A 40,954-nucleotide genomic window follows, 5' to 3' on the forward strand; every position below is an offset into this window, starting at 1 on the left:
ATTGGTTGCAAAATTGGCCTCGCCTATGGCCCAGCCTTTGCCGCCGAAATTGGCGAGCCACGCGGGCGACGCGAGTTTAATTTGCTTGGCGATGTGGTCAATACTGCTGCACGTTTGATGGCCGCCGCCGAACCTGGCCAGATTTTGCTTGAGCCTGGTTTGCAGCAGTTGATTCATAGCCGGCTGCGTTGTGTCGATTTGGGTACGATTCAGTTGAAAGGCAAAGCTAGTCCAACTCCGATTTTTAGCCTACATCCTGCTGAATGAGCCAACTCTCCAAACTATCAAGCCTAATAATTTTGCTTGAATGTGAGTGAAATTCATGGCTGCATTGGGTAGCGAACTATGCTACGAACGGACAACTGCAGCCAACCCAATTTGTAGTTGCAATCAATGGGCGAGTGCGCAGCTTCAACAAAGCCAATGGCGTTGCTCCTGCCAACCAGATGAGCCAGCCTCGATCTTTGGTACGAGAGCCTACCTGCTAGATTGAGTGGCTCGCTTTGTATTTTGAGCGAGGGCAATTCAGCATTATTAACCTAGCCCAAGCAGCTATCAATCAACTATGCTTCCTGCAATTACTGCAATACGGATCAACATTTTTTCTACTTCGTGATGATTGTTGGATTGTGTTAGGTTGAAAGGTAGTTTATGTCGAATTTTGCTAAATTTTTGCCCCAATGGCAACGCTGGATTTTGCTAACTGGGACGGCGGCAATTCTCTTGGCCAGTTGTAGCTCGGCCAATCCACAACCGACCGCTACCAGCGCACCAACTGCGACGCTCGCGCCAACCAGCGTGAGTGCCGCAACTGCTGCACCAACCAGCGCCGCCACTACCACCGCTGCGCCAACCAGCCCAAGCGCTGGCGTTGAAAGCTCAACGATCTATACCAGCACCAGCCAATTATTCTCAGTGCCAATTCCAACCAACTGGCAACTTGCCGAAGAAGCAGGAATTGTGCGGCTCAACGATCCCGAGCAGAAAATTAAAATTGCGCTGCTGAGCGTTGAAGAAGCTGACCTTACCAAAGCGATTGAATTGGGCTGGCAAGAAGCTGATCCAAGTTTTAAACTCACGCCCGATGATAGCCAAGAAGTGCCTTCGCCCAATGGAGCCGAAAAAACTTTGGTTGCTGCCTACGACACCAAAAATACCAGCCAATCAACGGTGGCAATGGCTCAATTGCACGAAGGCGTAGCCTATTTGATGTTGATCCAAGGTGATAATGCCACGATTACCAAACGCCAATCCCAAGTTGGCATCATTCAATCAGGCTATACAATTTTGGCGCTGAACCAAACCACCGTCACTGCTGATCAACGAGTTGATGTTGGGCCTGAATTAATTAGTGAATTAGAAAATTTTATTCAAACTGAGCAAGCCAAATACAAGGTTCCTGGCGTGAGCGTGGCGATTGTGCAAGATGGCAAAATCGTCTATAGCAATGGCTTTGGCGTGCGCGATGTCGTTTCGCAAGCGCCAATTGATGCAGACACGCAGCTGATGATTGGCTCAACTGGCAAAAGTTTGACCACCTTGTTAATGGCAACCTTGGTTGATCAAGGTAAGCTCGATTGGGATACGCCAGTTGTCGATATATTGCCAAACTTTAAGGTGAAAGATCCTGAGCGAACCAAGCAAATTACTGTGCGTCACTTGGTTTGTGCCTGTACTGGCGTGCCACGCCGCGATTTCGAAATGATTTTCAACGCCGAAGATTTAGATGCCCAAGGAATTATCGCCTCGGTTGCTGATTTTGAGTTTTTCACCGATTTTGGCGAAGCCTTCCAATATAGCAATCAGATGGTCGCAATTGGTGGATTTGCGGCTGCTGCTGCCAGCGGCGGCGATCCAACCCAGCTTGATCAAACCTTTGCTCAAGCACTGACCGACGGTGTACTCAAACCAATGGGCATGAATAACACCACGCTAGATCAAGCAACTATTGAAGCTAGCCCCAACCATGCCTTGCCCCATGGCTTGGATCTGACCAGTTCAACCTACCAAACCATGCCAATTAGTATGGAATTTGCGATCAAGGGCGTGGCTCCCGCTGGCGCAACCGAATGGTCGACGGCCAACGATATGGGCAACTATCTGATAACCCTGCTCAATCATGGCATTACGCCTAGCGGCGAGCGCTTAGTTTCCGATCAGAATCTTGATGTCTTGTGGGAGCCACAAGTTGCGATCGATGCCAAAACCAGCTATGGGCTGGGCTGGATGATCAGCGATTATCATGGCTTGGAATTTATTGCCCACGGCGGCACGAACTTTGGCTTCTCATCGGAATTTGCCTTTATTCCCGAGGCCAAGATTGGGATTGTCGTGCTGAGCAATGGCCAATATGCCAACCATTTTGTTACCAGCATTAGCGACCGCTACTTTGAATTGGCCTTCGATCAACCAAGCAAGGCCGCCGAAACCGCAGCCTATAGCGCCCAAGGCATCGAAGAATCGCTGGGCGAAATCAGCAAACAAATTGCACCCGATTTTGACCCTGCCAGTGCCGAGCCATTGTTGGGCAACTATACCAACCCTGCCTTGGGCGATGTGACGTTGATGCTCAATGGCGAGGAATTATGGCTCGATATTGGGGCGATTCAGACTCAATTCAAGCCCTTGCTGAACGAACAAGGCGAGCCTGATGGCTATCTCTCAGTAACGCCGCCATTCACCGGTATTCCCTTCAAAACAGGTGTTGATGCTAACAACCAACCAACCTTAACCATGGATATTGGCACCGAAACCTATCTGTTTACTCGCAAGCAATAGTGTTGGAGGCGAGGGGTCAGGGATCAGGGGTCAGGAACCACGAAGCACGCGAAGTTTTGATCCACGAAGGGCACGAAGTTACACGAAGGTTGGGAAGTAAAGCATATCAATATTCCACGGAGAAACATTTGGGGGTGCAGGGGGCTGAAAACCCCCTGCGTCTGCCTCCAGCGGAGGGACGGAAGGGAGGAGAAACGAGCAATTATGTTTCAGTGCGAGGGATTGCAGATGAGGAACCGCGAAGAACACGAAGCGCACGAAGATGCGGCTATTGGCTTTGGGTTATAGGCTGTGTTATCCCAGAACTATCAACCGATCTCTTACCCCTGACCCCAACCTCCAGCAGCACAGAATTTGACAAGCAAGCGCTTCGCTGGTATACTTACGCCTCGTAAACAAGTAAATACGAATTTCGTCCGGAGCAGTGGCCGAGCGGTTGAAGGCGACTGTCTTGAAAATAGTTAGGGTGTCAAAGCCCTCGTGGGTTCGAATCCCACCTGCTCCTCCACCATAGATACGGGAAGGTGGCTGAGTGGACGAAAGCAACGGTTTGCTAAACCGTCGAAGGGTCACACCTTCCGAGGGTTCGAATCCCTCCCTTCCCGCCAAGAAACAACGTGAGTAACCCTCACGTTGTTTTGTTTTAGCTTCAGCAATCCATGCTATAATCCTGCCTTCATTGCCTAACTATTGTTAATTTTTTAGGAGGCAGGCTTGAAATCTATCCTTAGCGCTCTTGTTCTCGCTTTATTGATGTCTCAGGTTGGGGCGGCTGCCCCGCAAAGCGCGGTTGTGGCAGGCGAATTACGCGCCGATGCCAGCTTCAACCACATTGGCGTAACATGGGCGATCAGCGGCGATACTGATCGCGATAGCAGCCTAAAATTAGAATATCGCTTGCTTGGCAGCACGGTTTGGCTGGCTGCTGCACCTGCAATGCGGGCCAATCCGAGCACGATTGTCGAAGGTGCAGCCCTCAATCGTAACTATCAGGCGGCCAGCGCTATGTGGCTCAGCGCTGGCACCGAGTATGAACTCCGCGCTACATTAACCGACCCCGATGGCGGCAGCGCGACCCGCACAATCACCAAACGCACCCGCAGCCTCAGCGATTTTGGCCCAACCGTGCGCACGCGCTTTGTGGTGCCTGGTACGAGTGGTGGTAATGGCTCGATTGAGAATCCATTTCAAGGCATTCAAACTGCGGTTAATGCAGCAGTACCAGGCGATAGCTTTATCTTGGCAGAAGGCACGTATCAGCCGTTTCAAATTCTGACCAGCGGCACGCAAACTCAACCAATTCGTATCAGTGGCCCATCCAATCGGCGGGCGATTATTGATGGTGCAAATACGACTCGTGGCGTGATAACCCTCGGCGAGAGCAACCAAACCTTGGGCTTTGTGATTATCGAAAACTTGACGATTCAAAATGGTACGTGGGGCATCGATGCCCAACATACTCACGATATTCTGATTAGCCGCAATCTTATTCGTGATGTTGGCTTTGGTATTTACAATCGCCGCCAAACCCACCAAGAATACAATCAAACAGTGCTCGATAACACGATTATTGGCCGCACTCCTTGGCCAGGCACGGGTATTCCCAGCGAGCGCGGCATCGATTTACGTGGTACTGGCAATATTGTGGCTTTTAACAGCGTTATGAATTTTGGTGATTGTATTTCGCTGCAACCCTGGGCTGCTCAAAGCACCTATGGCCAAGATGTGTACAATAACGATGCGGCATTTTGCGTTGATGACGGGATCGAAATTGATTATAACCAAGCCAACACCCGGGTTTGGAATAATCGCGTAACCAACGCACGGATGGGGATTAGTGTTCAGCCAATTTATGGCGGGCCTGCCTATCTGTTCCGCAATAGCTTTTTTAATCTTGCTGGTACGCCGTTTAAATTGCACAATCAACCAACTGGCCTGTTTATTGCCCATAATAGCTCAGCCCGCATCGGCAATGCTTTTAGTGACGATGGTCAACAATGGCGCAACACAATTATTCGCAATAATCTGATGCTGGGCACGCGCTATGCCTTTGAGTTTATGACCATCGCCGATGAAGGCTTTCGCGATGTTGATTACAATGGCTGGGGAACCAACCATGCCAGCGATTCAGCATCGGCTCCCGATTTTAAATGGAATAACGTGCGCTACCAGCGCTTGAGCGATTTGCAGGCAATTGGGGTCGAAACCCATGGCGTGACGGTCAGTTTTAACGATGTGAATAACGCCACCTTGCCAGCTTCAGTCGATGTGGCCTCGCCTGTTGGCGAAGCAGATTTGCGCTTGAAAAGCACATCGGTGGCAATCAACAAAGGCGCTGTGATTGCCAATCTCAACGATCCGTTTGTAACTGATAACCAGCCCGATTTGGGGGCGTTTGAATTGGGCAAGCCACTGCCGCACTATGGCCCACGCATCGAATATCAAATTCCAAGCAATATTCGGGTGTATGTGCCAATCGCTCGTTGTTAGAATGACATAATGATAAAAAGCGCGCTGATCAATTGTTGATCAGCGCGCTTTTATGGTTGAGGTTTAGGCAATGCAAACTCAATCGAAGCTGGCATCTGTTCCCTTATTTCAGGTTGTGAAATGGTGGCAAGCACTCAATATGCTGGTCGTATCAGCTGATCGGCTTGGTTCAGCGCTTCTTAATCAAGCCCAAGCTCCAGAAACGCGCGATTTTCTGCGTTATATGCAGCAAAGTGGCCTGATCAACGCATTAAAACACTGCACTGCTGATCTACGTTTTTTTGTGGTTCAGCAGCTGCCAAGCGTGCTAGACCAGCCCGCTCCCGATTATCAGGATCTTTTGGAATTGCTTTCGCAAGATTTAGGCTATTTTTGGAATGAGCATCCTGCTCCTGAACCGCTGCCGAATCACGCCCTAATTCCGTTGTATAAATTAGTTCAATGGTGGCAACCATTGACTATGCTCGCCGCAGCCTTTGAGCAAGGAGTTGATCATGCAGAACCTGATAGTCAAGCATTTCATGATCAATCATTAATCGATTATCTGACCCAAAGCGGCTTGTTTTTGGCTTGTGGTCAAATTCGCAGCGATTTAAACTCGTTGCTCGCACAGCACGATTTAAGCGTTATCGATCGCTATGAGCTTAAGTATGATGGCTTGTTTGGCCAATTGGCTGCTCGCTTTGGCTATTTTTGGCAGGCTCCGCAATAATTTATGCACTTATAAATCGGCGCGAATTGCCCATAAATCAGGGAAGAATGGCTTGATCGTGCTGGCGAGATAGGCCGCGCCACTTGAGCCACCAGTGCCTTGCTTGATGCCAATCGTGCGCTCAACCATTTTTACATGGCGATAGCGCCATTCTTGAAAGCCCTCATCAAGGTCGATCAAGCGTTCGCAGAGGTTGCTCACCAAGGGATTTTGGCGATAGACCGTAATTAAGATTGCTTGAATTTCGGGCGTTGCTGCTAGCGCTTGGGTTACGTCGCGCTCAATGTGCGCCTGCGGAATTGCATAGCCATTCAATTGCAAATAGTGCAAAAAGCTATCCCACAGGCTGGCTTGCTGATAGCGTTGTTCGAGCCGTTCATGGCTTGGTAGTGCCCCAAAATGCTGCAAAATCGCAGGCCGTTTGTGACCGAGTGCAAATTCAATCTCGCGAAATTGCAGTGATTGAAAGCCGCTAGCCGATTCGAGCGCGCCACGAAAGGCATTGAATTGCAATGGAGTCATCGTTTCCATCACATCAACTTGGGCCACGATGGTTTTAAGAATTGTCAAAATGCGACGGATGGTTTGGTTGGCGCGGCCTGTATCATTGGCGCGCAGCAGTTCGCCCAAATAATCAAGCTCGTGCAAAATTTGCTTAAACCACAACTCATACACCTGATGAATCACAATGAACAATAATTCGTCGTGTTCGGGGCCGTTGGGGCCATGGCTGCGTGGGGCTTGTAAATTTAACAGCTCATCAATTTTCAAATAACTGGCATAGGTTAATGCTTGCGACATTGCACACTCCTTTGGATGCAGGTTTTGGCTTGCGGCGCAAGTTTAACATAGCCTGTCGGCAGCGTCTACCAAAAAACAACGCTTGGTTATTAATCCAAGCGCTGTTTTGGGCTATCCAACGGCGTTAATTAAGGATAATTGGTTACTTTGGGGGTATAGCTGACATTGGTTTGGGTCGAGCCACCAGTATTATTGATGACGTTGCTAATCCCGCCATTAGCCCCAATTGCCACCGAAATCATGTTGTGGAAGCGCACATTGGGGTTGTTTGGCGCTTCAATCGCGCGGGTTAGCCAGATGTTGGGGTTGGTGAAAACGCTGTAAATGCCCAAGCCCCAAGCTTCGTGGCTGGTCACGTTATCGGCAACTTTGTAGGATGCCCAACCGTTGACTCCCGCCGCGCTGCGCCAGCTATCTTGAGTTGGTGGATCGTAGGGAATTTCTGATTGATAGAAGTAGACGCGGCCACCATTGCCTTGCCAAAGCACTTGATATTGTTGATAGTGCTCGACAAACAGGCCATAGATCGTCACATTATTGCCATTAACAATCAAGCCATTGGCAGCAGTGTTACTGTTCCAAGCAACGCCATCGCCGTGGTCGGCGCGCCAAACCCAGGTATGGTCAACAATCGTGTTATGGCTGTTGATGCGCAAACTGGTCGAGGCTTTGCCGGCTGCGGCTCCGCCAACGCGGAAAATCACATCGTGCAAGACGATTGGGTTGGCAGCATGGTTGGCGTTGCTGCCGTTTGGCCCAACTTCCAACAACACTGGCGAATTAATCACGCCTGCATCAAACAGCACGCCAGCAATCGTTACGCCATCGACATCGGCCACGGTCATTGCAGCCAAGCCCGTTGTTGGTCGCAAGGTTGCAAAGCCCAAGCCCAACACCACAGTATTTGGGTTATTGACGCGAATTGTGTCGTTCAAGGCGTAAATGCCAGGCGTAAACAACAAATGCTTGCCTGCCGCCAATTGAGCATTGATTGTGGCTGCACTATCGCTTGGTTTGGCAATAAAGAATTGGCTCATGGCGATGGTCGTGCCTGGCGTTGAACCACCAGCCCATGTGATGCCGTTGCTGTTGGTGCGCAAACTTGGCACGCGCACGCCCCAATTGCCAGCAGCATCGACCGTCACAAACGGTTTTTCACGCACAATCGGCGTTTGATCGATTTTGGTATACGGTGGATTTGGCCAATTGCCTGCTGGCGGGTTGGTCACGCCAACAAACACCATATTCCAATTCGAGCCAGTCCAGCTGCCCCATTGAGTATTGCGCGAAATCCACTGTTGCTGCGTGCCCGAATTAACATTGCCATCAACTAGCACATCGGCCATCCAGCCGCCGCTTGACCAGCCGTTGTTTTGATTAAGTTTCATATTGCCGCGAATGTGCATGCGGCGGAAGGGCACAGCCTGCGAAACTGCCCATTGCATCGTGCCGTTGGCGGGCGTAATCGACAAGCCTTCTGCGCCCCGCCAGAAATTACAGGTCGCGTTATCGTTGCCCAAATAGGCGTTCGAATAAACGCTGCCATTGATGTTGACGCTATCGGGCGATGCGCCAACCCCGAGCAATTGAGTATAGAAGCCAACCGGAATATTCAGGCCATTGTAGGTGCCTGGTTTGAACATCAAGGTATAGCGCTCTGAGCCAAATTGGCTATTTTGCTGAATGCCATAGACATTGTTGATTTGATTTTGAATCGAGGCTGTTGACATTGATGGATCAAACATCAAAACATTCGGGCCGAAATCAGGCGTTGTGCCTGGCGGGGTAGTTGGAATCGGGGTTGGATTGGCCCCGACAATGCCCCAATTGAAGGTTTCCCAGCCAGAAGCACTTGGGCGGTTGGCAACCAAGGGCGCGTGAGCACCAAGATTGAGATCGCTGGAAACGAAATTGTTATTGCCAAGCGAGCGCAGTTGCACTTGGCCCGCTGTCACATCGACCCATTGAAACACTTCCCAACCGCTCATTGTGGCGCGGTCGGCAACCAAGGGCGTATTGGCAAAATTTTGGTCGGCTGAAACAAACTTGCCATTGGCCAAGGCGCGCAGGCCAATATTGCCATTGCCTGCATCGACAACCTGAAAGTGCTCCCAACCATCAGCAGTATCGCGGTCGGCGACCAACGGCGTGTTGGCTCCGCGATTGCTATCCGCCGAAACATATTTGCCGCTAGAAACTGCGCGAAGCCAGATGGTTTGGTTGAGTGGTGCTGCGGCAAAGGCCGCTTGGGGAGCCGCTGTAATAAACGTAAACAGGATGCTGAGGGCAAGGCCAAGCGCCGCCAGTTTACGCCAAACATGAGTAAGCATTGCGTTCCTCCGTAGATTGAACCCAGTTTCATCCTCGAAATCAGCTATCCAACAATGTGATAGGGTGGGCCTGCGGAACGGAAATGTGTGGTGTAGTGCTAAAAATATCTAGTCGGTATCGTTTCCGGAAACGATACCGACTATATTAATGAAATTTAAAGGTTTGTCAAGCCTGCAAAAATTTGCCTAGCGTGGTTTAAGATCCCCTCACCCCAACCCCTCTCCCACGAAAACGCGGGCGAGGGGGAGCACCGGTTTTTACCGACGAATTGTGCTAGAACCATCGAGTTAAAGCCCCTCGCCCGCGCCACGGGAGAGGGGTTGGGGTGAGGGTAGGTCTGAGGTGAGGGAAATTTATTCTGGTGGATTAATTGCACAGCACATAAGAAAACGATTTAGGGCATCGCGATCGCCTTGGAGCTGCACAAGCCCTTGGGCAATTGCTTGCTCAGGTTTGAGCGCACCTTGCAATAGTTGTAAATAATGCTCAATTGTGGTGTGCAGCATGATTGCTGGTTGCTGGCTCGGCCCTTGCTGAACGATTAATTGACCGTGATCAATCGTCACGCTCAGCAATTCGCCATCAACATGCCATTGATAGCGTTCATGGAATTGGGCTTGCTGTGGGCGAAAAAAGGTTTTGAGGGTCAAGGCATACGAGCCAATGTTCAACATATGCACATTTTCAGTATTGGTTGGCACAAATTTGCTGCCCCATTTGCCCAATTCGAGCAAACTTGGCTCAAGCGCGCGGCCTACATCGGTCAGGGCATAGACGGTCGAGCCAGCTGGGGGCGCGAGCACTTGGCGCACAATCAGGCCTTGCTGCTCAAGGTGTTTGAGCCGCTCGGTGAGCAGGTTGGTGCTAATGCCTGGTAGGCCATTAAGCAAATCTTTAAACCGTCGCGGCCCAGCAATCAGCTCACGAATGACGAGGATTGTCCAACGTTCGCCAAGAATTTCGAGGCCATAGGCCAGCCCACAATATTGGTTGTAACTGCGATTATTCATAATGCTTCAACATATACTTCAACAATAGGATTATCTACAAGTATACCTGAAATTAGGGCTTGACTTTTTGAAGTAGTGCTTATATTATAGCAAATATGTTCTATTAGTGTAAAGGGAATGTACGTATGGGTAAGATTGTACTAACCATGTTTGTCTCACTCGATGGTGTGGTCGAAAATCCTGGCTGGTCGATGCCCTATTGGTCTGATGATATTGCAGCCTTCAAGGGCGAAGAATCAGCTGAATGTACGGCCTTGCTGCTTGGTCGGGTAACCTATGAGGGTTTTGCCAAAGCATGGCCCGAATCCAAAGATGAAGGTGCTGAACAGATCAATGCCTTGCCCAAATATGTGCCAACCAACACCCTTGAAACGCCCGAGTGGAACGCTACTTTTTTGAAGGGCGACGTAATCGAGCAAATTCGCGAGCTGCGTAAAGAACAAAATTTATTGATTTACGGCAGCACCGTTTTATCCGATAGCTTGATCAAGCACAATTTGATTGATGAATATCGCCTGCTGATCTACCCTGTTGTGCTTGGTGAAGGCCAACGCCTCTTTCACCAAGGCACAAGCGCAACCCTCAAACTCGTCGAAACCCGCACCATGAGCACTGGCGTGGCAATGCTGAAATATCAGCGCATTGAACCAGCAGCGGAGTAACACGTTATGTGTCGTAACATTCGCCCATTGTTCAATTTTGAGCCACCAGCAACCGAAGATGAGATTCAAGCTGCTGCGCTGCAATTTGTGCGCAAAATTAGCGGCTTCAATCAACCTTCTGCTGCCAATCGCGAGGCCTTCGAGGCAGCTGTGGCAGCGATAACCGCCAATGCCCAAACTCTCTTGGATGCGTTGCAAACGACTAGCCCAGCCAAAGATCGTGAGACTGAAAAGCACAAAGCGCAGGCGCGTAATGCCCAGCGCTTTGGAAAATAACCAGCTGCTCATTCCTGATCACGCTTGCTAATTCCAGCTGGAATTAGCGGCGTGGTTTTGAGCTTGGCGGTTTACTGCTTGTTGGCGGCTTTGGCTTGGCGGGCTGTGGTTTGCTGGTTATCGGCGGCTTTGGCTTGCTTGGCCGACTGGGAGCCTGCGGTCTGGTGGTAGGGTATGACCTGGTTGGTCCGGATGGACGGTTGGTCGCATAGGGACGATTGGTTGGCTGAAGAGTTGGCGCTGCTGTCGCCACCATGGCCTGTTCCCACGGCAAGCTGGCTTGTTGCTCAGTTGGCAAATTGAACAAACTGGCGCTCATCCAACCAAGATAATCATTAACCCGCACCCGATACCACAGGTGATTGCCATCGTTGCGTTGCGCCAAAATCAAGATTGACGTTTGCGGATCAATTGTGGTAATAATCGCTGCATCGGTGCTTGGCTCAGCCCGCAAATTCGAAACAGCGCTGACTGAGCTAACCAACGGTGTTTGTGTTGGTGGTAGGGGCGTTGGGCTTTCGAATCGCATGATGAGGGATTCTTGGGTCACTGATATTGGCACAAGCGGAGTTTTGGCCCGTCCACAGCCAGCCAACAACAAAATCCCAAGCCCAAGTAACAAACCTCGTCGCATACATCCCTCATAACTTCAATACATCAAAGGCCGGATTGTATACGCCACTGTGCTTAAAATGTTACTGTGTTGAAGGATGCAATTGCGAAAAGCATGCACCCTCCAACAGCAAATCTCTAATTAATCTAAAAATTCAGCGGGAGTATCTAAAATGGCTTGAACGCGCTCATAGAAGCGCCCAACATGCAAGCCATCCATTAGGCTATGATGCACTTGTACGGCTAAAGGCATGAGCCGCCGTTGACCTTCGAGGGTGTGTTTGCCCCAAGAAATGCGTGGCACTGAATCAATTGGGTTGAGATGAACGGGGTGCATGATGCCTGTGAAACTAACCCACGGAATGCTCGTCATGTAGAGCAGATTATCTTGGCCTGGCTCGTCGCTGATTATTGGATTGGCCTTGACCGCAGCAACTTTGGCCTCAGCTAGCGGCGCGAATTCTGCATAATTTGAGTGATAGGGAATAACGCAAAAGCTAAATAAATCGTTATCGAGCAAAACAGTCGGTGAAGGATCAACCCGCTCGTGCTCAACCACGCTATCGCCGCGAATTCGCCAGCGAAAGGCCACTTGCTCATTGGCGGCCCGCGCAAACACAAAGGTTAGGCTAGTGCTTAATCGCATTTGGCGGGCTTTAATCGCCTGATACCAAGTTTGAATATCAACATTGGCACATAAACTAAAGTGCGGGTAGGTCATGCTATGGTAGTGGGCAAAGTGCTGACGACGGGGCCATGTAGCAAGATCAATGGTACGCATATGCTTCCTTATAAACGATACTGTGGCCTAGTATAAACAGCGATGGCTGATCGTCAACTCACTGCAAAGCAGGTGCTAATTGGCAAGCGCCAAGCTAAGTGCTCGTTGTAAGCTCAAGTGTTGGTTTTGTTGCGCATGCTTCGGCGCTCAAATTCGCTTGAATTGCCTGCACAATTTGGCTATAGCTCTGCTGATCGGCAGGAATCATTGGGTAGCCTTTGGTGTTGCGCAAGTGGTCAGCGTAGGCAAGAAGCTGGTTAGTTTGGTTGGCCTTAACCAAAAAGATCCTGAGGCAATTCATTTGACTTCTGCTGAGGTGGGGGTTGAGGAAAGTATTTATCCTGCACCACTGCTTGCGATCAATGGCCTCGGCCAGCAAACCATGATTACGACCGAAACGGATGGGTTGATCTATCGAGAGCAAGGATTGCCCTTGCCTATCCTCTATCGGCCAAATCCGCTGCCTGAACAACCGTTCGCAGCTCAGGTATTGACTGATCACGTCGAGATTTCGTGGCGCAGACACTTTCAATTTTCACCCAAGCTTGATTATGTAGCAATGTGAACTTTTAGTTTGGGAGCAACCAGCCTAGCGGATAGGAATCGACTTGAGCTAATCAATCTGCAAACATGGGCTAGGCAGGTATTGCACGAATCTCAAGGAAATCTGAAGGTTACTGACTGGTTTATTGGTTGGACTGCGAGTGGCATTTATGAACTCTCTTCAATCAATAGACCAATCTCATCGGCATCAATTAGGTTCTTTGATCCAACCCAACCTGATCCACTCAAGCAATCAATTCGGCTTAGTGGCGAAAGTGGAATTGGCGACACGTTTTTAGATATTGAGCATGGCTTATTGGCCCATGGCGGCAGCTCTTGGCACCCCGAATTTGGGGGTTAAGAATCTGCAAACCAAGACCGATCTAATTATTGGGCAGAACACCGAATAGCCAGTATCTTTTGGCCCTCAGTTGAGACCCCCCCACTCCATGGCAATGGCGACCTTCTAGTCCAAGCTGTGATGCAGCTTCGCCAATTCAACAACAACGGGAGGGCTTAGTATTTCGAATTGCTGATCAACAACAATTAACGACAATTGTTTTGCCTGCGTATACTGGCTCTATTAAGTTGGTTAGCCCCACTCTGCTGGGAATGATTGCCTATGTTGATAACCAAGCCGTGCTGATTTTTTGCGATATTGTGACTGGCCAACAAAGCGTGCCGCTTGCACTTGGCAAGGTTATTCCTGTGATTGTTTATCCTCGTTGAAGCAAGCGAAAAGAACATAGAACATAGAGCAAAGAACATAGAACATAGGGATGAGGGATGAAGTCAAAAGTCAAAAGTCAAAATAGGCATCAGGGGCTAGGGGTCAGAAATCAAATGCCAATGCATATCTTCGCCCTCTTCGCTCTCTTCGTGGTTTCATCCCTTCGTGCGCTTCGTGCGCTTCGTGGATCAAAAACGGGGATCGAGCTAGTACAAGCCCGATCCCCACCTACCAACAACCAATCCCGAGTTTCTATGCCCCGCCGGTTTTGCCCGAGCCTGCGTTGTTGCCTTCACGTAGCTTAGCCCGAATCAGGTCGCGGTTCATCTTGGCGATAAACTGAATGCTAATTTCCTTCGGACATGCTGCTTGGCATTCTGCATAGTTGGTACAGTTGCCAAAGCCTTCTGCATCCATTTGGGCAACCATGTTGATCACCCGTTGGTCTTTTTCTGGCTCGCCTTGAGGCAGCAAGTTAAGGTGCGAGACTTTCGCGGCGGTGAACAACATTGCTGAGCCGTTTGGACATGCGGCGACACACGCCCCACAGCCAATACAAGCAGCAGCATCCATTGCCAAATCGGAAATTTCTTTGGGAATTGGAATGGCATTACCATCAGGTGGCGCACCAGTGCCAACCGAAATAAAGCCACCAGCGGCAATAATTCGGTCCAGGGCGGCGCGATCAACGGCCAAGTCCTTGATCACAGGGAATGGCTCGGCGCGCCATGGCTCAATATACACTTCATCGCCATCTTTGAATGAGCGCATATGCAATTGGCAGGTGGTGGTTGCCCGCTGTGGCCCGTGAGGAATCCCGTTGATCACCATCGAACAAGCACCGCAAATTCCTTCGCGGCAGTCGTGGTCGAAAGCAACTGGATCGTCGCCCTTGGTGATCAACTCTTGGTTGAGCACATCGAGCATTTCGAGAAATGACATATCAGGGCTGACATGGTTGGCATCGTAGCTGACCATTTTGCCTGCTGTTTTGGCGTTATCTTGTCGCCAAATGTGCAATTTTAACTTCATTGAAGCACCTCAGCGATTACTTGTACGAACGAGTTGAAAGGTGAACGTTTTCGAATTCGAGAACTTCTTTGTGCATGGTTGGCTTCGTGCCAACGCCCTTGTATTCCCAAGCGGCCACAAAAGTGAAGTTTTCGTCATCGCGTTTGGCTTCGCCATCCTCGGTTTGGCTTTCGGTGCGGAAGTGACCGCCACACGATTCGGTGCGCATCAAGGCATCGTGGCACATCAACTCGGCAAATTCGAGGAAGTCGGCCAAGCGGCCTGCTTTCTCCAACTCTTGGTTGAAGTATGTGCCGCTACCTGGTACGCGCACGTCGCGCCAGAATTCTTCGCGAATTTGGGGAATTCGTTCCAAGGCGGTGCGCAAGCCTGCATCGTTGCGCGCCATACCACAATAATCCCACATCACTTTGCCAAGCTCGCGATGGAAATCATCGACTGAGCGTTTGCCATTAATTTGCAGCAATTGGTTGATTTGGTTGGTTGCTTCGCGCTCAGTTTCAGCAAAAGCTGGGTGATCGGTCGTGACTGGGTTCAACTTAGCGCCCGCGATGTAGTTGCCAATCGTGTAGGGCAAAATGAAGTAGCCATCGGCCAAGCCCTGCATCAAGGCGCTCGCGCCCAAACGGTTTGCGCCGTGGTCGGAGAAGTTGGCTTCGCCCAAGACGTGCAAGCCTTCGATGTTGCTCATCAAGTTGTAGTCGACCCACAAGCCGCCCATCGTGTAGTGCACGGCGGGATAAATCCGCATTGGCACTTCGTAGGGATTTTCGCCAGTGATTCGTTCGTACATTTCAAACAAGTTACCATAACGCTCGGCAATCATATTTTTGCCCAAACGCTTGATCGAATCGGCAAAATCGAGATACACGCCCAAGCCACCTGGGCCTACGCCACGGCCTTCATCACACACTTCTTTAGCAGCGCGCGAGGAAATATCACGCGGCGAGAGGTTGCCAAACGAAGGATATTTGCGTTCGAGATAATAATCGCGTTCGCTTTCGGGAATATCCTTGGCAGCGCGAGTGTCGCCAGCCTTCTTGGGAACCCAAATCCGTCCGTCGTTGCGCAACGATTCGCTCATCAAGGTCAATTTTGATTGATGATCGCCTGCAACTGGAATACAGGTTGGGTGAATTTGAGTAAAACATGGGTTGGCAAACGCCGCGCCACGTTTGTAAGCACGATAGCTGGCCGTTACGTTACAGCCTTTGGCGTTGGTTGAAAGGTAGAAGACGTTGCCGTAACCACCAGTTGCCAACACAACTGCATCGCCTGCGTGGCGTTCGATCTTGCCGTTGATCAAATCGCGGGTGATAATCCCACGCGCTTTGCCATCAACCAACACAATATCCAACATTTCGCAGCGCGAATACATGGCGACTTTTTTCAAGCCAATTTGGCGTTCGAGCGCTGAGTAAGCGCCGAGCAACAATTGTTGGCCGGTTTGGCCGCGCGCGTAGAAGGTACGCGAAACTTGTGCGCCACCGAATGAACGGTTGGCCATTACGCCACCGTACTCACGGGCAAATGGCACACCTTGGGCCACACATTGGTCAATAATATTGACGCTGACTTGCGCCAAACGATACACATTTGCTTCGCGGGCGCGATAATCGCCACCTTTGATCGTATCGTAGAACAAACGGCGCACACTATCGCCGTCATTTTGATAGTTCTTGGCAGCGTTGATGCCACCTTGCGCCGCGATACTGTGGGCGCGACGGGGGCTATCTTGGAAGCAGAAACACTTGACGTTATAGCCAAGCTCGGCCAATGAAGCAGCAGCAGAAGCGCCTGCCAAGCCTGAACCAACCACCAAAACGGTGTATTTACGCTTATTGGCAGGATTGACCAGCTTCATGTCGAAGCGGTGCTGATCCCATTTATCTTCCAGCGGCCCTGCTGGAATTTTGGCATTCAATTGCATAATGCGTCACCTATTTCGCTACTGGTTCTAGGAAACCAACTAAGACCGCAATCGGAATCGAAATATTTCCCAAAAACAACAAGGTGCCAATGCCGAGGGCAGCATTACGCAGCAACCGATTAAAACGGCGGTTGTTTAAGCCTAAAGTTTGGAACAAGCTCCAAACCCCGTGAGCCATGTGCAATCCAAGGGCAAGCATCGCTAAAATATAAAAGAGCGAAACCCACAGGTTTTGGAAGCCATAGACCACATTGTTGAAAACATTGTGTACGTCGAACTCCGGTGGCGTACCAGGCGCTTTACCTAGTGTAAAGTGCAAAATATGGTAGACGATAAACAACAGCAAAATTACCCCGCCATAGCGCATGGTGCGGCTGGCGAAGGTCGATTCGACGTGCTGTTTTTTGACGTAACGTTGCGGTCGCGATTTGCGGTTTTCAATCGTCAATTGCACGGCAGCGATGATGTGTAGAATGACTGCGGTCAGCAGCACAACCCGCACAACAATCAGCAACTCGCCAGTGCTCTTGAGAAACGCCGCATACTTGTTCAATGCTTCGGCTCCCAAATAAATTTGGAGATTGCCAAGCATATGCCCGATGACGAAGCCCACGCCAATCAGGCCCGTCACGGCCATCACGACCTTCTTCCCGATGGATGTTCGGTAGAAAGAAAGTACCCCAGTCATTACTGACTCCTTTATCTGTTCCGACGTGGCATCTTTACCTTCTATATTATCGCTTAAAACTCATTTTAGGTGAAACACTTGCTGCACGTGGGTGAAGCTTTGTCCACATACGTTGGCGCTGGCTTCAAACGCCACATGGCGGCGAATAATCTGCTTCAGCAACCAAATTAAGCATTAGGCGAAATAGTGATTTATAGCTTTATTATAACCTAAAACGGAGGTTGATAGCACAAATATTCTATTAACATCCATGATCCCATTGCCATCATCAATACGCGATTCCTCTCTATGTTTACGTCTTTTAGCCAATCATTTCACTAATAAAGACGGATAATATAGAGTAAACTGTTTTAACTGCAACTTTTTCCAATGAGTGATTTGACAAATAGCCTGAAGCGACTATACTTACCCGCAATAAAGACAATAAAGACTGATTAAATTGTCTTTATTGGTTCAGTTTTGGATTAATCAAGCTGAATTTTGCGGCGAAGTTTACCCCAACCGTTGAGCAATTTGCGATTTTCCGAGCCAAGCATTTGGGCGTTGGTCGTTTTATTGCGCTTAAAAAACGGTTGATCGACGGAGTTATCAACGTGGCGGTTACTCTTGCACAACCAACATCGCAGCCCAAACCGAAACGTCGCGCCGCTGCAGCTTTAGCAATCGGCCTTCTGCTAGTAACTGGCTTGTTGCTGGTGATTATGACGCTTAGCATTAATTTTGGGGCAACAAATGTTGCGCCAAGCACAGTCTGGGCAGCATTATTTAATTACGATTCGACTTCGACCCAACATCTGATTATTCGCACCCTGCGCATGCCTCGAGTGCTGGTGGCGGCGATTGTCGGGGCCATTTTGGCTTTGGCAGGAGCAATTATGCAGGGCTTGACCCGCAATCCACTTGCTGATGCTGGATTGTTGGGCATTGAAAGCGGCGCAGCCTTGGGCGTGGTGCTGGCAATCACCTTCTTCGACATCAAAACCCTCAATTTGTATTCGATTTTTGCTTTTGCTGGGGCCGCGGTTACGGCTGTGCTGGTCTATAGCCTTGGCTCTTTGGGCCGCGGCGGGCCAACTCCGCTCAAATTAACCCTTGCAGGAGCCATGATCACGGCCTTCTGTAGCTCGTTTACTAGCGCCATTCTGATTCTCAACCAACAAACGCTTGATGAAGTGCGCTTGTGGTTGGCGGGCACAGTTGCTGGGCGCGATTTGGGCTTAATCGCCGAGAGCCTACCCTACGTTGTGGTTGGCACGGTGCTGGCGCTGAGCCTTGGGCGCTCGCTGACGGCGATGGCCTTGGGCGAAGATGTGGCGCGGGGCTTGGGCCAACGCACCGGCTGGGTCAAAGTGATTGCGGCAATTGCCGTGGTGCTCTTGGCTGGCAGCGCGGTTGCCTTGGCTGGGCCAATTGGCTTTTTGGGCTTGTTGGTGCCGCACATTATGCGCTTTATCGTTGGCATCGATTATCGTTGGCTTTTGCCCTATTGCGCTATTGGCGGGGCCTTGCTGCTGGTCTTGGCCGATATTATTGGGCGGGTTGTTGTGCGTCCGATGGAAATTCCAGTTGGCGTTGTTACCGCGCTGCTCGGCGGCCCAATGTTTATTTACCTTGTACGCTGGCGGGTGCAACGATGAAAACATTTCCATGGATTACCGTTCGACCCAAGCATGCGCGATTTTCGCTGCGCATCGACCGCCGTTTGCCCAAAGTTGGGCTGATTGTCGGGCTATTGGTGCTAGCAATTATGATCATCAACATGGGTGTTGGCGAATATGAAATTAGCCCATTAGATGTGGTTAAAACCTTGCTTGGCATGGAAACTGGCGACCCGCAACATGTTCTGATTGTGCGGACTCTGCGCTTGCCTCGCATGCTGCTTTCGGCCTTGGTTGGCTTGGCGCTTGGCACATCGGGCGCATTGCTGCAAGGCCTGACCCGCAATCCACTGGCCGACCCGAGCATTATGGGCATCAACACTGGTGCTGGCTTGGTCGCGGTTGTGTTGACAATCTTGGTGCGCAATTTCCCAGCTCGCTGGATTCCGGTCGCGGCTTTTGCTGGGGCCTTGGTTGCCGCTGGCTTGATGTATGTTTTGGCTTGGCGCAAGGGTGGCGATTCGCCGATGCGCTTGATCTTAATCGGGGTTGGCTTGAGTGCGGTTGGTTCCGCCGTCACAACCTTGGTGATTACGATTGGCAATATTTACGATGTGCAACGGGCCATGATTTGGCTAACGGGCAGCGTTTATGGCCGCTCGTGGGTCGATTTTTGGGCCTTTGCGCCGTGGGTCGCGATTGCTGTGCCCTTGGCTTGGTTCCAAGCTCGCCAGCTCAACAGCCTCCACCTTGGCGAAGATGTCGCCTTAGGTTTGGGCGTGAATGTTGGCCGTCAACGAGCCTGGATTTTATTTGTTGCCGTGGCCTTGGCTGGCGCAAGCGTTGCCGTGGCTGGGGTAATTAGCTTTGTGGGCTTGATCGCGCCGCACGTAGCTCGGCGTTTGGTTGGTACCGATCACACGGGGCTTGTGCCGACCGCTGGCATGCTTGGCGCGTTGCTGCTGGTGGCTTCCGACTGGATTGGCCGCACAATTGCTGCGCCCAACGAAATTCCTTGTGGCCTTGTGACCGCCGTGATTGGCGTGCCGTTTTTCCTGACAATGCTCTACCAACATGCCAAAACAAAGTGAGGACGTGATGTTAGCAACCGATACATTAACCTTGGGCTACGATGGCCCCAACATTCTCGATCAGTTGTCGATCACGCTGCCTGCTGGGCAGATTACCGCTTTGATTGGCCCCAACGGCTGTGGCAAATCGACCTTGTTGCGTGGGTTGGCGCGTTTGATTAAGCCCAAGCATGGCGCAGTTGTGCTTGATGGCCACGATGTGCAGCGCATTCCAACCCGTCAATTAGCAACCCAACTGGGCATTTTGCCCCAAAATCCGGTTGCGCCCGAAGGCCTGACCGTGCGTGAGTTGGTGGCGCAAGGCCGCTATCCACACCAGCGCTGGTTTCAACAATGGTCGGCGGCAGATGAGCAAGCCGTGCGCTCGGCACTTGAAATTACCAACATGGTCGAATTGGCTGATCGTGCGGTCGATGCGCTTTCTGGCGGTCAACGCCAACGCGCGTGGATCGCCATGACCCTCGCCCAAGAAACCGATATTATCCTGCTTGACGAGCCAACCACCTTTTTGGATTTGGCCCATCAAGTTGAAGTTTTACAGCTTTTAGAGCAGCTTAATCGTCAATCAAGCCGCACGATTGTGATGGTGGTGCATGATTTGAACCATGCCACCCGCCATGCCGATCATGTGATTGCGCTGCGGGCTGGCGTTGTGCAAGCCGCCGGAGCGCCGCGCGATGTAATTACACCGTCGTTGTTACGCGCTGTGTTTGGCATCGAAGCTGAAGTCATCCCCGATCCGCGCACCGGCGTGCCATTGTGCATTCCGTATGGTCTGTGTGCTGCGGAAGCTACAGAGACCCTGTATGCGGATGCTGTTGGCAGCCGCGCTTAACCCTAGGAGTAACTTTCAATGGTTCGTTTTTCTCGTTTACTCTCTTGTGGCTTGCTATTGACGGTGTTAGCAGCCTGTGGCGGTGCAGCCAGCACTCCAACCAGCGCCCCAGTGATCGCGACCACGGCTCCAACCGAGGCCAGCGCTGCACCAACCGCGCCAACCGAAGCTGCCGCTAGCGATACAACTGCCATCAGTGGCACGCGCACCTTCACCCACGCGTTGGGCGAAATCAGCATTCCAAATGTTCCTCAACGGGTTATCGCCCTTGACTGGATGTATTTGGAAGATGTTGTGGCCTTGGGCGTGCAACCAGTTGGCGCTATCGATTTGGAAAATTATCCTAAGTGGATTGATTTGCCGCTGACGATTGATCCTAGCGTGGTTTCAATTGGGGCAAATCCAGCGCCCGATTTTGAAACGATTGCTGCGTTGAAGCCAGACCTGATTTTGGTTGGCTCGTTGCGCGGCGAAACGATCTACGATCAATTGAACGCAATCGCTCCAACGATGATGTTCAATCCCTACTTGAAAGAGGGCGAAGGCCATCCATACGCCGAAATGACCACCACCTTCAGCACAATTGCCGCAGTCTTGGGCAAAGAAACTGAAGGCGCGCAAGTGTTGGCCAAGATGGAACAAACCTTTGCTGATTCCAAAGAGCAATTGGCTGCTGCTGGTTTGGCTGATGCCAAGGTGTTGGTAGCTCAAACCTACGCCAGCAACAACGCTGCTGAAGTACGTTTGTTCACCGACAACGCTGCGGTAATGGAAATTATCAAGCGGTTGGGCTTGAAAAACGCTTGGTCAGACCCAACCTACCAAGTTTGGGGCTTCTCGTCGGTTGGCACCGAAGCCTTGGCTCAGTTCAGCGATATTCACATGCTCTACATCACCGAAGAAAATAACGATCCCTTCCAAAGTGCCGCGATCAAACCCTACTGGGATAGCCTAGAGTTCGTCAAAGCTGGCAAGGCGCACACCTTGGATAGCCAAACCTGGACGTTTGGTGGCCCTATTGCCGCCGAAGTCTTCGCCCAACGAGTCACCGAAGCGCTCTTGTCGGAAAGCAAATAAGCCTGATTTAGCGCTGGCCGTTTGAGAATAGCGAGCGGCCAGCAGGAATAGATACACAATGCAACGATTTTTGGCATTAATTGGCTTGGTCAGCATGTTGGCTGCCTGTGGTTCATCGGCAGCAACCCAAGCCCCAACGACCGCACCAACCACCGCTGCCGCCGCGACCGCGACGACTACGCCCGAAGCAACCGCCGCCGCGACCGAAGCTGCCGCCGAAGCAACAACTGCTCCAGCTGATACTGCTGACACGCGCACGATCAAGCACGTGATGGGCGAAACCACGATCACTGGTGTTCCGCAAAAGGTCGTTGTGCTCGAATGGGTCTATGTGGAAAATCTTTTGGCTTTGGGCGTGCAACCAGCAGGCGTTGCCGACATTGAAGGCTACAACAAATGGGTTGATGTGCCAGTTGAATTAGGCCCAGCTGCAGTTGATGTTGGCACCCGTGGCGAAGCCAACCTCGAAACGATTGCCTCAATCAAGCCTGATCTGATTATTACGCTTCAGTATGATGCTGAAAAGAACTATGCTCAATATAGCGCAATCGCCCCAACCTTGGTGTTCAATGCCTATCCAGAATCAGGCGATCAATATACCGAAATGATCGAAACCTTCAACACGATTGCCGATGTGCTGGGCAAGACCGAAGAAGCCAAAGCTGTGTTGTCCAAAATGGAGCAAACCTACGCCGAAGCCAAGCAAACCTTGGCCGCAGCAGGCTTTGAAAATGCTCCCTACGTGTTGGCGCAAGCCTACACCTCAAACAGCGCCGCCGAAATTCGCTTGTTCACCGACAACTCGATGATTGCCAAACTGATCGCTAAAACTGGGCTTAAGAATGCTTGGACTGACAGCACCTTCCAAGTCTATGGGTTCTCGACCGTGGGTAGCGAAGCCTTGGCTGGGCTGGGCGATATTCACTTTATGTATGTTGTGGCCGATGATGACAACCCATTTGCCAGCGGCGCAATCAAGCCATTTTGGGATAGCCTTGACTTTGTGAAGAAGGGCCAAGCCTATCCATTGGGTGGCGATGTTTGGTTCTTTGGTGGCCCTTTATCAGCAGAAGTATTGGCCGAACGCGTCGTCAAGAGCTTGACCAAGCAATAAAAAATGTTTATTGATAGAGGATGTGCATATGCAGGTAGAACGTAGCCCACTTGCCCAAAGCTTCGAACGCGCCGCGATCTTGGATCAATACTTGGTTGCGCGGATTGTCGAACCAACCGAGCCAGATTGGGTCTCGGCTACAGCATTGACCGATCCAGCGATGTTGAGCACCATTCTTGCAAGCTTTGCCGAAGTTCGCAAGCTGGCAAAGCGTCGTCTGGCTGGCTCGTTCTTTATTAGTTCATATGTTTGGTATCTGGCTGGGGCAGCGATTGCCAGCTTATTGATCGATCAACGGGTTCCCGACATGGATCGATCCAATGTGTTGGCGCGTTTCCCCAGCAACGACAACGGCAATCAGCCAGAGGTTGCCTTTGGCTCGCAGCGTTTTTTCGGCTTAGCAGCTGATCAAACCCACGCTGGGGTGACTGTGCTTGCAGATAAAGCCAGCTTGCGCGAACAATTTCGCCAGCAATTCGAGCAACATCTGGCTCCAGTGGTGCAATTGGTCGCTGAGCAATCAGGCTTAGGCCAACGTGCTCAATGGAACATCATCGCCGATCGCTGTGCAGGCATTTTCTTGCGGGTTGGCCAGCGTCTTGAGCAAGTTGATGCTGCTTGTGCAGAAGGCTTGGCCTTCGTTGGTGCTAAAGGTTCAGCCATGAAGGCCAGCAAAACTGGCTATATTGAGCTGAATACGGCAACTACCCAAGCTGCAACGTTTCTGCAACGTGGTGGTTGCTGCTTGTACTATCAAGTTGAGGGTGGTCAAAACTGCAACGATTGCCCATTGTTGCCGGCTGCTGAGCGCGTGCAACGCATGACGGGGTTAAGCAGCTAAAGATTTGTACATTCTGCAACGCTAATTAGCCCTAAACATCCAATTTAACGCCATTTGCTCCTGATACACTTAGTATATGTGTAGCTAGATGTAACGCTGACGATCATAAACAATCGTCAGCGTTGCCTATTTAGGTGAGGTAGCGCATATGCTTTTGGCAACCACTCAATCGAAGGCAGTTCGGCGCTGGGCGATGGTTTTGGCTGTCGTTTTGGGCTTATGGCCAAGTTTTGCGCTGGCCTGCACCCAACCACCAGCTGGTGCGCGAGGACAACAAAATCCTATTACTACAACTGGTCGAGTCAATGAAGCTAAGGTTGTTTTTGAAGGTACGGTTATTAGTGACGGGAAAACCAATAGTAATTACGCTATCAGAACGGCAACCATCGACGTGCATCAATATTTCAAAGGGATTGGCAACAAGATCGTAACGGTTGAGGGTTTTGGTGGTGGGGCGGATTGCCTTACCTCGCTCAAGGTGGGTGATCAGCTTTTTTTCTTCATCGATGTTGGGCCAGATGGGCAGTGGTATGCTAATTATAGTTATGGTGGCCCGACAGCTGCTGTTACGCCTGAGTTTGTGACCGAAATTCTTGAGGCTGTTGGCAAGCCACCACGCCAACCACGCGATTTAACCCCAACCAGTGCTCAATTAACTCCAACCGAAAATCAAGCAACGCTCCAACCTCAACCAACTCCAACACTTGAGCAAGCAACTCTGCAACCGCAAGCCGAACAAGCAGCAAGCAACCAAGGCTCTTCAGGCTTGATTTGGTGGGTCTTGCTTGGCCTCGGTTGTTTGGCAGCTGGGCTTTGGCTGCGCCAAAAATATTTCAAAGCAACTTAATTTTACATAAAGAAAGAGGCGCAGAGAAAATAGTATTCTCTGCGCCTCTGGGTTAAAACTCGACGTTATTTTACGATCAGCTCAACATCGATATTGCCACGGGTTGCGTTGCTGTATGGGCAAACGGTATGCGCTTTTTCGACCAAGGCCAAGGCAGTTTCGCGCTCGACCTTAGGCAAATCGACGGTCAAGGTTACGGCCAAGCCATAGCCACCTTGAGCATTTGCGCCAAGGCTAACCGTTCCAGTCACGCTTGAATCGCTAGCATCGGCTTTGGCATGTTTGGCAACCAAGCTCAGCGCACTATGGAAACAGGCAGCATAGCCAGCTGCAAACAATTGCTCAGGGTTGGTCGCGCCACCAGGCCCGCCTAATTCCTTGGGTGAGGCTAAATCGAGGGTCAAGCTGCCATCAGGTGCAGTTACTTGGCCAGTGCGTCCGCCGCTTGCAGTCATCGTGGTCGTATATAAGGTTTTAAGTGCCATAATCGTCAAGCTCCTTCAAACACAGTCAATTTATATTTATAGCAATTATATTGTGCGCAATTCAATTTGTCAAGAGCTAATTTTCATGCTACGGTGCTGTTATGCAAAACACAGGAGGCCGACGATGAATTTGGCAGAACAGGGCTTATTGTTGGAGCAACAATTGTGCTTCGATGTGTACGCGGCCTCACGCGCAATTAACAAGGCGTATCGGCCACTTTTAGAGGCGTTGGGCTTGACCTACCCGCAATATTTGGTGATGTTGGTGTTGTGGCAGCACGAAGCCCAAACCGTCAAGCAGCTTGGCGAGCAGCTTCAGCTTGATTCGGGCACGCTTTCGCCATTGCTCAAACGGCTAGAAAGTGCTGGCTTTTTGCAGCGCCAACGCCGAGCCAGCGATGAACGTGAAGTTGAAATTCAATTAACTGAAGCTGGGCGGGCTTTGCGTCAGCAGGCTAGCAATGTGCCAGCCTCAATTTTTCAAGCACTTGGTCTCAATGCGAGCGATTATTTTGAGCTTAAACGCTTGCTGCACCAAGTAATGGCTTCGGTTGATGCCAATAGCCCTGAGTAAAATTCCCTCACCCCAACCCCTCGCCCACTGAGCGCGGGCGAGGGGCTTTTTTGTTTTGTGGTTCATGCAGGTATGCTTTTGGATGCACGGCTAGAATGCTCCTCTGCTTGGAGGCGGGCGAGGGGCTTTTGGTTGTGTGGGTTTGGCATGATTGGTGGTGAAAACGGGTGCTCCCCCTCGCCCGCCTCCAAGCAGAGGGGGGTGAGGGAACGTTCCACCGCCGACCAATCGCTCAAAACCGACCCTTGTAAGGGCTGGGGGGTGAGGGAACCTACCATGAATTAAGCCACAACCTACAATCAACCCATCTATGGTATAATCAAGGCCCGTACTGATGTATTCAGTGCGGATTTTTTATTTAACGCGGAGCACAGTCAATGACGAAGTATATTTTCGTAACGGGTGGCGTAGCCTCATCGGTGGGCAAAGGGATCACCGTGGCCTCGCTGGGCCGTTTGCTGAAAAGTCGTGGTATTAGCGTTTCAATTCAAAAACTTGATCCATATATCAATGTTGACCCCGGCACAATGTCGCCCTACCAACATGGCGAGGTCTTTGTGACCGAAGATGGAGCCGAAACCGACCTCGACTTGGGCCACTACGAACGCTTTATTGATGAAAATTTGTCCCGCGTTAATAACATTACAACCGGTCAAATTTATTCTTCTGTAATTCAAAAAGAGCGCCGTGGCGATTTCCTCGGCGGCACGATTCAGGTTATTCCGCATATCACCAACGAAATTAAGAGCCGCGTGGCCCTCGTTGCCAAAAATACCAGCGCCGATGTGGTGATTGTTGAAATTGGCGGCACGGTTGGCGATATCGAAAGCTTGCCATTCCTCGAAGCAATTCGCCAAATGAAAAAGGATGTTGGCCGCGATAATGTGATTTATATTCACGTCACGTTGCTGCCCTACCTCCAAGCCAGCGGCGAACTCAAAACCAAGCCAACCCAACACTCAATCGCCGAATTGCGCCGCGTCGGCATCTCGCCAGCGGTCGTGCTTTGTCGCTCCGATTTGCCAGTTGATGATGAAATTCGCGAGAAAATCGCGCTGTTTGCTGATTTGCCCACCGAGGCTGTAGTTGCTCTGCCAACCGTTGAAACAATCTATGAAGTGCCATTGGTTTTGGAAGAAGCAGGTTTAGGCGATTTAATTTGCGAACGCTTAGCCTTGGCTGCGCAGCCAGTCCAGCTCGATGAATGGCGCTCGTTGGTTGCTGGTATCAAACAGCCAAAACGCCATACAACCGTGGCAATTGTTGGCAAATATGTTGAATTGCGCGATGCCTATATGAGTGTTGCCGAATCGGTGCGCCACGCTGGTTGGGCCCAAGATATTCATGTTGAGATCAAATGGGTTTCATCGGAAGAACTTGAAGTTGCCGATCCGGTGACGATGCTTGGCGATGTGCAAGGCATTATCGTGCCTGGCGGCTTTGGCTATCGCGGTGTTGAGGGCAAAATTCGCGCTGTGCGCTATGCTCGCGAAAACAAGATTCCCTTCTTGGGCTTGTGTTTGGGCATGCAATGCGCCACAATTGAATTTGCGCGCTTTGCGTTAAACGCTCCTGATGCGAATTCAACCGAGTTTAATCCTAATACCAAACTGCCTGTGATCGACTTTATGCCTGATCAATTGGATATTAGCGACAAGGGTGGCACGATGCGGTTGGGCGTTTACCCCTGTATTTTAGCGCCAGGCAGCAAAGCAGCCAAAGCCTATGGCCGTGAATTGGCCCTCGAACGTCATCGCCATCGCTTTGAATTTAACAACAAATATCGCAAAGCCATGGAAGCAGCTGGCTTTGTGATTAGCGGGCACTCACCTGATGGCCGTTTGGTCGAGATTGTTGAGTTGCGCGACCATCCATGGTTTGTGGCTTCGCAATTCCACCCTGAATTCAAATCGCGGCCAAATAATCCACATCCATTGTTCCGCGATTTTGTGCAAGCTGCCTTGGAGCAAAGCGCAGAGTAAGCTCAAAGTCAAAGGGCAAAAGTCAAAACTACAGCTAAAATGTTTTGGAGATCGGGCATATCGTGGCTCGATCTCTATCTTTTTAACGTAGAGCTTTTTTTAGCCACGAATTGCCCAACAAATTACACGGAAAGTTGAAACCGCGAAGGACACGAAGAGCGCGAAGATATAGCTATGGGTCATGGGCATTTGATTTCTGACCCCTAGCCCTTTCATCCCTCATCCTTCATAATTCATAATTTTTATGTTCTATGTTCTATGCTCTATGTTCTATGTTCTTTGTTTGCAGCTATAATAAAGCTTGAACGACAAACTGTAGGGATTGCTTGTGAAAGTCTTATATATCGCCAGTGGCATCCGCGTGCCTGGCGCGTTTGGTGGCGCAATTCATACAACCGAAGTTGCCCAAGGGCTAGCCCAACTTGGCGTTGAAATGCATGTGGTGACGCGCCCAGCCCAAGGCCAACGGCGCAAGCCATGGCAATTGCCCAAGCATCAAACTGGCTCGATTACCTGGTACGAAGCTGATTTACCGAAGCCCTTAAGTTTATTGGGCTATGCAGCGATTGCGCGCTTGGTACGCGAGTTGCAGCCCGACGCGGTGATGGAGCGCTATTACAATTTTGCTGGCGCAGGCATTTTGGCAGCAGCTCGCCAAAAAATACCAACCTTGTTGGAAGTTAATGCCTTAATTGTTGACCCGCCACAGGTGCGCAAACGCCAACTAGACGATGCGTTGGGCTGGCTTTTACCTGGCAATTCTGGTCCGATGCGGCGCTGGGCGGCCTGGCAATGTCGGCATAGCAGCAAAATCGTAACTCCGCTGCATACGACCGTACCGCCAGAAATCGAGCGCAGCCGCATTGTGGAATTGCCATGGGGCGCGAATGTTCAAGCCTTCAGCCCGCAAACTAAGCAGCCAGACCAGCCAGTGTTTGTGTTTCTTGGCTCGTTTCGGCATTGGCATGGCGTGACCGATTTTATTCAAGCGGCGATTCGTTTGATTCAGCAAGGCAGCACGGCGAAATTTTTATTAATTGGCAGCGGGCCAGAACAAGCAGAAGCACAACGGCTTGCTGCGCCATACGCTGAACATTTTGAATGGGCTGGAGCAGTCGCCCATGAACGTGTGCCAGCCTTATTGGCTCAAGCCAGCGTTGGGGTTGCGCCATTCAATCCCGCCCGCCATCCAGCGTTGCAAGCGGCAGGTTTCTTTTGGTCACCGCTGAAAATTTACGAATATATGGCCGCAGGCTTGCCCGTGGTGACAGCGAACATTCCACCATTGGATACGATTATTCGACCACAGCAGGAAGGCGGATTGTTTGAAGCGGGCAATATTGCCGACCTTGCGCGGGTCATGCAGGCAGTTGCCAACGACCCACAACGCCAACAATGGGGCCAAAATGCCCGCCAGCGCGTGGTTGAACATTATTCATGGGAGCAACATTGCCAAGCCTTGAAGCAAATTTTACAAACGATGATCACGCAGCCATGAAACCGCTACACGTGCTTTTGCCAAGCGATGTGTTTCCGCCGCGGACTGGTGGCGCTGGCTGGAGCAGCCATGCCTTAGCGCTGGCGTTGCTCGAACGCGGCCATCAGGTAACTGCTTTGGTTCCCAAAGCTGGGCTTCGCGGCCTCCAACGCCGGGTTGAGGCGGGCGTGCCCGTGGTTGAGGTTGGCTATCAACCTTCACGCTTGCCATTTGTGGCCAATTGGTCGCGCTTTGAGCTATTCTGGCCGCAATTTGCCCAAGCAATTGTCGAAACTATCGGCGATCAATGTGAGCATGTGATTATCCATGGACAGCACGTCCAAGGGATTGGTGCAGCGGTGTTGGCTGGGCAACAGCTTAATTTGCCTGTAGTGGCAACCGTGCGCGATCATTGGCCAAACCATTATTTTGGCACCAATTTACATGGCGATAGCGTGCCATTCGATCGATTTGGTTGGGCGGCAACCGCGACTGATTTGCTGGCGCGGCGCAAGCCTTTGCTGGGAGCGCTCTCGTTGTTGGCCTTGCCCTATGTTCAAGCGCATATGCGCTGGCGACGAGAGCTTTTGCAGGCCTGCGACGCAGTAATTTCGTTGAGCAATTACATCACGCAGCGGCTTAGCCCTCTGATTGCGCCCGAAAAACTATGGCCTATCCCAAATATGGTTAATTTGCCTGCGATTGCTAAAGTGCTAGCAACACCTGCCCAAACGACCATTAACCAAGCATATGTGTTGTTCACTGGCAAATTGGCCCGCAACAAAGGCGCATATTTGCTGCCTGAAATTATGGCAAGTATGCGCGCTGCTGGTGGCAATGCAACTTTAGTGATTGCTGGTGGCCAGAATCCAGCCCTCGTGGCAGCGATTCAAGCTCAAGGTGTGGAGGTGCTGGCGCTGGATTGGGTTGAGCATGACGAGGTTTTGCGCCTGATGGCGGGGGCCAAACTGTTGCTCTTTCCCTCAACTTGGGGTGAGCCGCTGAGTCGGGTTTTGCTGGAGGCGTGTGCAGTTGGCATGCCAATTGTGGCAATGGCTACGGGCGGCACGCCAGACCTAATTACCCATGGCTATAACGGCTATTTGGCCCACTCAGCTCAACAACTTGGGCAGTTGGCAGCAGAATTATTGGCAAACCCACAGCAAGCCAAACAACTTGGCCAAGCTGCCCACCAAACCGCGCAAACCAGATTGGCCGCGTCGGTGGTTGTTGCCCAGATTGAGCAACTTTATTGGACATTATTGACTCAGCACGCGCAGCGAGCGCTGACTGGGTACGATTAAGTTACTGTGTAGGAGAAAAGGCGTATGCGTCGATTGGTTTCTTGGTTGCTCTTGGCGCTGATCCTCGTAGGATGTAGCGCAACGCCAGCAACTGTTAATCTCACCGTTACCCCGAATTTACGTCAACAAACTGCAACGGCTATTGCTTTAGTAAACCAAGCGCTGCAACGCCCAACTGCCACAGCAACCGTAACCGCTGAGCCTGGTGTGCCAACGCCAACTCGCTCAAGCGCTGTGCAGGCAACCGCAACTCTCAATCTTGGCCCAATTACGGTCACACCGTTGCCAACCGCAACGCCCTTAGAAAGCCCAACGCCAACCGAGACTCCCTTGCCGACCGCAACGCCAACGCCCGAACCAACTGCAACTCCAGCGCCGCCAAGCGCCAGCAGTGGCTGGATCTATTTTGAGCGGGCAGGCGGCTTGTGGAGCTACGATGTTAAGCTCAAAACCGAACAATTAGTTGCTGAACGTGGCGAGTTGGCACGGGTTTCGCCAAATGGCACCAAAATCGCCTATTTGGATAATCGCACCTTGTTTGTGGCCGATCGTGATGGTGAAAATGCCCAAGCTTTAACTACCAATGTCAACGAAGCGCCACGTTGGGCACCTGATAGCACGGCCTTGGCGGTGGTCAGCGGCGATGCTGATAATCGTTATCCCTTGGCGTGTGCCAATGATAGCCAATTGATCATTGTCGATTTGAATAGTAATAGCAGCACAACTGTTGCTCAAGGCTGTCAACCAGCATGGTCGCCTGATGGCAAACGCTTGGCTTATGTCTCACCAACGATTGGTGATATTAACGAAGGCTTCAATACGGTTGGCCTTGTTGGTCGCCAAGGCCAAAATGGCTGGACTCCAGTTAGTGCGCCAGTCCAAAACGCCGCCTTCCCTGATCCACGGCGAATTTTCTATGCGCCGTTCTGGAATCGTGACGGTAGCACGTTGTATAGCTTTGGCTTTATTGGCTATCGGGTTCTCATCGATTTCAGCACGCTTGAACAGATCGATCCGATCAATGGTGGCACGAAGCCCATTGGTTTGGCGATGGATGTGCAAAGTGCCAGCGTGCAGCCGACCTTGCGCGGTGATGGCGTGGCCTATATTTCACTCGGAGCCAAAGGTAGCCCAATGTTGAATGTGATGAGCACTGGCAATCAACCCCAAGTTGCCGATTATATTGGCACCGCAATTGAAGTTTCGGCTTTGGTGGAATATGGCACAGAGTTTGTTTCGCAAGCGACGTGGGCACCTGCTGGCGAAATTTTGGCCTTGGTGGTGTGTGCCAACGATGGCTATGCTTGCACGCCAGGCGGCAGTGGCACAATTCAACTATACGATCCCAAAACCAAACTTAGCACCACGTTGATTCAAAATGTCGATGCCGAAGGCAGCATCGATTGGGGGCGGTAGTAGTTAGGGGTTAGGGTTCAGGGGCGAGGGATCAGCGATTATTATAATCATTAGCTCTCGCCCTTCGTGTCCTTCGTGTTCTTCGTGGTTAAAATCAATCTTTAAATGGATAATCTTGCCAGAGCTTGGTTAGGATGATGATGGCACATGCTGCAATGCTGAGCCATACAACATCTCCATATCCAAGCAGATAAGCTGCGATTGGCGCGGCGCTGATCATCACCAGCGCTGCCCAACTGCTACGCTTCAGCACTAAGGCAAAAAATGCGCCTAACGCTAAAAGCGGCAAGGCCAAAATCGGCGTAAACACGCTAATCACGCCCAGCCCGGTAGCTAAACCTTGGCCGCCAACCAGCAACATCCAGTGCCGCCAATGTTGCCATGGGGTTTTAAAACTGCGCAGCAATAAATAGGGCGAGTAGCAATGGCCCAAAACCGCCGCCACCCCAACCACTGCAACCGCCAATTTGTTGGCCAATAGCGCATCAGTTACCAGCATTGGGATGGCTGATTTGAGCGCATCGAGGACTAAAACCAATATTCCAGCCCCAGCCCCAGCCACCCGTAACGAGTTGCGCGCCCCAACATTGCCCGAGCCAGTTGAGCGCACATCGTGATCGCTCAGCAAGCGCACCACTGGCACAGCGAAGGGGATTCCGCCAATTAAATAGCCTAAAATGCCCAATAATACAATCTGCATAACAAAACCCTCTACACCCGAATCGTCAATGCTGCTGGCTGAATGCTGATGCTGATGTCGTGTAAGCTTGCACTAAACACCTCGCCATCGACATGAACGGGCACGCCCCGCTCGCTATACAGCTTAAAGGTGCGGGTTTTGAGCATTGTCACACTTGGCAAATCGCCATGGGTGCCTTGGCGCACCCGAGCCGAATCGCGCACCATCGACCAGCGTGATTGCTCGCCGGTTAGGCACACATCAAGCAAGCCATCGTCGATTTTGGCCGCAGGCGTGACCCAAAAGCCGCCGCCATGATAGCCACCATTGCCAACTGTCGCCATATTGATCCGTTGTTGCAAGGTTAAATCATCGGTTTCGATCAGCAGATCGCGGGCTTCGTAGCGCAAAATTGATTTGAGCACGGCAATAATATAGACCAAGCCACCTTTGATGCGTTTGAGTTTTTGGGCCTCAATTGCTACATTTGCATCCAAGCCAATGCCCACGCCATTAATAAACCAATGTTCGTTAATCATGCCCAAATCAATCTGACGCAGTTGATTGTTGGCAATCGCACGAATCGCCTCGACGATGCTGTTGCTTGGTAATTTGAGCATTTTGACAAAATCGTTGCCCGTGCCAAGCGGCACAAAACTCAGTGGCAGCTGCGAGCCAGCCATACCATTCACAATTTCATTGATTGTGCCATCGCCGCCAGCAGCAATAATCCCATTCCACGTGCCTTCGGCAACGCACTGCTGGGCTAAACTCGTGGCATGACCAACGTGAGTGGTCTTGAATAAACTGGCTTCAAGCCCAAAATGGCTGAGCATGGCCATAATGTGTGACGCTTGGTGGGCTGCACGTTGACGATTAGAATGGGGATTCAAAATGACTGCTAGCCGCAGTTGTGACATCGTGAGTCTCCTCGTAATTGCAGAGTGCTAGCAGCATTATAGCAGGGGTGTTTTGAAAAGGGGCTAATTGTGCGCGATGCAGGATGAGATTTAACCACGAAGAACACGAAGAACACGAAGAACGCGAAAACCAAGTTTCGTGACCTTCGCGTTCTTCGTGGTTAAAACTATGTTCTATGTTCTTTGCTCTATGTTCTCGCTACGCAAATGCGCGCACAACTTCAGGCATTTCGAGCACTGTCGATTCAAACCAGTTGAGTTGTTCGCGCAGCGCCACCACTTCGCCTACAATCAAAATTGCTGGTGCGCTAATACCAGCGGCTTTAACTGCGGCCTCAATCTGATCAAGCGGCGCGACCACGGTTTTTTGCTGCTCAGTCGTGCCCCAGCGAATCACGGCGGTTGGCGTATCGGCAGGCCGACCATTGGCAATCAAGCTGGCAACCGTGTGATTAATCCGCGAAATACCCATCAAAAAGACCAAAGTATCAACGCCTTGGGCCAAGGCCTGCCAATTGATGCGGCTGGTTGGTTTGGTTGGATCTTCGTGGCCAGTTACAAACACCACCGATGAGGCAACATCGCGATGAGTGACCGGAATGCCAGCATAGGCCGGAGCGGCAATTGCTGAAGAAATGCCTGGCACAACTTCCCACGCAATTCCGGCGGCGCTCAAGGCTGCTGCTTCCTCGCCACCACGCCCAAACACAAAGGGATCGCCGCCTTTGATCCGCACGACCAATTTACCGCGCTGGGCTTGCTCAATCAAGGTCGCGTTAATCCAATCTTGGCTGGCTGAATGTTGGCCGCCTCGTTTGCCAGCTGGAATCAGCTCTGCATCGCTGCGGGCTTCGGCCAATAATTCGGGCAAAACTAAGGCATCGAATACGATCACATCGGCACTTTGCAAACGGCGTAAGCCTTTGACCGTGATTAAATCGGCGGAGCCTGGGCCAGCTCCAACTAATGAAACAAAGCCTTCGCGGGTCATAAATCCTCCGTTGGCAAGTGATTGGGCCTCGTGGTCGGCTCTTCGGCTAAGGCAACTAGCAGTTGATCAAAATAGCGCTCGCGTTCGGCGCTGCTGAGGCTGGCGAGTTGGCTGCGTTGGCTTGCGACAACCTGGGCCAGCGTGGCATAGCGTTGATCAAAATAGCTGCTCAGCTGTTGGCGTAGGTAGCGGCTTAAGGCTGGGCTGACCCCGCTGCTACTGACGCTAAACAATAAAGAACCTTGGCGATGGCTTGCGGTTGTGATGAAATTACCCTCTTCAGCAGCATCGGCGATATTGAGGAGGATTGGGCGATTGTGGCATTCTTGGGCAATTTGCTGGTTGATTGAGCGCTGATTGGTTGCGGCAACAACCAAAAACGCCTGATCACAATCACCAGTTTGGTATTCACGGGCAAGGTGCTGAATATAGCCGTTGGCCTGCCAGTGTTGGAGTTGGGCTGTAAGGTCGGGGCTGATCACAATTGGGCTTGCGCCGCCTGCAATTAAACCGGCAACTTTGCGCTCAGCCACCGTGCCGCCGCCAACCACCACACAGCGTTGTTGGGCTAAATTGGTCAAAACAACTGGGTACATAACAATCAGCCTTGAGCCGCTGAATCAACAGCACCGCCAAACAGCAGTGGTTGGGCAAAAGCAGCATTGCAAATCATGTGGGCAAGCCTAGTATAAGCAACATTTCGCTTTTGCGAAGCCAGAAAACAATTATTTTCTATCGAATTTGCGCCAGATTCCCTCACCCCAACCCCTCTCCCATCCGATGGTCGAGGGGCTTTTTGGTGTCCGGCTCCCCCTCGCCTCGCTTGCGGGAGACGCAGGAGGCTGGCTTCCAAGGGTAGATTTTAAGATCCCCTTACCCCAACCCTTCTCCCATCCGATGGGCGAGGGGCTTTAACCAAGAGGTTTTACCACAATTCATTGGTAACTGATGGTCGGCTCCCCCTCGCCTCGCGTGCGGGAGAGGGGGCTGGGGGGTGAGGGGAACGCTCTAGCGGCTTTTATTCCATGAGCCTTCTTCAGTCCAAACGCCTTCCTCGGTTTCTGGCTGGCCAAAGCCTAGATAGTCGCGCAATTGGTCATCGGTTTGGCGTTTGGCCCAATGCCGAAACTGATCTTCGGGGCTGGTGCGTTGGGCTTGGTAGATCGTTACCAAATTGCCCAAACGATCGGCTAGCTCTGACCAAGGTACTTTGGTTGCAACACGGCGGGCAATTGCTGCATCGTCGCCCAAGGCTCCGCCAAGCAAAATATCGGCTGCTGGCAACTTGTTTTTGCTGCCATCTGGGTTGCGAATTACGCCGCCCTGCAAGCCAATATCGGCGATGCTATGTTGGCTGCACGAGTGTGGGCAAGCAGAAAGATGGATGCGCAACGGCACATCGAGCTCAACTTTATTGTCCAAGGCTCCGGCCAATTGCCAAGCAGCTTCTTTGGTTTCGATTGTAGCAAAGTTGCAGTAGGGCAAGCCGGTGCATGCCACGACTGTGCGTTGAATCCGTGGCCCATTTGGCTGTAATTCTTGCAACAATGGCTCAGCCAGCAAGCCATCCAAGCGGGCTTCGGGAATGTAGGGCAGCAGTAAGTTTTGGCTGTGGGTCAGGCGAATTTCGCTTTGGCCATATTCGCGTGATAAACGCGCAGCTTCGCGAATTTGGGCTGGCGTGATGCGGCCAGTTGGCACAAGCAAGCCAACCCAATACAGATTTGGCTGCTTTTGGCGAAACACGCCAACCACATCGCCGCTATAGACTGCTGGCGGCACGTCGGTTGCCGCTCGCTCCAAGCCATGGCCAAGATAGCGCTCGACCTCTTCGCGGAAGCGTTCTGCGCCCCAATCGGCAATTAGATATTTGAGCCGCGCATGGTTGCGCTTTTCGCGGTAGCCAAAATCGCGATAAACCAAGGTTACGGCGCGCGCTACTTCGACCACCAATTCGGGATCGGCGGGCACAAAAACATCAATATTTTGCGCCAGATGCGGCTCGTGCGAAAGCCCGCCACCAACCCAAACGTTATAGCCCAGCACAATTTCGCCATCAATTTCTTTGCGGCCTGGGGTAAAGGCCAAGTCGTTGATTGGGGCTTGGGTTGCGTCGAGGCCACCGCCAGCGACCGAAATTTTATATTTGCGCGGCAAGTTCGAGTAATCGCTGTTGTAGGCAAAGTGCTCGTCGAGCGCCTTGAAAAAAGGCCGTGGATCGAGCCATTCGTCGGCGGCAATGCCCGCAACTGGGCTACTCACAACGTTACGTGGCACGTCGCCACACGCTTCAATTGACGAAAGGCCAACGCTTTCCAAGGTCTGAAACACGGTTGGAATATCGCGCAGGGCAATCGTATGCAATTGGAAGGTTTGGCGGGTAGTGATTTCGACCCGTCCTGGGGCGACAGTTTCAGCCAATTGCACAATTGCATCAGCCTGATCAGCGGTCATGATGCCGCCTGGCAAGCGTACTCGCAACATAAAAAAGCCATCTTTGGGCTTATCGTGATACAAACCATACCATTTGAAACGGTTCATATCGCTTTCGGTTACGGCATTAATATCGCCGCTTTGAGCATAGCGATAAATATCATCGAGCACCGCCAAGCCGTCTTTTTCGATTTTTTGTAATTCTACAGGGTTGAGTTTTTGGGTTGTAGCAGTCATGCGACCTCCTCAACGGCGGCAACCGTCGGTAGATAGCCAAGTTCCTCAAGTTTGTTGATAATGCGGGCAACGCTGGCATCGAGCGCTTCGGCATGGCTTGGAATCATCACTTCGGGGTTGGTTGGCGGTTCGTATGGGTCGGAAACCCCAGTGAAGTGGGGGATTTCGCCAGCCAACGCTTTGGCGTACAAGCCTTTAACGTCGCGGTCGATACACACTTCCAAAGGACAATCGATATAGACTTCGACAAAGCGGGCGGTGCTGGCGCGAATTTCCTCGCGGGTTTGGCGATAGGGCGAGATAGCGGCGGCAATTGCCACTCCGCCATGGCGCGCAACCAAATCACAAACCCAGCCAATCCGCCGCACGTTGGTATCGCGATCTTCCTTCGAGAAGCCCAAACCTTTGCTCAAATGGGTACGCACCACATCGCCGTCAAGCACCTCAACGCGTTGTTCGCGTTCGCGCAGCACTTCCGCCAATGCCGCTGCAATCGTCGATTTGCCTGCGCCTGATAATCCAGTAAACCAAATAATATAACCTTGGCTCATACAAAAATCCTTTATGGGAACGATGAAGCTCACTACTTCCCTTGCTAGAGCATAAAACCCTATGTTCTATGCTCTCTGTTCTAGGCTCTCTAGCTTACGCAGCGATCAATTCTTCGATAACTTCGCGGCGGCTGAACTCTGGTGGTGGCAATTCGCCGCGTGACAAGAGCGCGCGCACGGCAGTGCCACTCAAAATAACGTGATGTTCGTGGGAGTGGGGGCAGGTTTTGGCCGAGGCCATCGCGCCACAGCGTTGGCAGTAGAAGGTATGTTCAAAGAACAAGGGCGTAATGCCCAAGGCAGCAGGATCAAACTCGCTGAAAATCGCTTGCGCATCGTAAGTGCCGTAATAATTGCCAACCCCAGCGTGATCGCGGCCAACGATAAAGTGGGTGCAGCCATAGTTTTTGCGATTCAACGCGTGGAAAATCGCTTCGCGGGGGCCTGCATAGCGCATTGGCGCAGGGAAAACACCCAGCAACACCCGATTGGCGGGATAATATTCACGCAGCAAGCGCTCGTAGGAACGCACGCGAGCTGGCGCAGGAACATCATCGCTCTTGGTGGTGCCAACCAAGGGGTGCAACAACAAACCATCAACAACTTCTAAGGCACATTTTTGAATATATTCGTGGGCGCGGTGTACAGGGTTGCGGGTTTGGAAACCAACCACGGTGCGCCAGCCAGCGTCGCTGATCGATTGACGAACTTCTTGGGGGGTGCGTGGCAAGTGTGGGAACGCGCCTTGTTCAACCTGCAACAACCAAATCGAGCCACCAACCCGCCAGCGTGGGGCTGCATACAAGCGGGCAACGCCAGGGTGCGAGCCTTCGGTTGTGCGATAGACATGCTGGGCTTCGTATTCAACATCGACGGGGAAAATATCTTCAACTTCGAGCACTGCCAAAATTGTGCCTTGCTCGTCGGTTAAGGCGACTGGCTGATCAAGCACCAAATCGTAGGCTTGATCTTCGCTGATTGGCAAGGTGATGGGAATCGACCATGGCAAGCCATTTTTCAGGTGCATGGTTTCGACGACCGCCTTATAGTCGTGGCGATTCAAGAAACCAGTTAAGGGGCTGTACGAGCCAATCCCAAGCATTAAAAGATCAGCGCGATGAGGTTCGTCGAGCACAATCTGCGGCAAATCTTGGGCCGATTGCAACAAGTTTTCGCGCAGCAAACCACTAGGAATCCGATTGACCAACGTGCCGCCGTGAGGCAAAATTAATGATGAAACAGCCATTGAAGCACACCCTCGAACATAGAATAATAGCTACCATAAAGTAGTGACTTTATGATAATCAGCATTGATTACACATAACATAACGAAAGCTTGAAAATTAGATATGGAGTCCACACTCGGTTTTATTAAAGCCAGCCCAGCGTCCGCTGCGTGGGTCACCGTTCACAGGGTGGCTTGTACAAGTATGACATCCGAGGCTGGTATAACCTTGGTCAAGCAATGGATTATATGGCACACCATTGGCATGAATGTAACGCCAGATATCGCGTTCAGTCCACAAGGCTAGGGGGCAAATTTTAACCAATTGATGTTTGTCGTTCCAAGAAACGACCGGTGTATTGGCGCGGGTGCTGCTTTGGTCGCGGCGCAGCGCAGTGAGCCACGCGTCGTATGGTGCAAGCACATTTTTGAGTGGCTCGACCTTCCGCAGCTTACAGCACAAATCGGGATTCGTGCCCCAAAGTTCGGGGCCGTGGGTTGCAGCTTGTTCAGCCACTGTTTGGGTTGGGCGCGAATATTGCACCGTAATTCCGTAGTGTTTTTCGATTTGCTCAACCAAGGCATAGGTTTCGCTGAAGAGCAATCCAGTATCGAGCACTAAGACTGGCAGATTTGGCTCGATTTTGAGCGCCATATCGAGCAACACCATGCCAGACGAGCCGCCAAACGAGCAAGTTAGGGCCAGGTTAGGAAAATAATGATCGATAGCCCAGCGCACAATTGCTTGCGGAGTTTGGCTCGTTAATTGCGTATCTAAGGCTGTCAGAGCCTCGCGGCTTGGCAGAGTTGCGTGCATGACCATAAAAAAACCTCATCTGTATATTGGGCAGATGAGGAGTAGGGATCGTGGCATTACTGTCACAAACTACTGCTCATCTGTCAGACATCACTGTCGGAATTAGCACCTTATACTTAACTGATCAGGTTAAGGATGGTTGCTGGAGCTTCGTCGGGCCGATCCCTCCGCTCCTCTGGATGAGTGCAACGGATATTCGTTTTTAAGCTGCGAGGAATATAACATACTTGATAAACAAAGTCAAGAATTATTCTAGCGTATTTTAGTCAAGAATTGGAGTATACTTAATAACGGATGAGTTCAACGGATGATTTAGGGCTTTCTAAAGCCAAATTTTGTTTTAGCTAGCTCTCTAGCTAGTAGCTGTGATAGCAAAGGATAGTTAACTAAATGACTCAACAATATGCTCAAGCAACGCTTGGTAATGGTTGTTTTTGGTGTACCGAGGCCGTATTTGATGACCTGCAAGGGATTATTAGTGTTGAATCTGGCTATGCTGGTGGCCATGTTGCCAACCCAACCTACGAAGAGGTTTGTGGCAAGAAAACCGGCCATGCCGAAGTTGTGCGCTTAACCTATGATCCAAGCGTGATCAACTTTAGCCAAATCTTGGATGTCTTTTTTGCCACCCATAACCCGACCACCTTGAACCGCCAAGGCAATGATGTAGGCCCACAATATCGCTCGGTGATTTTTTATCACGATGCTGAGCAAAAAACGCTTGCCGAACAAACGATTGCCAATTTGAACGCAAGTGGCCAATGGCCAGACCCGATTGTGACCGAAGTTACGCCGATTAATAACTACTATGAGGCCGAAGATTATCATCAAGAATATTTTGCCCATCACCCATTCCAGCCCTATTGTATGGCAGTAGTTTCGCCCAAAGTCCAAAAATTTCGCAAAGAATTTAGCAAGCAACGCAAATCAGAGCATAGAGCATAGAGTATAGAAGGGATCGGGGAGCAAGGGTCAAGGGCTGGGGATCGGCCAAACGCCCAAACGCCCCGCTCCCTTCGTGCTCTTCGCGCGTTTCGCGGTTCCCTGTTTCGTGTTCCTTCGTGTCCTTCGTAGATCGGGTTCG

General features: G+C 51.3%; 38 protein-coding genes, 2 tRNA genes and 1 riboswitch (1 of these 41 cut by a window edge). Of the genes, 23 read left to right on the forward strand and 17 right to left on the reverse strand.

Annotated elements, in window-relative coordinates; all coding sequences use genetic code 11:
• From ACFMKP_RS05875 to ACFMKP_RS05900, 6 genes are all read left to right on the forward strand, one after another.
• Positions 1–267, forward strand: partial view of an adenylate/guanylate cyclase domain-containing protein gene (locus ACFMKP_RS05875; RefSeq protein ID WP_382289928.1) — the 3' end only. 1,260 nt of this gene lie to the left of the window's left edge; 267 of the gene's 1,527 nt are visible here — the last part of the coding sequence; its start codon lies beyond the left edge, outside the window; its stop codon occupies positions 265–267.
• 384 nt (positions 268–651) lie between these two features.
• Complete coding sequence (locus ACFMKP_RS05880; RefSeq protein ID WP_382289930.1) at positions 652–2,778, forward strand: serine hydrolase domain-containing protein; 2,127 nt, start codon at positions 652–654, stop codon at positions 2,776–2,778.
• Positions 2,779–3,196: 418 nt separating this feature from the next.
• A tRNA-Ser gene (locus ACFMKP_RS05885) sits at positions 3,197–3,286 on the forward strand.
• A 10-nt stretch (positions 3,287–3,296) separates the two neighbouring features.
• Positions 3,297–3,386 (forward strand) — tRNA-Ser (locus ACFMKP_RS05890).
• 106 nt (positions 3,387–3,492) lie between these two features.
• Positions 3,493–5,268, forward strand: a complete 1,776-nt coding sequence (locus ACFMKP_RS05895; RefSeq protein ID WP_382289932.1) for a right-handed parallel beta-helix repeat-containing protein — start codon at positions 3,493–3,495, stop codon at positions 5,266–5,268.
• 70 nt (positions 5,269–5,338) lie between these two features.
• Positions 5,339–5,980 carry a hypothetical protein gene (locus ACFMKP_RS05900; protein ID WP_382289934.1) on the forward strand — a complete coding sequence of 214 codons (642 nt, stop codon included), beginning with the start codon at positions 5,339–5,341 and terminating at the stop codon, positions 5,978–5,980.
• Positions 5,981–5,989: 9 nt separating this feature from the next.
• On the opposite strand, the gene ACFMKP_RS05905 is transcribed toward ACFMKP_RS05900, so the two are convergent.
• The 3 genes from ACFMKP_RS05905 to ACFMKP_RS05915 form a co-directional block, all read right to left on the reverse strand.
• Positions 5,990–6,781 (reverse strand): tryptophan 2,3-dioxygenase, encoded by a 792-nt coding sequence (locus ACFMKP_RS05905; protein ID WP_382289936.1) that lies wholly within the window; start codon positions 6,779–6,781, stop codon positions 5,990–5,992.
• Positions 6,782–6,909: 128 nt separating this feature from the next.
• Positions 6,910–9,111, reverse strand: coding sequence for a coagulation factor 5/8 type domain-containing protein (locus ACFMKP_RS05910; RefSeq protein ID WP_382289938.1), 2,202 nt, complete (start codon positions 9,109–9,111; stop codon positions 6,910–6,912).
• 354 nt (positions 9,112–9,465) lie between these two features.
• The gene (locus ACFMKP_RS05915; protein WP_382289940.1) at positions 9,466–10,122 is read right to left on the reverse strand and encodes a winged helix-turn-helix transcriptional regulator; all 657 of its coding nucleotides are present in this window, start codon (positions 10,120–10,122) and stop codon (positions 9,466–9,468) included.
• Between the two features lie 125 nt (positions 10,123–10,247).
• Between ACFMKP_RS05915 and ACFMKP_RS05920 the strand changes: the two genes are divergently transcribed.
• Together ACFMKP_RS05920 and ACFMKP_RS05925 are read left to right on the forward strand one after the other, a co-directional pair.
• Positions 10,248–10,784 (forward strand): dihydrofolate reductase family protein, encoded by a 537-nt coding sequence (locus tag ACFMKP_RS05920; RefSeq protein WP_382289942.1) that lies wholly within the window; start codon positions 10,248–10,250, stop codon positions 10,782–10,784.
• Between the two features lie 6 nt (positions 10,785–10,790).
• Positions 10,791–11,060 (forward strand): DUF2277 domain-containing protein, encoded by a 270-nt coding sequence (locus tag ACFMKP_RS05925; protein WP_382289944.1) that lies wholly within the window; start codon positions 10,791–10,793, stop codon positions 11,058–11,060.
• 43 nt (positions 11,061–11,103) lie between these two features.
• Here the strand turns inward: ACFMKP_RS05925 and ACFMKP_RS05930 are convergent, their stop codons facing one another.
• Together ACFMKP_RS05930 and ACFMKP_RS05935 are read right to left on the reverse strand one after the other, a co-directional pair.
• Positions 11,104–11,694 (reverse strand): SH3 domain-containing protein, encoded by a 591-nt coding sequence (locus ACFMKP_RS05930; protein WP_382289946.1) that lies wholly within the window; start codon positions 11,692–11,694, stop codon positions 11,104–11,106.
• A gap of 120 nt (positions 11,695–11,814) precedes the next feature.
• The gene (locus tag ACFMKP_RS05935) at positions 11,815–12,453 is read right to left on the reverse strand and encodes a CatA-like O-acetyltransferase (RefSeq protein WP_382289948.1); all 639 of its coding nucleotides are present in this window, start codon (positions 12,451–12,453) and stop codon (positions 11,815–11,817) included.
• 79 nt (positions 12,454–12,532) lie between these two features.
• On the opposite strand from ACFMKP_RS05935, the gene ACFMKP_RS05940 reads away from it, so the two are divergent.
• Together ACFMKP_RS05940 and ACFMKP_RS05945 are read left to right on the forward strand one after the other, a co-directional pair.
• Positions 12,533–13,018: a hypothetical protein gene (locus ACFMKP_RS05940; RefSeq protein ID WP_382289950.1), complete on the forward strand. Its 486-nt coding sequence runs from the start codon at positions 12,533–12,535 to the stop codon at positions 13,016–13,018.
• A gap of 539 nt (positions 13,019–13,557) precedes the next feature.
• Positions 13,558–13,725 (forward strand): hypothetical protein, encoded by a 168-nt coding sequence (locus ACFMKP_RS05945; protein ID WP_382289952.1) that lies wholly within the window; start codon positions 13,558–13,560, stop codon positions 13,723–13,725.
• A 253-nt stretch (positions 13,726–13,978) separates the two neighbouring features.
• Here ACFMKP_RS05945 and ACFMKP_RS05950 read toward each other — a convergent pair whose 3' ends face one another.
• The 3 genes from ACFMKP_RS05950 to ACFMKP_RS05960 are packed head-to-tail and all read right to left on the reverse strand — an operon-like array spanning position 13,979 to position 17,376.
• Positions 13,979–14,758, reverse strand: coding sequence for a succinate dehydrogenase/fumarate reductase iron-sulfur subunit (locus tag ACFMKP_RS05950; protein WP_382289954.1), 780 nt, complete (start codon positions 14,756–14,758; stop codon positions 13,979–13,981).
• Positions 14,759–14,774: 16 nt separating this feature from the next.
• Positions 14,775–16,688, reverse strand: coding sequence for a fumarate reductase/succinate dehydrogenase flavoprotein subunit (locus ACFMKP_RS05955; RefSeq protein WP_239584064.1), 1,914 nt, complete (start codon positions 16,686–16,688; stop codon positions 14,775–14,777).
• 10 nt (positions 16,689–16,698) lie between these two features.
• Positions 16,699–17,376 carry a succinate dehydrogenase cytochrome b subunit gene (locus ACFMKP_RS05960; RefSeq protein ID WP_382289956.1) on the reverse strand — a complete coding sequence of 226 codons (678 nt, stop codon included), beginning with the start codon at positions 17,374–17,376 and terminating at the stop codon, positions 16,699–16,701.
• Positions 17,377–17,969: 593 nt separating this feature from the next.
• Between ACFMKP_RS05960 and ACFMKP_RS05965 the strand changes: the two genes are divergently transcribed.
• The 7 genes from ACFMKP_RS05965 to ACFMKP_RS05995 all read left to right on the forward strand — a co-directional run bounded on the left by ACFMKP_RS05965 (position 17,970) and on the right by ACFMKP_RS05995 (position 24,779).
• Positions 17,970–19,013, forward strand: a complete 1,044-nt coding sequence (locus tag ACFMKP_RS05965; RefSeq protein WP_382289958.1) for a FecCD family ABC transporter permease — start codon at positions 17,970–17,972, stop codon at positions 19,011–19,013.
• The gene (locus tag ACFMKP_RS05970; RefSeq protein ID WP_382289960.1) at positions 19,010–20,065 is read left to right on the forward strand and encodes a FecCD family ABC transporter permease; all 1,056 of its coding nucleotides are present in this window, start codon (positions 19,010–19,012) and stop codon (positions 20,063–20,065) included. Before ACFMKP_RS05965 ends, ACFMKP_RS05970 begins: the two co-directional genes overlap by 4 nt.
• A gap of 7 nt (positions 20,066–20,072) precedes the next feature.
• Positions 20,073–20,900 carry an ABC transporter ATP-binding protein gene (locus ACFMKP_RS05975; RefSeq protein ID WP_382289962.1) on the forward strand — a complete coding sequence of 276 codons (828 nt, stop codon included), beginning with the start codon at positions 20,073–20,075 and terminating at the stop codon, positions 20,898–20,900.
• 18 nt (positions 20,901–20,918) lie between these two features.
• Positions 20,919–21,977 carry an ABC transporter substrate-binding protein gene (locus tag ACFMKP_RS05980; RefSeq protein ID WP_382289964.1) on the forward strand — a complete coding sequence of 353 codons (1,059 nt, stop codon included), beginning with the start codon at positions 20,919–20,921 and terminating at the stop codon, positions 21,975–21,977.
• Between the two features lie 58 nt (positions 21,978–22,035).
• Positions 22,036–23,091 carry an ABC transporter substrate-binding protein gene (locus tag ACFMKP_RS05985; protein WP_382289966.1) on the forward strand — a complete coding sequence of 352 codons (1,056 nt, stop codon included), beginning with the start codon at positions 22,036–22,038 and terminating at the stop codon, positions 23,089–23,091.
• Between the two features lie 28 nt (positions 23,092–23,119).
• The gene (locus tag ACFMKP_RS05990) at positions 23,120–23,932 is read left to right on the forward strand and encodes an IucA/IucC family C-terminal-domain containing protein (RefSeq protein ID WP_382289968.1); all 813 of its coding nucleotides are present in this window, start codon (positions 23,120–23,122) and stop codon (positions 23,930–23,932) included.
• A 148-nt stretch (positions 23,933–24,080) separates the two neighbouring features.
• Complete coding sequence (locus tag ACFMKP_RS05995; RefSeq protein ID WP_382289970.1) at positions 24,081–24,779, forward strand: hypothetical protein; 699 nt, start codon at positions 24,081–24,083, stop codon at positions 24,777–24,779.
• Positions 24,780–24,844: 65 nt separating this feature from the next.
• On the opposite strand, the gene ACFMKP_RS06000 is transcribed toward ACFMKP_RS05995, so the two are convergent.
• A complete protein-coding gene (locus tag ACFMKP_RS06000; protein WP_239584066.1) occupies positions 24,845–25,264 on the reverse strand; it encodes an organic hydroperoxide resistance protein in 420 nt (139 codons plus the stop codon).
• Positions 25,265–25,388: 124 nt separating this feature from the next.
• On the opposite strand from ACFMKP_RS06000, the gene ACFMKP_RS06005 reads away from it, so the two are divergent.
• The 5 genes from ACFMKP_RS06005 (at position 25,389) to ACFMKP_RS06025 (ending at position 32,017) form a co-directional block, all read left to right on the forward strand.
• Positions 25,389–25,838 carry a MarR family winged helix-turn-helix transcriptional regulator gene (locus tag ACFMKP_RS06005; RefSeq protein WP_382289972.1) on the forward strand — a complete coding sequence of 150 codons (450 nt, stop codon included), beginning with the start codon at positions 25,389–25,391 and terminating at the stop codon, positions 25,836–25,838.
• A gap of 377 nt (positions 25,839–26,215) precedes the next feature.
• On the forward strand, positions 26,216–27,820 hold the full coding sequence (locus tag ACFMKP_RS06010) for a CTP synthase (RefSeq protein WP_382289973.1): 1,605 nt from the start codon (positions 26,216–26,218) through the stop codon (positions 27,818–27,820).
• Positions 27,821–28,148: 328 nt separating this feature from the next.
• Positions 28,149–29,318: a glycosyltransferase family 4 protein gene (locus ACFMKP_RS06015; RefSeq protein WP_382289975.1), complete on the forward strand. Its 1,170-nt coding sequence runs from the start codon at positions 28,149–28,151 to the stop codon at positions 29,316–29,318.
• Positions 29,315–30,601: a glycosyltransferase family 4 protein gene (locus ACFMKP_RS06020; RefSeq protein ID WP_382289977.1), complete on the forward strand. Its 1,287-nt coding sequence runs from the start codon at positions 29,315–29,317 to the stop codon at positions 30,599–30,601. Before ACFMKP_RS06015 ends, ACFMKP_RS06020 begins: the two co-directional genes overlap by 4 nt.
• A gap of 24 nt (positions 30,602–30,625) precedes the next feature.
• Positions 30,626–32,017 (forward strand): hypothetical protein, encoded by a 1,392-nt coding sequence (locus ACFMKP_RS06025; protein ID WP_382289979.1) that lies wholly within the window; start codon positions 30,626–30,628, stop codon positions 32,015–32,017.
• A gap of 94 nt (positions 32,018–32,111) precedes the next feature.
• On the opposite strand, the gene ACFMKP_RS06030 is transcribed toward ACFMKP_RS06025, so the two are convergent.
• From ACFMKP_RS06030 to ACFMKP_RS06065, 8 genes are all read right to left on the reverse strand, one after another.
• Entirely contained in the window at positions 32,112–32,717 is a 606-nt protein-coding gene (locus ACFMKP_RS06030) for a glycerol-3-phosphate acyltransferase (protein WP_382289981.1), read from the reverse strand.
• A gap of 11 nt (positions 32,718–32,728) precedes the next feature.
• Positions 32,729–33,616, reverse strand: a complete 888-nt coding sequence (locus tag ACFMKP_RS06035; protein WP_382289983.1) for a diacylglycerol/lipid kinase family protein — start codon at positions 33,614–33,616, stop codon at positions 32,729–32,731.
• A gap of 199 nt (positions 33,617–33,815) precedes the next feature.
• Positions 33,816–34,607: a uroporphyrinogen-III C-methyltransferase gene (gene cobA, locus ACFMKP_RS06040; protein ID WP_382289985.1), complete on the reverse strand. Its 792-nt coding sequence runs from the start codon at positions 34,605–34,607 to the stop codon at positions 33,816–33,818.
• Positions 34,604–35,203: a bifunctional precorrin-2 dehydrogenase/sirohydrochlorin ferrochelatase gene (locus ACFMKP_RS06045; protein WP_382289987.1), complete on the reverse strand. Its 600-nt coding sequence runs from the start codon at positions 35,201–35,203 to the stop codon at positions 34,604–34,606. The genes cobA and ACFMKP_RS06045 overlap by 4 nt, the downstream gene beginning before the upstream one ends.
• Positions 35,204–35,615: 412 nt before the next feature.
• Positions 35,616–37,277, reverse strand: coding sequence for a nitrite/sulfite reductase (locus ACFMKP_RS06050; RefSeq protein WP_382289989.1), 1,662 nt, complete (start codon positions 37,275–37,277; stop codon positions 35,616–35,618).
• Complete coding sequence (gene cysC / locus ACFMKP_RS06055; RefSeq protein WP_382289991.1) at positions 37,274–37,828, reverse strand: adenylyl-sulfate kinase; 555 nt, start codon at positions 37,826–37,828, stop codon at positions 37,274–37,276. Before cysC ends, ACFMKP_RS06050 begins: the two co-directional genes overlap by 4 nt.
• A gap of 94 nt (positions 37,829–37,922) precedes the next feature.
• Entirely contained in the window at positions 37,923–39,074 is a 1,152-nt protein-coding gene (sat, locus tag ACFMKP_RS06060; protein ID WP_382289993.1) for a sulfate adenylyltransferase, read from the reverse strand.
• A gap of 97 nt (positions 39,075–39,171) precedes the next feature.
• Positions 39,172–39,876, reverse strand: coding sequence for a phosphoadenylyl-sulfate reductase (locus ACFMKP_RS06065; protein ID WP_083469775.1), 705 nt, complete (start codon positions 39,874–39,876; stop codon positions 39,172–39,174).
• 67 nt (positions 39,877–39,943) lie between these two features.
• A riboswitch (SAM riboswitch) is annotated at positions 39,944–40,056 on the reverse strand.
• A gap of 204 nt (positions 40,057–40,260) precedes the next feature.
• Here ACFMKP_RS06065 and msrA point away from each other — a divergent pair.
• On the forward strand, positions 40,261–40,815 hold the full coding sequence (msrA, locus tag ACFMKP_RS06070) for a peptide-methionine (S)-S-oxide reductase MsrA (protein WP_382289996.1): 555 nt from the start codon (positions 40,261–40,263) through the stop codon (positions 40,813–40,815).
• Positions 40,816–40,954: the final 139 nt, after the last annotated feature.

Source organism: Herpetosiphon sp. NSE202, from assembly GCF_042688385.1.
Lineage (GTDB): Bacteria > Chloroflexota > Chloroflexia > Chloroflexales > Herpetosiphonaceae > Herpetosiphon.

What these genes read in the sequence shown, in the direction of transcription:
- ACFMKP_RS05880 (WP_382289930.1), top strand. Translation starts at nt 652, where the DNA reads ATGTCGAATTTTGCTAAATTTTTGCCCCAATGGCAACGCTGGATTTTG.
- ACFMKP_RS05900 (WP_382289934.1), top strand. Translation starts at nt 5,339, where the DNA reads ATGCAAACTCAATCGAAGCTGGCATCTGTTCCCTTATTTCAGGTTGTG.
- ACFMKP_RS05905 (WP_382289936.1), bottom strand. Translation starts at nt 6,781, where the DNA reads ATGTCGCAAGCATTAACCTATGCCAGTTATTTGAAAATTGATGAGCTG.
- ACFMKP_RS05910 (WP_382289938.1), bottom strand. Translation starts at nt 9,111, where the DNA reads ATGCTTACTCATGTTTGGCGTAAACTGGCGGCGCTTGGCCTTGCCCTC.
- ACFMKP_RS05915 (WP_382289940.1), bottom strand. Translation starts at nt 10,122, where the DNA reads ATGAATAATCGCAGTTACAACCAATATTGTGGGCTGGCCTATGGCCTC.
- ACFMKP_RS05920 (WP_382289942.1), top strand. Translation starts at nt 10,248, where the DNA reads ATGGGTAAGATTGTACTAACCATGTTTGTCTCACTCGATGGTGTGGTC.
- ACFMKP_RS05925 (WP_382289944.1), top strand. Translation starts at nt 10,791, where the DNA reads ATGTGTCGTAACATTCGCCCATTGTTCAATTTTGAGCCACCAGCAACC.
- ACFMKP_RS05930 (WP_382289946.1), bottom strand. Translation starts at nt 11,694, where the DNA reads ATGCGACGAGGTTTGTTACTTGGGCTTGGGATTTTGTTGTTGGCTGGC.
- ACFMKP_RS05935 (WP_382289948.1), bottom strand. Translation starts at nt 12,453, where the DNA reads ATGCGTACCATTGATCTTGCTACATGGCCCCGTCGTCAGCACTTTGCC.
- ACFMKP_RS05950 (WP_382289954.1), bottom strand. Translation starts at nt 14,758, where the DNA reads ATGAAGTTAAAATTGCACATTTGGCGACAAGATAACGCCAAAACAGCA.
- ACFMKP_RS05955 (WP_239584064.1), bottom strand. Translation starts at nt 16,688, where the DNA reads ATGCAATTGAATGCCAAAATTCCAGCAGGGCCGCTGGAAGATAAATGG.
- ACFMKP_RS05960 (WP_382289956.1), bottom strand. Translation starts at nt 17,376, where the DNA reads ATGACTGGGGTACTTTCTTTCTACCGAACATCCATCGGGAAGAAGGTC.
- ACFMKP_RS05970 (WP_382289960.1), top strand. Translation starts at nt 19,010, where the DNA reads ATGAAAACATTTCCATGGATTACCGTTCGACCCAAGCATGCGCGATTT.
- ACFMKP_RS05975 (WP_382289962.1), top strand. Translation starts at nt 20,073, where the DNA reads ATGTTAGCAACCGATACATTAACCTTGGGCTACGATGGCCCCAACATT.
- ACFMKP_RS05980 (WP_382289964.1), top strand. Translation starts at nt 20,919, where the DNA reads ATGGTTCGTTTTTCTCGTTTACTCTCTTGTGGCTTGCTATTGACGGTG.
- ACFMKP_RS05985 (WP_382289966.1), top strand. Translation starts at nt 22,036, where the DNA reads ATGCAACGATTTTTGGCATTAATTGGCTTGGTCAGCATGTTGGCTGCC.
- ACFMKP_RS05990 (WP_382289968.1), top strand. Translation starts at nt 23,120, where the DNA reads ATGCAGGTAGAACGTAGCCCACTTGCCCAAAGCTTCGAACGCGCCGCG.
- ACFMKP_RS05995 (WP_382289970.1), top strand. Translation starts at nt 24,081, where the DNA reads ATGCTTTTGGCAACCACTCAATCGAAGGCAGTTCGGCGCTGGGCGATG.
- ACFMKP_RS06000 (WP_239584066.1), bottom strand. Translation starts at nt 25,264, where the DNA reads ATGGCACTTAAAACCTTATATACGACCACGATGACTGCAAGCGGCGGA.
- ACFMKP_RS06005 (WP_382289972.1), top strand. Translation starts at nt 25,389, where the DNA reads ATGAATTTGGCAGAACAGGGCTTATTGTTGGAGCAACAATTGTGCTTC.
- ACFMKP_RS06010 (WP_382289973.1), top strand. Translation starts at nt 26,216, where the DNA reads ATGACGAAGTATATTTTCGTAACGGGTGGCGTAGCCTCATCGGTGGGC.
- ACFMKP_RS06020 (WP_382289977.1), top strand. Translation starts at nt 29,315, where the DNA reads ATGAAACCGCTACACGTGCTTTTGCCAAGCGATGTGTTTCCGCCGCGG.
- ACFMKP_RS06025 (WP_382289979.1), top strand. Translation starts at nt 30,626, where the DNA reads ATGCGTCGATTGGTTTCTTGGTTGCTCTTGGCGCTGATCCTCGTAGGA.
- ACFMKP_RS06030 (WP_382289981.1), bottom strand. Translation starts at nt 32,717, where the DNA reads ATGCAGATTGTATTATTGGGCATTTTAGGCTATTTAATTGGCGGAATC.
- ACFMKP_RS06035 (WP_382289983.1), bottom strand. Translation starts at nt 33,616, where the DNA reads ATGTCACAACTGCGGCTAGCAGTCATTTTGAATCCCCATTCTAATCGT.
- cobA (WP_382289985.1), bottom strand. Translation starts at nt 34,607, where the DNA reads ATGACCCGCGAAGGCTTTGTTTCATTAGTTGGAGCTGGCCCAGGCTCC.
- ACFMKP_RS06045 (WP_382289987.1), bottom strand. Translation starts at nt 35,203, where the DNA reads ATGTACCCAGTTGTTTTGACCAATTTAGCCCAACAACGCTGTGTGGTG.
- ACFMKP_RS06050 (WP_382289989.1), bottom strand. Translation starts at nt 37,277, where the DNA reads ATGACTGCTACAACCCAAAAACTCAACCCTGTAGAATTACAAAAAATC.
- cysC (WP_382289991.1), bottom strand. Translation starts at nt 37,828, where the DNA reads ATGAGCCAAGGTTATATTATTTGGTTTACTGGATTATCAGGCGCAGGC.
- sat (WP_382289993.1), bottom strand. Translation starts at nt 39,074, where the DNA reads ATGGCTGTTTCATCATTAATTTTGCCTCACGGCGGCACGTTGGTCAAT.
- ACFMKP_RS06065 (WP_083469775.1), bottom strand. Translation starts at nt 39,876, where the DNA reads ATGGTCATGCACGCAACTCTGCCAAGCCGCGAGGCTCTGACAGCCTTA.
- msrA (WP_382289996.1), top strand. Translation starts at nt 40,261, where the DNA reads ATGACTCAACAATATGCTCAAGCAACGCTTGGTAATGGTTGTTTTTGG.